The following is a 57,671-nucleotide window of genomic DNA, read 5'->3' as shown; positions in this document are numbered from 1 at the left end:
CTGGCGGCGGCGCCTCCTGGTGGCGCCGGGTGACGACTACCCCAGCGTGAGCCGCGGCTTCGGCGCGTCCGTGCGGCCCGTCGGGGGCTTGCGGCTGCCCGCGCGGTACGGGGCCGGCCAGGGGGCCGCCGGGCCCCGGTAGGTCTGGTCGGCGGCCGCGTGCAGGGTCCAGTGGGGGTCGTAGAGGTGGGGGCGGGCGAGGGCGCAGAGGTCGGCGCGGCCGGCCAGGAGGAGGGAGTTGACGTCGTCCCAGGAGGAGATCGCGCCGACCGCGATCACCGGGACGGCGAGCGCGTTACGGATCCGGTCGGCGTAGGGGGTCTGGTAGGAGCGGCCGTACTCGGGGTGTTCCTCGGGGACCACCTGACCGGTGGAGACGTCGAGGGCGTCGGCGCCGTGCGCGGCGAAGGCGCGGGCGATCTCGACGGCGTCCTCGGCCGTCGTACCGCCCTCCGCCCAGTCGGTGGCGGAGATACGGACGGTCATCGGCCGGTCCTCGGGCCACACCTCCCGTACCGCGTCGAAGACTTCGAGCGGGAAGCGCAGCCGGTTCGCGAGCGCGCCGCCGTACGCGTCGTCCCGCCGGTTGGTCAGCGGGGAGAGGAAGCCGGAGAGCAGGTAGCCGTGCGCGCAGTGCAGTTCGAGCAGGTCGAAGCCGGAGCGGGCGGCGCGTCGGGCGGCGGCGACGAAGTCCTCGCGTACGGCGGTCATCCCGGCCCGGTCCAGGGCGTGCGGGATCTGGTTGACGCCGGGCCTGTACGGGAGCGGTGAGGCGGCCGTCAGGGGCCAGTTGCCGTCGGGGAGCGGCTGGTCGATGCCCTCCCACATCCGGCGGGTGGAGCCCTTGCGGCCGGAGTGGCCGAGCTGGACGCCGATCGCGGTGCCGGGCGACCGTCCGTGGACGAAGGCGGTGATCCGGCTCCAGGCCGCCGCCTGCTCGTCGGTCCAGAGGCCGGTGCAGCCGGGGGTGATGCGGCCCTGGGGGCTCACGCAGACCATCTCGGTCATGACGAGCCCGGCGCCGCCGAGGGCCCGCGCGCCGAGGTGGACGAGGTGGAAGTCGCCGGGGAGCCCGTCCTCGGCGACGTACAGGTCCATGGGTGAGACGACGACCCGGTTGCGGAGGGTCAGTCCGCGCAGCCGGAAGGGGGTGAACATCGGCGGGGTGTCGGGCGGGCAGCCGAAGTCGCGCTCGACGGATCCGGTGAAGGCGGGGTCGCGCAGCCGCAGGTTGTCGTGGGTGACGCGGCGGCTGCGGGTGAGCAGGTTGAAGGCGAACTGACGGGGCGGCTGGTCCAGATAGCCGTCGAGCTCCTCGAACCAGCGCAGGCTCGCGGCGGCGGCGCGCTGGGTGGACTCGACGACGGGCCGTCGTTCCGTCTCGTACGCGGCGAGCGCCGCTTCGAGGGTGGGCTGTTCCTCGACGCCGGCGGCGAGCGCCAGGGCGTCCTCTACGGCGAGTTTGGTGCCGGAGCCGATGGAGAAGTGCGCCGTGTGGGCGGCGTCGCCGAGCAGAACGGTGTTGCCGTGGGACCAGCGCTCGTTGACGACGGTACGGAACGCGGTCCAGGAGGAGTTGTTGGAGCGCAGGGCCCGGCCGCCGAGCGCCTCGGCGAAGAGCTTGGCGCAGCGGGCGGTGGACTCCTCCTCGTCGAGCTCGTCGAAGCCGGCCGCCCGCCAGACCTCCTCGCGCATCTCGACGATGACGGTGGAGGAACCGGCGGAGAAGGGGTAGCCGTGCAGCTGCATCACGCCGTACTCGGTCTCGGCGATCTCGAAGCGGAAGGCGTCGAAGGCGAAGTCGGCGGCGAGCCATATGTACCGGCAGCGGTGGGTGGTGAGCGTGGGCCGGAAGACGTCCGCGTAGGTGTCGCGGGTCCGGCTGTGGACCCCGTCGGCGGCGACGACCAGGTCGTGCGTGGCGGCCAGCTCGTCAGCGGGTGGGGCCTCGGTGCGGAAGCGGAGCCGTACGCCGAGTTCGGTGCAGCGGGCGTGCAGGATCTCCAGGAGCCGGCGGCGGCCCAGGGCGGCGAAGCCGTGACCCGTGGAGGTGAGGAGGTGTCCGCGGTGGGCGATGTGGATGTCGTCCCAGCGGACGAACGCGTCCTGGAGGGCGCGGTACACGGCGGGGTCGGCGTGCTCGATCCCGCCGAGGGTCTCGTCGGAGAGGACGACGCCGAAGCCGAAGGTGTCCTCGGGGGCGTTGCGCTCCCAGACGGTGACCTCGCGGTCGGGGTCGAGCCGCTTGAGCAGCGCGGCGGCGTACAGCCCGCCGGGCCCGCCGCCGACGACCGCGATACGAAGGGGGGCGGAGGGCTCCGATGCGCGGGCCCCGGGCGCCACCGTCACCGCCCCTGCCACTTCGGGGTCCGCTTCTCGGTGAAGGCCGCGTGGAACTCGGCGTAGTCCTCGCCGTTCATCAGCAGCGCCTGGGTGGCGGCGTCCAGTTCGACGGAGGCCGCGAGCGGCATGTCCAGCTCGGCGGTGAGCAGGGCCTTGGTCTGGGCGTGGGCGAGGGCCGGTCCGTCGGCGAGGCGGCGGGCCAGCTCGGCGGCGCGCGCGTCGGCGCCGCCGTCGTCGGTGAGCTCGCTGAGCAGGCCGATCCGCTCGGCCTCGGGCGCGCGGACCGGTTCGCCGAGCATGAGCAGCCGGGTGGCGTGGCCGAGGCCGACGACCCGGGGCAGCAGGTAGGCCGCGCCCATGTCGCCGCCGGAGAGCCCGACCCGGGTGAAGAGGAAGGCGAAACGGGCGGTCGGGTCGGCGATCCGGAAGTCGGCGGCGAGGGCGAGGACGGCGCCCGCTCCGGCCGCGACGCCGTGGACGGCGGCGATCACGGGGAACGGGCACTCCCTGATCGCCCGGACGACCTGCCCGGTCATCCGGTTGAAGTCGAGCAGCTGCGCCGTGTCCATGGAGAGCGTCGCGCCGATGATCTCGTCCACGTCGCCGCCCGAGCAGAAGCCGCGGCCCTCGCCACCGAGGACGAGGGCGCGCACGGCACGCTCCCGGGAGAGTTCGGCGAGCAGATCGCGCAGGTCGGCGTAGGCGCCGAAGGTGAGCGCGTTGAGTTTCTCGGGGCGGGCGAGGGTGACGGTGGCGACGCCGTCGTCGACGGCTAGGCGCAGATGGCGCCAGCGCTCGGTGCGGGGTGCGGAGCCGGTAAAGGGGCTCATACGGAACGGCCTCCCTTCCTCCTGTACGGAGCGTATCACCGCATTGTGACTGTCGTCACGAGTGCGCGATAGAGGAGGTGGCCGGCCTTGCGTCCGAAGGTCCCGGGCGATCGATGACCCTGGACCCCGCCGCGAGGGAGGGGGTGCCCATGGATTTCACTTTTGCGGTTCGTAAGGTTGAAAGCAGGACGTCTCGGCGCCGCGCCGTCCTCCCCCACCTTCCTCGGCGAACGGATCCAGCCATGGTCGACACCACCGACCCCATCACGTGGCGCATCCAGCTTCCGCACACCACCGCCGCCGTGCCGATCGCCCGCTCGCTGGTCCGTACGGCGCTCACCGACCTGGACGCGCCCGCCGACAGCGACACTGCGGAGCTGCTGACCGCGGAGCTCGTCGCCAACGCGGTCGAGCACACCGACGGCGAGGACCCCATCGAGTTGGTCGTCGAGCTGCTGCCGGGCGGCTGTCAGGTCGAGGTGCACGACCGGCGCCCGGCCCGCCCCGGAGAGCTGATCTGCCCCGAGCCCGGCGAGGCGCCGGACCCATGGCAGGAGCACGGCCGCGGCCTGCTGCTCATCCGCGCGCTGAGCAGCGACTGCGGCCACCGCCACACCGCGCACGGCAAGGCGGTCTGGTTCACCCTTCCCGCGGTGCCGCGCCAACGCGGACCAGAACTGCGCCGACCGGCGCGGGCGTGACCGGTGCGGGCGGGACCGGTGCGGGCGCGGCCGGCGCGGGCGGCAGCATCACAGCCGCGACCGGCGCAGGCGGGACCGTCAGGCGCCGCCCGCCAGGGTGGCGACCATGACCGCCTTGATCGTGTGCATCCGGTTCTCGGCCTCGTCGAAGACGACGGAGTGCGCCGACTCGAAGACCTCGTCGGAGACCTCCAGCTCGGTCAGTCCGTGACGGGCGTGGATGTCCCGGCCGACGGCCGTGCCCAGGTCGTGGAAGGCCGGCAGGCAGTGCAGGAACTTCACGGCCGGGTTCCCCGTGGCGCGCAGGACGTCCATGGTCACGGAGTACGGGGCGAGGTCGGCGATCCGCTCGTCCCAGATCTCCTTGGGCTCACCCATGGAGACCCAGACGTCGGTGGCCACGAAGTCGGCGCCCCGGACACCCACGGCAACGTCCTCGGTGAGGGTGATCGTCGCGCCGCTCGTCTCCGCCAGCTTCCGCGCGGCGGCGACGATCTCCCCGGCCGGCCAGTACGCCTCCGGGGCGACGATCCGGACGTCCATACCGAGGAGGGCGCCGGTGACCAGGTAGCTGTTGCCCATGTTGAAGCGGGCGTCACCGAGATAGGCGAACACGAGGCCGTCCAGCGGCTTGTCCGTGTGCTCGGTCATGGTCAGGACGTCTGCGAGCATCTGGGTGGGGTGCCAGTCGTCCGTCAGGCCGTTGAAGATCGGGACGCCGGCATGGGCGGCGAGCTCCTCGACGTTGGCCTGACTGTCGCCCCGGTACTCGATGCCGTCGAACATCCGGCCGAGGACGCGGGCGGTGTCCTTGACCGACTCCTTGTGGCCGATCTGCGAACCGGAGGGGTCGAGGTAGGTGGTGGAGGCGCCCTGGTCGGCGGCGGCGACCTCGAAGGCGCAGCGGGTCCGCGTCGAGGTCTTCTCGAAGATGAGGGCGATGTTCTTGCCGCGCAGCCGCTGGACCTCGGTGCCCGCCTTCTTGGCCGCCTTCAGCTCGGCGGCCAGGTCGATCAGACCGCGGAACTCCTCGGCGGTGAAGTCCAGCTCCTTGAGGAAGTGGCGGCCGATGAGGTCGGTGGCCATGGGGCGCTCCTGGATACGGTCGGGGACAGCGACTACGACTGGAAGTATATACGTGGTCCAGTATGGCTATACAGTGACGCCGCCCACTCGTCGCCCCGACGGCTCCTGACACCGGTCCCCGCACCAGTCCCCCCACCGGTTCCGCCGGTCCGCACACCCGTCCTCACACGGCGTCACGCTCCACCGGACAGCTCATACAGCGCGGCCCGCCCCTGCCCCGCCCCAGCTCGCTGCCCGGGATCTCGATCACCTCGATGCCCTGCTTGCGCAGATGGGTGTTGGTGGTGACGTTCCGCTCGTACGCCACGACGACGCCCGGCTCGACCGCGAGGACGTTGCAGCCGTCGTCCCACTGCTCGCGCTCCGCCGCGTGCACGTCCTGCGTCGCCGTCAGGACACGGACGTCCTGCAGCCCCAGCGCGGCGGCGATCGCACTGTGCATGTGCTCCGGCGGATGGTCGGTGACCCGCAACGACTGGCCCTCGTCGCCCGGTTCGATCGTGTACGAGCGGAGCATGCCGAGGCCCGCGTACTGGGTGAAGGTGTCGACGTCGACCATCGTCATCACCGTGTCGAGGTGCATGAACGCCCGCGACTTCGGCATGTCGAGGGCGATGATCGTCCGCGCCGAACCGGCCGCGAACAGACCGCGGGCCAGCATCTCCACCGCCTGCGGAGTCGTGCGCTCGCTCATTCCGATGAGGACCGCGCCGTTGCCGATGACGAGGACGTCCCCGCCCTCGATCGTCGACGGATAGTCGGCCTGACCCTCCGACCAGTGGTGGAAGCTGCCCGCCTCGGGGCCGGTGAAGAGCGGATGGTGCTTGTAGATCGCCTCGAAGTGGACCGTCTCGCGCTGCCGGGCCGGCCAGCGCATCGCGTTGATGGAGACGCCGTCGTAGATCCAGGCCGAGGTGTCCCGGGTGAAGATGTGGTTCGGCAGCGGCCTGAGGACGAAGTCGTCCAGGTCCATCACATGGAAGCGGACCGAGGTCGGCTCGCGGTGCGCGGCCAGGAACTCCCGCTTCGTCATCCCGCCGACCAGCGCCTCGACGAGCTCGGCGGCGTCGAGGGAGTCGAAGGCCGCGCGCAGATGGTCGGCGGCCAGCGGTCCGTACTCCTTCTCGTCGAAGACCCGGTCGAGGACGAGTTTGCGGGCGGCGGGCAGCTCCAGCGACTCCCGCAGGAGATCACCGAAGAGATGGACCTCGACCCCCCGGTCCCGCAGTACGTCGGCGAATCCGTCGTGCTCATGCCGGGCCCGGCGCACCCAGAGCACGTCGTCGAAGAGGAGAGCGTCCTTGTTGGAGGGTGTCAGCCGCTTCAGCTCCAGATCGGGCCGGTGCAGGATGACGCGGCGGAGCCGCCCGGTCTCGGAGTCGACATGGAATCCCATGCGCCCATCCTGACGGAGCCGGGCGGCTCGCGCGTGGTTCTCGCAGCGGTCAGCCGTCCCCCGTCATGAGGTACGAAACGATGAAGATGACCGCGATCGCGAGCACCGCGACGATGGCGAAGACGACGACCCGGTCGTCACCGCCGGACGGGGCGGGGGGCGCTACCTCCTGGCGTGGGGGCTGCGGGGGTGGTGCCGGCGGCGCCACGGTCCGGAGCGGCGGCGCGCCCGGGGCGGGAGGGCGGGACGCCGGGGCGGGAGGGCGGGACGCCGGGGGCTGGGCGTACGCCTCCCTGAGGAGCGCGCGCCAGACCTCCTCGGGCAGCCCCGGTCTCTCGTCGTCCACGATCTGCCGGAACGCGGCCCGCGCGGCCGGGACGGGGCTCGACCGGAGCCGGGACAGCAGCGCCACGAGTGCGCCGGCCGGGACGTTGCCCTCGTCGAGGAGAGGACGGACGGCCCAGCGGTGGAGCGCGGCGGCGTTGGCGGCGCGTTCGGCCTCGCCGGGCTCGTCGTGGTGGGTGGAGCGGGGGGCGGTCGCGAAGAGCTCCTGGCCGATCACGAGGTCACGGAACTCCCTCCGCAACGGATGGTCCCAGGACGGCAGGCGGCGGGCGACCTCCCGCATGAGCAGGGTGGTGACGGTGTACGACTGGGGCCGGCGCAGCGCGTCGAGGAGTTCGCCGTCGGCGCTGGCTCCTATCCGCGCCTCGGCGTCGTCGGCCGAGGCGGCGAGCAGCCGTACGAGACCGGTCTCGGCGACCCGTCCCCGCCGTCGCGGCCTTGGCAACCGCCACCGCGCACCGCCCTCGGGCCCGCGCCACTCCGGGGGTACGACGGGCACGGCCACCGGGCCGTGGACCGCCCCGGGCACCGTGGCATCGTGCGGGGCCCGCGGAGAACCGGGGGCTTCCCGGGGCACGGCGGCCTCCCGGTACGCACCGGCAAGCTCGCCGCCCTCCGGGAGCGGGTGCGCGCCGCGAGGCTCGGGGTCCTCGCGGAACGGCCGGTGTCCGGGCTCCTCATGGAGCCGGTGCCCCCGGGGCACGCGAGACTCGTGCTCCTCACGGGACTCGCGTGGGTCGCGCTGGTCGCCTGGATCACGGGCCCCGCGCGGATCACGCGGATCGCTCGGATCACGGAACTCACGGGACTCACGCGGGTCGCTCGGATAACGGGACTCGCGCGGACCGCTCCGATCATGCGGACCGCTCGGATCGCTCGGATCACGGGACTCACGCGGATAACCGGGCTCGCGCGGATCGCTCCCATCATGCGGATCGCTCGGATCACGCCGATCACGCGCATCACGGTGCTCGCGGAACGCCCCGGTGTCCCAGGACCCCCGAGACTCGGGGTCTTGACCGGTGCCGCGCGCGCTCTCCGAACCCCGCGCCGCCCGCGCCCCGCGGGACGCCGCGCGGTCGAGGGTGGTCAGCGCGCGCTCCGCCGTCTCCAGCAGGGGGAGGTGGTCCGCCCCCGGTACCGAGCACAGCGCGTCGGCGACCGCGGCCGCCCGCCGTCCGTCGCCCTCGGACAGCGCCCACAGGTGGTGGTGGACGAGCCGGGCCGCGACCTCCTCCGCCCGGTCGCCGAGGCGTTCGCGCGGATCGACGCGGCGGCGGTCGGTGTTCCGGCTCGCCGCCCCCGCCCACTGCCCGACGAACACGAAGCGCAGCGCGGGAAGTTCGACCGTGTCGTGGCTCGCGAAGGTCCAGCGCCGGTCGGGGACGAGCCCGCCGAACATGCCGTGCAGCCCCGACAGCACGGCGGGCGCCGCGTCCCCCCGCTCGTCGAGCAGGGTGAACCTCGCCTGCGGATTCCGCAGCAACTCGGCCGCAGTACCGACGAGTTCGGCCTCGACGCGCGGCAGGTCGAGGGCCCCGAGACCCGGCCCGGACGAGCGCGCCAGCGCCCGCGCAGGCACGACGTCGAGCGGGCCGCGCACGTCCGCCAGGGGAAGCGCGGCACCCTCCCAGTTCCACCCGTGCAGCCCCAGACAGGTGGCGGGGTCGAGCAGCTCCGGCGGCCCGACGAGCGCGTGGCAGATCACGGAGGACCGTCCCCCGGGGTCCGTCCACGGCGTACGGCGGATCAGCAGGACCCCCGCGCGCTGATGCAGGCGGAGCAGCGCGGGCCGGGTCTCCTCGCCGCTCGCGCGCAACAGCGCCCCGAAGATCCCGAAGAGCGTCTCCACCTCCTCGCGCGGCGCCGACCAGGCCACGGGCCCGAATCCGGTACTGCCCGAGACGTTCTCGCTGTCCCAGCGGAAGACGATCTGGTCGACCTCGTTCTCCGACCGCGCCATCAGGCCCTCCCCTCGCTCGGTTCCGCCTCGGGAAGCAGCCCGCACATGGCGAAGATGGACAGCAGCGGTGCGAGGACCCGGCGCGACCGCGCCCCGTGCGGGAACCGGTCCCCCTTGGCCTGCCCGCCCGTCGCCGCGACGAAGTGCAGCGTGCAGCGGGCACAGTCGTCGAAGGGCTTGAGCCAGGCGGGGCTCGCGTGATGGGCCAGGAAGGCGTACGCGTCCCGGCTCTCGGCGCGCAGCGCCTCGCGGTCGAGCCGCGGGGGCAGCGCACGGCCCAGCCAGCGGTCGACGGCCGGTTCGAAGCGCACCAGGTCAGACTTGTTGACGGCGATCGTCGCCGGCGCGCCCACCAGTCCGCCGCTCTGCCGCGGGATCCGGTTGAGGACCGTCGTGAACGCCTCGTCGCCCAGGTCCCGGCGCGGCAGGCCGTTCTGCTCGCGGACCGGGTCGAGCGACGGCATCCGCAGCGCCCGCAGCGGGTCCAGAACGAAGACGAAGGCGTCGACGCCCATCAGGAAGCGGGCGACCTCCCCGTCCTGGGCGAGGTCCTCACCGGCCAGGTCGAAGAAGACGACCGGCCGGGGCAGCGCGCCGCGCGCGGAGACCAGCAGTCCGTCGGCGAACCGGGCGAAGGTCTGCTGCCCCGTACGGCCCAGCTGCCGCCCCTGCTGCAGGCTCTGCACCCGTTCCCGCAGAAAGGTGCGGTGCGCCTCGGGGTTGAGCGGCAGGCATTTCAGGCCGTACGGCTCCAGGCCGCCGAGCTCGACCTCGCCGAGGATGGCGGCGAGGAGATGGGTCTTGCCCACGGAGGAGCTGCCGACGAGGGCGATGGACAGCGGCTCGCCGTTGGTGAGGTAGGGCACGGGGAGTTCGTGCGCCTCGTCGCCCGCCCCGGCGTGCGGGCACAGGTGGTACGCCTTGCGCAGGGCGTCCTGCCGGTGTGCGGGGCGGTGTTCGCCGCTGAGGTCGAGCGGGATCCGGTTCCCCTTGGCGTCGATGGTGACGAGCAGGCTCTCGTCGTACTCGATGGGCAGCAGGCAGTGCGGGCACATCCGGCCCCGCGTCGGCGGTGGCGGGGAGGGTTCCGGGGTGATCGGGGGCGGCGTCGGGGTCGGGTCGGGGTCGCCACCGCCGAAGAAGCGGTCGCGCAGGGAGCGCCTCGGCGGCACCAGGTCGTACGGATTGCGCGGGCCCTCGTACGAGGCCGGTGGAGGCTCGTACGGATTGCGCGAACCGCTGTGGAAGGGGCCCTCCCCCGGCCGCTGCCCCCTCAGTACCTCGCGCTTGCGGGCGAGTTGGGCGTCGTACTCGGCACGGCCGCGGCTGAGCGGGTCGGCGGTGCCGACCGCCGTGGCGAGCGGATCGGGAACGTGGAGCAGCCGCATCAGTTCGACGGGGGTCGGTCGTGCGGCCGCCTCCGCGGCGAACAGGCCGCTGTGTTCGAGCGCGGCGAGGCGCCGGTAGTCACCGAGGTCCTCGGGCGGGCCCTCGCCCCGGTCGGGGTGACCGGAGAGCAGGTAGTAGCCGAGCCTGGCAACCGACCACAGGTCGTCGCGGGTGTCGGCCGCGCCGCGGCCCGCGCGCTGCTCGGGCGAGGCCCAGGGCGCCGCGCCGAAGGCCTCGCGAGCCTCGCCGGTGCGCAGCGCCGCGTACGGTTCGCACAGCCGTACATGGGTGCCGTCCCAGCGGACGGTGTCGGGCGCGATGGCCCGGTGCACCAGCTCGACCTCGTCGAGGAGGCGTACGGCGAGGGCGAGTTGGGCGATGATGTGCTGCTGTTCGTCTCCGCCGAGCCGGTCCCGGCACTCGGCGAGCGGGGTGCCGCCCGGCATCCGGTAGAGGACGAAGGGCTCGGCGCACTCCAGGTCGAAGCCGATCACCCGGGTGAAGACCTCGCCGAACTTCTCGGCACCGTAACGCCGTTCGAGGGCGACGGCGGCGGAGACCTCCCGTTCGAGCATCCCGTACCCCCGCGGGTCTCCCTGCGCGGAGAGCGGCAGCCGGAACTGAAGGACCGGCCAGCCGGCGCTCAGGGTGACCTCCCGGGCCAGGACGCCGGGGCGGCCGGGGAGCCTGCGGTCCTCGCCGTAGCGGACGGCGAACCTGATCGGCTCCTCCATGTACGTGAAGAACTCCAGCTCCTCCTGCGGGCCGGGGCGTTGTGCGGCATCCGTCTCGATCATGGCGCTCCCGCCCCCTCTTCCCTGACGATGCGCACCACGTCGCCGCGCAGCGGCACGAGGCGCAGGATGCCCGCGTGGCGTCCCGCGCCCGTCCACACCACGTCCTCGGCCGTGCCCCGCCAGATGTCGTCGCCGGTGGCACCGCGGCGCATCGCCTCGGGCACGAACCGGACCTGTCGGGTGGCCGAAGGGTCGTGGGACAGCATCCGCAGATGCTCGGGGCCGCACAGCGGCACCGTGCGTTCGGGGTCGTCGTCGGCCGCGAGCAGCAGGGCGACCGCGTCCGGGGCGACTCCGGTGAGGCGGGCGGCGTCGGGGCGTTCGCCCCGGTCCGCGCCGCCGGGCGGTGGGGAGGCGGCCACGTCGCGCTCCAGCCGGACCCGGGTCTCGTGGAGCAGCTCCGTGAGCCGGTCGTCGAGCGGCAGCCGGCCGGCGTTGGCCGGATCGCGTTCGATCCCGGCCCAGCAGCCGTCGAGGATGCGGACGGTGCCGTCGACGAGGTCGGCGACGAGGGTGTCCACCAGGGCGGGTCCCCCGTCGCCGAACCGGCGTTCCAGCCAGGGCGGCGCGGAAGCCGCGGCCCGCTGCGGGGCCATGGCCGGGGCGGCGGCCGGTGCCGGGTCCGGGAAGGCGGCGGGGCGGGGCGACGGCGGTGGGTCGTCCCGTACGTCGGACCAGGCGTCGTCGCCCGCGCTGTCCGCCCAGTCCTGCCAGCTCCAGGCCGCGGCCGCGGTCACTGGGCCCGGGCTCGCCGGGGCGTCGGCGCGCTCCTCCGTCTTCCGCCCGCCGTCCTCGTACCCGTACCCGTTTCCGTAGTCGTACGCGTCCGCGGTGGCCGCGAGCCCGCGCAGCAGGCGGGCGACCGCCCCTGCCCCGTCCGAACAGTGGTGGCGCACGTCGGCGAAGAGCCAGTCGTGCACCGCGGTCGTGACGACGAGGGCGTGGATCTCCCCCAGCACCCGACCCACGCTCTCCGGGTCCACCCGGGACCACCAGTCGTCCACGGCACGCGTCCAGTCCCGCAGGGCAAGCGTCACGACGGCGGCCACGGCCACCAGCAGGGTCGCCGCGCCTGCCCAGAGCGGGAGGCCGAGGAGCTGCCCCAGGCCCGCCCCGGCGGCCCCGCCGGCGAGGCCGCCCAGGAGCCGGGGCGCGGCGCCCGTGGCGCCTCCGCCGTCCAGCCGTCCGTCCGGCGAGCGATTGGGCCTGCGCCGCAGCATCAGATGGGCGAGGGCCCCGCTCAGGACGCCGACGGCGGGGCCGAGGGCCCAGCCGGCGCCGGGCCAGAGCCCGGCCAGGAAGGCGAGGACGGCGGTGACGGCCGCGGCGACGGCGCGTGAGCCGCCAGCCGTGAACGGGTGCTGCGCGGCCAGGCGGTTCATCTCCTCCGAACCGCAGATCTCGTCCAGCCGGGCGAGCCGGGCGGCGCTGCCCGCCGGAGCGGTGCGCGCCGAGAGCGCGGCGAGCCGGGCGGCGACGGACCGCAGCGGGAGCCGTCGGCCGATGAGTTCGTGGGTGTGGTCGCGCAGCGCGGGGACGATCCCCGCGCGCGAGATCTCCCGTGGCATCTCGGGCAGTTCGATGCCCCGGTCCCGCAGATGCCCGCGGTGCTCGGCGGTGAGCCGCGTGCCGCCCGCGGCGGCGAACGCGTCGGCCACGGCGGTACGGAACCGGGCCAGGGCGCCCGCCACCCGCTCGATGTCGCCGGGCAGGTCGAGCGACCGGCCCGACCCGGTGAGCAGACCGGCGGGGCCCCGCACCCACGCATGGCCCTCGACGGCGTCGTCCAGCGCCTCCTCGCAGGTACGCAGCAGGCCGCCGGCCCGGCCATGGGCCGGCAGCCAGTCGTGACCGGACAGGGAGCGCGGCACGGACTCGTCGAGGAGCAGGGCGAGTTCGGCGGGGACCGCCTCGGTGGGCGCGTGGGCCGGGACGTCGGGTCCGGCCAGGCCCTCCACCGCCTGTCGCCAGGAACGCGCGCGGGCCTCGTCGGTCAGGTCGTGCTCCAGGACGCGGGCGGAGGGGACGGCCACGCCCCGCACCACGCCCTCGAGGGCGCGCAGCACGGCGTCGAACACCTCGGGGGTGGACACGACGTCGACGAGCGGGCGCAGCGCGGCGTCGTCGGAGCCGTCGAGGAGCCACAGCACCCCGGCGCCCGGTGGCCGCAGGGTCAGCGAGCGGCTCAGGGTCCGCTGCCCGGGGGCGGCGACGGCCACGCAGACGATCTGCGCGGGGCCGTGGGACGACAGGCGTTCGTGCAGGAGCTGATGGGCGACGAGCCGGTCGGCGTCGTCGAGGACGAGGAAGCGCCGCTTGCCCCGTGGCTGCGGTGCCGCGAGGGCCGCGCGCACCGCGCCGTCGGGGTCGTGCACCCCGGCCCTCAGGTCGAGGCACACGGCATGACCGGGTACCGGATGGTCCGGGATCGCGCGCGGGCTCACTCCTCGTCACCTTCCATGGGCCAGGGGTTGCGCGCGTCCTCGGTCTCCGGCTCCCGCCGGGGCTGGTACGACGCCCGCGGCTCGTCCCGGGGCTGTTCGTACCCGGGCTGCTCGCGCCCGGGCTGCTCGTACCGCGGCTGTTCGTACCCGGGCTGCTCATGCCGAGGCTGCTCGTACCTGGGCTGTTCGTACCCGGGCTGCTCGTGCCGAGGCTGCTCGTACCTGGGCTGCTCGTACCCGGGCCGTTCGTACCGCGGCTCCTCGTACCGGGGCCGTGCGGGCTCGGGCCGTGGCGGGAGGTCGTCCCGTACCGACTCCGCGGCCGGTGCCGGCGCCGGGCTCGGCACCTTCGCCGATGCCGGTGCCGCCGCCGGTGCGTGGCGCTCGAAGAGGGCGCGCAGGGTGGGGCGGGTGGCGAGGCCGGCCCCGGAGAAGCGCATGTCCAGGGCGCCGGGGAAGGTCACCTCCCAGAAGTGGCGCAGCGGCGCGAGCCACTCCGCGTTCTCCTGCCCGTACTCCGCGGCCATCTCCTCGATGCGGACGAGCTGGCGCGGGGCGACCTTCTCGACGAAGTGGACGAAGAGCGGCGAGGGACCCACCGGCGTGCGGGCGAGCCCCTTCGGCAGCGCGCGCATCAGCCGTTCGCAGAACTCCTCGATGATCCGGCCCTCGTCGAGCAGTGCCCAGCGCTCGTAGGCGCGCAGCAGCCCCGCCCAGCTGGAGAGCCCCCCGTCGAAGCCCTCCAGGCGCAGCGACATCGACGCGGACTCGCCTTCCTGGAGCCGGATCCGGACCGTCTCGGGCGAGTCGGCGGGGCCCTCGACGGTGATGTGTTCGTTCCACATCGCGTTCAGCAGCCGATGCAGGATCCGCTGCCGGTCGTCCTCGGTGGAGACCAGCCAGTCGTCCTGGTAGCCGAGCCGCTGCCGCCAGTGCAGGAAGTCGTCCTCGCCCGCCGAGTCCCGTGCGTCGGCCCAGAGGGAGAGGACGCTGCGCACCTCGGAGATGTCGGTGAGGTTCATCCCGCTGCGGAAGAGGACCACGGTCAGGGAGTCGGTGTCGACGGCCCGGTACTCCTGGGTCGCCCCGGCCGGCAGGTTCAGCTCCTCGGCGAGGTACTCGGCCGCGCGGGCGTCGGACTCGCTCGCGGGATGCACGATGAGGATCTTCAGGGGCCCGCTGCCGTCCGGGCTGAAGCCCACCGGGAGCAGCCCGGCGAGACCCGCGCGGAACTGTTCGAGCCAGCGGACGTCGATCTTCGACTCGGCCGCCTCGTCCCCGGACGCGGCCCGCAGCAGCAGCTCCATCGACGGCAGCAGCGGACGTGTGTACCGGTCCTCGTTGGCCTCGCCGAAGAGCCGCTTGACGCGCTGCTCCACGACCTGCTTGATCTCCTTGACCGAAGCGCCGGGCGAGCGGCGGACGGCGTCCAGGGCCGAGCGCCAGTCCTCGGGGCGGACCAGCCGGCCCAGGAGGGTGGCGGCGTCGACGTTCTCGGGCAGTCGCTCGCTCTGCGCGAGCCGGTCGAGGACGTCGTCGTAGAAGGCGCGCAGGCTGTTCTGCGGGGGCAGCAGATAGGTGATGCCGGTGCGGTCGTCGCGGTAGAGCTCGCGCCTGCGGTCGGCGAACAGCCGTCCCTCGTCCTGTTCGTGCGCGCGCAGCGCCCTGGTCAGCTCGCCGAGGTCGTGGACGATCCGGTGCAGCGGGTCCCGCCACTGCGGCTCGCCGCCCTGCCAGGCGCTGTGCCAGAGCTTCCGCGCCCGCCACTGGTACCAGTCCTGCTGTGCGGCGAGCGCGTCCTGTACGTCGGGGTCCGTCCACCGCGCCGGTACGAGGCCGGCGGCGGTGCGCCTGATGTGCGGGATCACGGGGGCCGCGTTCTGGACGTGCCCGGGCCGTTCGGGTTCGTTGCGCCGGTTGTCGAGCATGCCGGTGAACCCCTCCCTGGCGACCCGGTCGGGGTGGCCCGGCAGGCCGTTCAGGATGGCCTCGAGCTGGAAGGGCCCGACCTTGTCGAGGAGTTCACGGGCTCCGGCGCCCGGTTTGAACTCCTCGATGAGACGCGGCACTTCCCGGTCGAGGTTGGTCTCCAGGCGTTCGAGCGAGTCCTGCATGTCGCCGAGCCGGTCGCGCAGCGCCTTGGTGATCGCCCGGCTCCCGCGCGGGAGTTCCTCGGGGTCGAGGACGTCCGGGGCCTCCCGGGTCCACAGCCGGCCGATGCCGGAGCGGTTGAAGAGTTCCCGTACGAGCTCGGAGGCCTCGGAGGAGGGCCGCCGGGCCTTCTCGGTCATGCCGCGGACGGCCTGGGCGAGGAGGCGGGCGGCGACGATCTCGGCGAGGTCGTCGACCGGCACGGTGAGGGAGGCCGCGAGACTCGTGGACATGCCGCGGTAGCCGATGCCGGTACGGGCGGGGGTGGACCGTTCCACCGCCTTGTTGACGAAGCTGGCGGCGAAGGACTGGTAGTCGTCCTCGCCGCGGTTGCCCGCGCCGCCGGTGTCCTCGCTGAGTTCGGTGCCGATGAGGGACATCACCATGGCGGTGATGGAGCGGCGCAGGTCCTCGGACCGGATCACGGAGGGCTTGGAGAAGAGGAAGGCGGTCTGCACGGTCGAGGGCCGCAGCGCGACGACGCCCTCCCCCGGGTAGTGGACGCCGATCCGGCTCCGCTGTGCGACGTCGCCGACCTCGTCGAGGGCGTCCGGCACGTTCTGGTCGTCGACGAGCCGCGAGAGGTCCACCAGGGCGCGGGCCGCGTTCAGTTCGGCCTCGCGGCCGCCGCCCGCCTCGGGCGGGAACGCGGAGGGCATGACGACCAGCGGATAGATCTTCACGCCGCGCACCTTGGCGTGACGGAACTCGTGGCCGATGAGGTGGAGGAAGTCGTAGAAGATCCCGGCTCCGGTGCCGCCTGCCACCGAGAAGGCGACGAAGACGTCGCAGCCGCGGATCCGGCCGCCGCCGACCCGCTGGAGGTCGCCCGCCGCGGTGCCGATGGCGCTGATCGCCTCGCGCAGCTGGCGCAGTACCGGTTCGAGGCCGGAGCGCATCGTCGCGAACAGCGCGGCGCGGCCCACGGTCGGCAGCTGGCCCGCGCCGGCGTGCAGGGGGGCGACCCGGGGCTGGCGGACCTGCGGCGGCAGCCACGACCGGGTCTCCTCGTGCAGGGCGATCCGCAGCATGCGGGTCACCTCGGGGGAGGAGTCGAACTCGGCCGGCAGCAGGTCCCGGACCATCCGGGACGTGCGGGCGAAGGCCTGGCTCTCGGAACCCTTGGCCCGGAACTGCGGCTGGCGCAGCAGGTCGCCCTCGCTGAAGTCGGCGTACACGAACTGGAGGCATTCGGGCAGCTGGAAGGGCAGCCGCTTGCCGCCGTCGACGAGGTCGGTGCCGTCGGGGCCGCACAGCTCCCTGCGCAGGCTCCGCTCCAGTTCGCTGCCGATGCGTCCGCCGGTGCCGCCGAGGCCGACGAAGAGCATGGGCTGGTAGATCTTCATGTCGTGTCTCCCCTTGGGACCCCGTGGTGCGCGGTCCGGTCAGAAGTTCGGGTCCCATGTGCTGGTGGTCGTGGGCTGCTCGGGGCGGCCCGTGTCGGTGCCGGACGTACGGCTCCGGTCGCGGCCCGTGTCGCGGTCGCGGCCGGTGTCGCGGTCGCCCGATGCGGGGGCGCGGCGGGTGACGCGGTCGCGCCAGCCGGACGCACCGCGGGTGCGGGTGCGGCCCGAGCCCGTCGAGCGGCCGGTGCCACCCGCGCCGCCGGCTCCCGCCGGACCGCCGCGAGCGGTGCGGCGGCCGTCACCGACGACGAGTTCGAAGTCGTCGAGCCCGGCCGGCACCCCGGGCCGTACGCCGAACTCCCGCCCGCCGTGCGGGCGCAGCAGCAGTTCACCTGCGCCCGTCCGGCGCAGCCGGTGGGCCGAGGACGCGCCGCGAGCCCGGCGCAGCGCGGGGGCCGCCCCTCGTGCCTCCTCGATCGTGAAGAGGTACTCGCCGCCGCTGCTCTGGCCGTTGCGGACGCTGAGCGTGCTGAGGACCTGTCCGTCCCGGAGGAGTTCGAGCCGGACCCCGGTCAGGTCCTTGCGACGGCGCCGGGCGGCCAGCCGGACACCCACGACGGCGCCGGCGAGCAGGACGGCCGCCGCCACGCCGACCACCGCCCACCACCAGCGGTCCCACCAGGTGGGGGGCGCCTCGACGCGGACGTCGAGGAAGGCGGTGTCGAGGACCCGGCCGGCGTCCTCGGGGTCCAGGACCTCGACCAGGCCGCCGAGTTCGCCGACGGGGGTGCCCTTCCCCACGGTGACGGTGAAGTCGACGCGGGTCTTCCGGCCGGCTTCGGCGGTGACCGTGGCCGGGGACACCTTCAGGTCGGAGCCGGCCGTCTGGTCCTTCAGTGCGAGGCGCAGCGTGTGCGGACCGCTGTCGTTGTTGGTGACGTCGAGGGTGCCCCGCACCGTGGCTCCGGGGTGCACGGTCACCCGGTCGACGGTGAGCCCGGCGGTGACGGCGGGGGTGCCCTCCGACCTCGTGGTGTTCAGCGGGCGGCGGTCCGAAGTGACCCCGGGCGCCGCCATGTTCGCGATGAGTGCCAGGTCTCCGGTGGCGGTGGCCGGGACGGTGATCCGGCCCGTGAACCGGACGTCGCCGGCCCGGCGGTCGGGGGCGCGCCCGTCGTCGGCGAGGCGGACGGTGACCGGGGTGAAGCCGGCGCCGCTCAGCACGGCGGAGACATTGATGCCCTCCAGCTGCTTGGGGTCGGTGATGACGACGCCGCGCCTGGTCTGCATCCGTACCTCCACGACGGCCTCCTGGCCGGCGCGCGGGGAGGCGGGGTCGAGGGTGACCTCGGAGCGCAGCCTGCCCTGCCAGATCGCCCGGACGGCGACCTCGCGGTCCCGGTGGCCCTCCGGGGCCTCGACGTGGACGCGCCAGCGGCCGGGCATCGGGTTCTTGACGCGCAGCGCCTCGACCGGGCCGTCCTGTCCGCTGACCTCGAAGGTGGAGCCGTCGAACTCGCCCTGGGTGGGCACCTTGCGGCCGCTCGGGTCGTAGTAGGTCACCCGCACCTTGGGGTCGTGCTTGCCGACCGTGAGCGAGCCGTCGGTGGCGATGGGCGGGATGGTGACGGACAGGTCGGCGGGCGGCTTGCCGACGGTGCCGTGCGCGATCCGCGCGCAGCGGGCGGCCGCGAAGGTCTCCTGGAGCGCCTTGTCGATCTCCGCCGCGGTGTCGACCACCCGCATCCTGGGGGTGGCCTCCGCCAGGTCGGCGCAGCGGCCGCGGTGGCCGCCCTCGGCCATGGCGGTGAGTGCCGCGCGGTCGATCTCGCCGCCGAAGCCCAGGGGCCAGATCTGGACGGACGCCGCCCGGGCGCGGGCGAGTTCCTCGGCGAGCCGCTTCTCGCCGTTCGCCTGCCGGTTGGCCTTGTCGGTGCCGTACTCCGGGCTGTCGCTCACGTCGAGCTTGCCGTCCGTGAGCAGGAAGACGACCTTGGGTGTGTTCGTACGGCCGCCCTCGGTGAGCCGGGAGACGGCCTGGCGGATCGCGGCGGGGAAGTCGGTACCGGGGCCCATGCCGGCGGCGTCCCGCCGGGTCAGCTGCGGGACGCAGTCGCTGAGGCTCTGGCGCCCGGCCGCGTCGGCGACGGTGAGCGGGCAGACCTCCCGTACCGGGGACTGACCGGCCTTCTCGGAGCTGCCGAAGCCGATGACGGTGGCCCGGGAGCGTTCGGATATCTCACCCTGGCTGAGGAGGGCGGCCGCCTCCGTCTCCAGGGCCAGATCCTTGTCCGCGAGGCTCGCCGACTGGTCCACGACGACGGCGAAGTCGATCGGGTCCGGACCGTCCGACGGTTCCGTCGGCGCGGTCGTGGCGTTCGGCGCCGCGGGGGTCCGCGGGCTTGCCGCGTCCGCGCCGGTGGGGCCCGTCGGACCGGAGAGCGCCAGCAGCGCGCCGGCCAGGAGCAGGACGCCCCCCGTGTTTCTCCACTGCATCGTCTCTCACCACAGTTCGCTGAAGAGGGCCGGCAGGGCGCCGAGCACGAGGGAGCAGACGCCCAGGCGCAGCCACCGGTATTTCGCGGCGAGCACGACACCGTGCACGCTCGCCTGTTCGAGGAGCCAGCCGGTGGCGTCGTCGCCGGACGCCGTGAGCCGTACGCGCAGGGCGTCCGAGGACGTCCCCGCCGTCAGGTCCCGCAGGAGGGTGCGGTCGGCTCCTGTACGGGTGCGGGGCAGGACCACCGAGACGAGCATCAGGACCCCGGCCGTCCACAGCGTCCCGGCCACGAGGAGCAGGGCGAGGTCCGTGCCGGACGAGGGCAGCGGGCCGCGGTCCCGGGAGAAGACCACCGCGAGGAAGGCGAGGGCGCCGGAGAGCAGGATCGCCGCCTTGGTGTCGGCCCGGCCGATGTCCTCGCGGACGTCGGCCAGGAGCCGGTCTGCCATGAAGCGCAGGTCGGCGGGGTCGGGGGCGGAAGACGGCGCCGGGGTGGGCGCGGGGGGCGGGGAGGATGTCGGGGGCGGGGAGGGCGCCGGGACCGGCGCGGGCGTGGTCATTCGGAGTCCCAGTCGTCGAAGTCGGAGCTGGGCCGGGAGCGGGGCTGCCGGCCCCGGCTGTCGTAGCGGTCGCGTTCGTCCCGGTCCCGCTCGGAGGACGACTGGACGCGGGTCGGCTCGTACACCGGCCGTTCGCCCGAGTCCCGGTCGCCGCCCCGTTCCCCCTCCCGGTACGCGTTCCGGGTGCCCTCGTCGGCGTGGGCGTCCGCGTCCTCGTCCCCGTAGGCGTCGGCGTCCCAGGGCGGCAGGACCGGTTCGGGCAGCCCCCGGTCCAGCGCCGCCCGCCTGCGGTCGGGCCCGGGCGGGTTGAGGACGTGTCCGGCGACGCCGCCGAGCACGGTTCCGGTGCTCTCCCGCAGGAACTCCAGTACCTGGTACATCGGTTCGCCGATGTCGTGCCGTTCGAGGACGCCCGTGTCGAGGAGCCGGTTGAAGACAGCGAGGAAGTCGGCCTGGCCCTCACGCTTCTCCTGCTGGAGTTCGCGCCTGATGTCCCACTGCTTGTCGGGATTCATCGCCATGTGGTGGGCGATCTGCGCCAGGTCGCCGCGCCGGAAGAGCTCTTCGAGATCGCGGGCGCGCTCGGCGACCAGCCGCCTCTCGGCCGCCTCCTTGAGACGCTGCTGCTCCATCTCCCGCTCGTCGACCTGCATGGTCACGCCGACCATGTCGCGCTTGCCGATGGCGTCCTTGATGGCGTCGTCCAGGTCGATGAAGACGAGGACGCGGGTGCGCAGCCCGAGATCCGCGCCGAGGCTGAACCGTCCGGAGCTCAACTCGTCCCGTACGGCCTCGTCGGCGCGCTGGGCGTCGGTCAGCCGGAACCTGCGGGACACCGCGCGCAGGCCGTCGAGGAGGTCGTCGCGCAGCAACTCGGCGACGTCCCAGACCTGTTGGGTGACGACGAGGTGCGGGTCGGCGACCTCCCACTGCACCCGGGCGGCGGCCTTGAAGAAGACGCCGTCGCCGGAGGCGGGCAGGGCGAGCTCGAACTCGGTGACGTTACGGCCGAGCTGGACCTCGAAGACGGTGTACGGCGACCCGAGCAGGGGCTTGTTGGTGTCCTCGTGGTGATCGGGCCACATGACCCGGTGGCCGCCGTTGCGGTAGAGGAGGACGGCCGCGATCTGGCCGCTCTCCCGCTTGTACGGGGGCTTGCGCTCGCGGAGCAGCGGGCCCCCGGGCCCCTGACGCCCCGGTCCCTGCCCCTTCCTCCCCTGGCCCCTGCCCTGACCTTGGACCTGACCCTGACCTCGGCCTTGGCCCTGTCCTTGGCGCTGCCCCTGGCCCTGGCCCTGGCCTTGGCGTCCGCCGGGCTGACCGCCCCCGTTCCGCGGGTCGTTCATCGCGTCGCTCCTTCCGCCACGGCGTCCCACATCCGGCCCGCCGCGCGTTTGTCCATGGGCCGGTCCCGGTCGCCGACCAGCTCCTTCAGCAGCCCCCGCAGCCGATCCCGGTCCCTGCGGCTCACACCGAGCAGCGGCAGCAGCCCGCAGACGTGACCGAGCGCCTCCTCGTCCTTGGCCGCGCGGCGCAGCAGGCTGCCGAGCCCGTCGAGGGCGGCCTCCCCGGAGCGCGCCGTGTTGAGCGTGTGACGCAGCAGGGCGCCCAGCTCCGGCGCGAGTGCGGGCCGGGTGGCGAGCAGCGCGACGAGCAGCGGCCGTGCGGCGTGCGGTTCCAGCTCGGGCACGTCGCGCAGCCCCCACAGATGGGTGGTCCGGAACGTCAGGGTGTTCAGCAGGGAGACGAGGACCATGTTGGCGAGATTGAGCCGCCCGTCCTTGAGCCACTCGGCCATCCGCCTGGTCACGGTCTCCGGCTCCCCCGAGGCGAGGAGCCTGACGACGCTGAACGCCGCCGCGGAGATGACCTCCACGTCGGTCGCCTCGCGCCCGCGCACCACCCGTGCCAGCGCGTCGAGCGAACCGCTCACGGTGCCCGCCGCCAGCATGTAGCCGTGGGTGAGCAGGACCACGTCGCGGAGCCCGTCGTCCTCGCCGGACGCCCACTGCTTCAGGACGGCGACGACGGCGGGCCGCACCCGCGGATCGCGCGCGGCCTCGGCGAGCGCGGTGGCGGCGGCCATCCGCGGTACGGCGCCGTCCATGGTCGCCATCGGGGCGATCAGTTCGCCGAACCCGTGGATCCAGTCCCAGGAGCAGAGCACTCCGGCGGCGATGGACGACCGGACCCACACCTCCGGACGCGGGTCGTCGCACAGCGAGCGGAGCCAGCGGGAGACCGGGCCGCGCACGTTGTGGTAGCCGTGCCAGACCTCGCCCAGGACGGCGGTGGCCAGCGCGTCGCCCTGGAAGCGGATCGCCCGCACCGGGACCTTGGCCGGCCCGAGGTCGAGCTCGCCGTCCTCCAGGACGGAGCGGGCGAGCACCGGACGGCTGTCGGCGTGGGTGCCGAACAGCCTGCGGCCCGGCGGGTGTTCGGGGTCGAGTGTGGAGCTGAGCTCCCAGGCGAGGAGTTGGGCGGCCTCGGCCGCGATGCTGTACGCCGAGCCGTTGAAGACGGCGACGGCGATACGGAAAGCGGTGGCGTCGAGGGCCGGCTGCGCCTCGGGCAGGGTGCCGGGCCGGTCCGCGCCGGCGAACCAGGCGCGCGCCTGGGCCCGTACGAACGCCGAACAGTCCTCCAGGAGCTCCTCGTCGGTGAGCTCCTCCTTCTGCCGCCGGGCCAGATGGTCGGCGAGCCGGGCGGCCTCGCGCGGGCGCAGGGCGTCGAGCCCCAGGGCCTTGGTCACCTCGGGCCGTCGGGCGAGCGCCCGCGCGGCGTCGAGGGCCCCCGCGGGCTCGCCGCGCAGCAGCTGCCGCAGATGACGGTGGAGGACCTCGTCGGAGGGCGGCGGCGGGCAGTACATCCCGTACCGTCCGCGCATCAACCGGTCGGCCAGGTCGCCGCTCTCGACGAGGACGACGCCGAACGCCTCCTGCTCCTGCAGCTGCCGGCTGAACCGGTCGAGGTGCAGTTCGGAGAGCCGGACGCGGGCACGGGCGGCCCTGCCACGGGGTTCGTCGCGGCCGCGGCGCGGCTCGTGCTCGGGCCGGGCGTCGTCGGACGGCAGCTCCAGGAGGTGGCCGCAGGCCCGCTCCAGCACCTCGGTCTCGATCTCGTCGACGCGGTGGCGGGGGTCGAGGCGGGCGACCTTGTGGTCGGTGAGCTCGGAGAGGAGGGCGAGGGCGGTGGCCTTGCGGCCGCTGCCGCTCTCGCCGCACAGGACCAGGAGGCGGGTCTCCCGCAGGAGTTCCCGCATCCGCACGTAGCCGGGCACCTCGCAGTAGATGTCGTCCAGGTGCTGGAGGGTCTCCTCGGGCACGCGGCCCGTCACGAAGTCGGATCGAGTGCCGGGGCTCGACCAGAACTGGGTGAAGAACTGGTTGCCCTCGAATATCTGGCCGTCGCGGCCGATGTCGTAGGTGCGGCCGGAGGGGCGCGGCGCGAGCGTGCGCAGGGCGGCGCGCGCGGTGTCGGCGCCTCCGGTGCCGCCGACGCCGTCGAGCGGACTGCGGCCGGCCCGGTCGAAGGGGTTGGCCTCGGGCGGCTGTTCGCCGGCGCCCGCGCCATCGGCCCGGTCGCCGTCGGCCCGGTCGCTGCCGGACCTGGCACCGCCCGCCGCTCCCCCCGCTCCTGCGGAGTCTCCCCGGTCACCACCGGAGGAGGCGCCGTCGTCCTTGGGCTCGTCCTGGGCCGGGGAGCCGTCCTCGTCGCTCATGCGCCCTCCCCGTTCCGGATGCCGGTGATTCCGCCGTGGATGGTGTTGTCCTTGATCACCAGGAGGTCACGACCTGCGTGGTACCGGTCGCCTCGCGTCGGCCCGAGCGGGGTCTCGGTGGGCGGTGGGCCGTCCCCCCGCGACGGCCCACCGCCGGTCTCGGAGTCACCACTGCCGTGTCCGGCGTCCCCGCCGTCCCGCTCGTCGAACGGCGGCAGCGGCGGCGCCGTTCTGCGGGGGATGTGGAACCAGGCGGTCTCGTCGGTCTCCTTGGAGCGCACCCGGGCCTGCCGGTAGTGCCCCGGCTCCACATAGCGGCCGCCTTCCACGACCACGTTGTCGTAGAGCCAGTCGGAGACGACGACGAGCAGATCGGCATCGGGCGCGGCGGTCATGATCTGCTTGGCCGTGGGGCTGTCGCAGAGCCGGCAGGCCAGGTCGACCGCCCGGCCGACCAGGCCGTGGCCGTCCTCCAGGACGAGTCCCGCGTTCATGCCGACCCGCATCCGCAGCCGCTCGCGGCGGCCCGCGTTGTGCTCGCGCAGGCACTCGTACAGGGTGTCGATCCACCGTCCGACCATGAACGCCGGCGGGACCTCCGGGCGCAGCGCCCCGAGGATGCCGTCGCCCCGGTCCTCCTGGTGGACCGTGCCCGGTTCGACGCCGATGGCGGCGTACGCCTCGCCGAACGCCTCGTACATGGCGGCGCGCATCCGGCGCTTCGCGTCCATGCTCCAGGTGCCCGATCCGACCGCGTCACCGAAGACGACGAGACGGTGGATCGCACCCGCACTCGCTCCCGCGCTCGCTCCCGCACTGCTCACTCGGACTCCCTGTGTGCCGTGTTGCCGTGGTGACGGGTCAAGCCTGGCCGCGCGCGGCGGCCGGCGATGTAGCCGTTTACACACCCGGCGGAGGTTTCTCCGCCGTTTTCGTGTGGGGTGATCCGCCCTGGGCCAGCAGCACAAGGACGGGCATGTCGATGACGACCACACGGCGGTTCGCCGTGCGCACGACGTCCTGTTCCCGCAGCAGCCGGAGGGCCTTGGCGACGGCTTCCCTGGTGGCTCCTATGGCGGCCGCCAGGTCGTGCTGGGGAAGGGGAAGTTCGAGTACGGTGCCGGCGTCCGCGCGCCGGCCAGCCCGCTCGGCGAGCTCGACCAGGCGTGCGGCAAGCCGCTGGAGCACGGTCTCGGACGCGAGGGAGCGGCGCTCGACGTCGGCGCTACGGAGCCGGGCGGAGAGCTGCCGCATGATCAGCGAGGTGGCGTGCGGATGGGCGGCGAGGAAGCGCCGGAAGCGGTCGCCGGAGATGGAGACGGCCTCGACGCGGCCGAGGGCGGTGACGGTGGCGCTGCGCGGTCGGCGGTCCACCGCGGCGAGATCGCCGACCACCTCGCCCGCGCCGCGCAGGGCGAGGATGAGGCGGGTGCCGCGCTCGGTCTCGACCGAGACGACGGACCAGCCCGACATCAGCGCGAGGACGTACGCGGTGGTGTCCCGTTCCCGGATCATCACCTCGCCGGGCTCGTAGGCGCGCGGGGTCCCCTCGGCGAGGAGCGTCCGGCGGTCCCGGTCGGGCAGGGCGTGGAGGAAGGAGCGGTCCTGGCCGAACAGACTCACCGTCACTCACCCCCGCCCACCTGCGAAGCCCTGGCAGCCACGTGGGGACCGTGCCCGCGCGTCCGTGTGTTTGTTCCCACCTCAAGTGACGTATGCAGTCACACTATTGACACTGCGTCACGTCGTGGGGTGAAGAACGCTAGGGGCTGCCGAAGAGGCCCGTCAACGAGCACGGGGGGCGCAGGGGAGCGCAGCTATCCATTCCCCTGCGCCCCCCGTGGTGCGCCTGTCACAGACGCGGGTCCACCGGCTCGGACTCCAGTGCGAGCACCGCGAAGACCGCCTCGTGCACCCGCCAGAGGGGCTCGCCCTCCGCGAGCCGGTCCAGCGCCTCCAGGCCCAGCGCGTACTCGCGCAGCGCGAGCGACCGCTTGTGGCCGAGGAAGCGGTTCCGCAGGCGCTCCAGGTTCTCCGGACGGGTGTACTCGGGACCGTAGATGATCCGCAGGTACTCCCGGCCGCGGACCTTCACGCCCGGCTGGACGAGCCGGCCGTCGGCGCCCCGCACGAGCGCCGCGAGCGGTTTGACGACCATGCCCTCGCCGCCCGCCGTCGTCATCTCCAGCCACCAGTCGACACCGGCCCGCACGGACGCCTCGTCGCCCGTGTCGACCACGAGCCGTCGCGTGACCTGCAGCAGACCGGTCGGGTCGGATTCGACCAGCCGGTCGAGCCACCCGAGCTGCTCGTCGTGCGGCACGGCCGCCAGCGAGCGGCCCCGCGCGGCGAGGATCTGGAACGGCGCGAAGCGGACACCCTCAAGACCCTGCGTCGGCCAGCAGTACCGGCGGTACGCCTCGGTGAACGCCTCGGCGTCCACCGCCCGTTCGCGCTGCTTGGCGAGGAGCGCGTCCACCCCGCCCACGCCCCGGGCCGCCGCCTGCTCCAGTGCGCCGAGCGCACCGGGGAACACGGCGCGGGAGGCCGCGCCGACCGCCGCGTACTGCGAGCGCAGCAGCCCGGCGGACTTCAGCGACCACGGCATCAGCTCGCCGTCGAACAGCAGCCAGTCCGTGTCGAGCTCCTCCCACAGCCCGGCGGCGGTGATCGCCACCCGCAGCCGCTCGAGGACCTGCTCGGTGACGGTTTCGTCGTCGAAGAACGGCCGTCCGGTGCGGGTGTGCAGCGAGCCGGTCACTCCGGCGACCCCGAACCGCTCGCGCGCCACGCCCTCGTCCCGGCAGACCAGCGCGACGGCCCGCGAGCCCATGTGCTTCTCCTCGCACACCACCCGCTCGACCCCGTCGGCCGCGTACTGCGCGAAGGCCTCGGCCGGGTGTTCCAGGTAGCCGTCCTCCTTCGACGTGGCCGTGGGCGCCATCGTCGGCGGCAGATGGGCGAGCAGCCGTGGATCGACGGCGAACCGGCTCATGACTTCGAGCGCGGCGGCCGCGTTCTCCTCCCGTACGGAGACGTTGCCCATCTGCCGGGTCTCCACGATCCGGCGTCCGTGCACGTCGGCGAGGTCCAGCGGGCGGCCCTCGTGCCCGCCGGGCGCCTCGGTGGCGAGCGGCCTGGCCGGCTCGTACCAGACCTTCTCCGCCGGTACGTCGACCAGTTCACGCTCCGGCCAGCGCAGCGCGGTCATCTTCCCGCCGAACACCGCGCCCGTGTCGAGGCAGATGGTGTTGTTGACCCACGAGGTGTTCGGGACCGGGGTGTGGCCGTAGACGACCGTGGCCCGGCCGCGGTACTCCTCCGCCCACGGGTAACGCACCGGAAGCCCGAACTCGTCGGTCTCCCCCGTCGTGTCCCCGTACAGCGCGTGCGAACGCACCCGGCCGGAGGTCCGGCCGTGGTACTTCTCCGGCAGACCGGCGTGGCAGACCACGAGCCGGCCCTCGTCGAGGACGTAGTGGCTGACGAGCCCGTCGATGAACGCGCCCACCTCGGCGCGGAACTCCTCCGTCTCCCGGCCCAGCTGCTCGATGGTCTCGGCGAGGCCGTGCGTCTCCTGGACCTTGCGGCCCTTGAGCCAGCGGCCGAGCTTGTTCTCGTGGTTCCCGGGCACACAGAGCGCGTCACCGGACGCCACCATGGACATCACGCGGCGCAGGACGCCCGGGCTGTCCGGTCCGCGGTCGACGAGGTCACCGACGAAGACGGCCGTACGCCCCTCGGGGTGGTGGCCGTCCACATAGCCGAGCTTGGCGAGCAGGGTCTCCAGCTCGGAGCGGCAGCCGTGGATGTCGCCGATGATGTCGAAGGGGCCGGTGAGGTGACGCAGGTCGTTGAACCGCTTCTCCAGGACGACCTCGGCCGCCTCCACCTCCTCGACGCTGCGCAGCACGTGCACCTTGCGGAAGCCCTCGCGCTCCAGACCGCGCAGCGAGCGGCGCAGTTCGCGGCGGTGGCGCTGGACGACATGGCTCGGCATGTCCGCCCGGTCGGGTCGCCCCGCGTTGCGGGCCAGGCACACGTCCTCGGGCAGGTCGAGGACGATCGCGATGGGCAGCACGTCGTACCGGCGGGCCAGCTGTACGAGCTGGCGCCGGGCCTCCTGCTGCACGTTGGTGGCGTCGACGACGGTCAGCCGGCCGGCTTCCAGTCGCTTGCCCGCGATGTAGTGCAGGACGTCGAAGGCGTCCTTGCTGGCGCTCTGGTCGTTCTCGTCGTCGGCGACGAGGCCGCGGCAGAAGTCGGAGGAGATGACCTCGGTGGGCTTGAAGTGGCGCTGCGCGAAGGTGGACTTGCCGGAGCCGCTCGCACCGATGAGGACCACGAGGGACAGGTCGGTTACGGGCAGCGTGCGGGTCTCGGCGGTGTCGGTGGTGTCGGTCATGCCTGCTCCTCCTTCGAGGTCGGGGTCGGTGTCCGGGCCAGGGTGGGGGTCGGGGTCTCGGTCGGGGCCGGGGTCTCGGCGTTCTGCGTGAAGACGGCCATCTGCGTGGGCGGACCGACCTCGGGGTCGTCCGGGCCGACGGGGGTGAACTCGACGCCGTATCCGTACTGCTCGGCGACGCGTTCCGCCCAGGTGCGGAACTCCTCGCGGGTCCACTCGAAGCGGTGGTCGCCGTGCCGGACGTGTCCGGCCGGGAGGGACTCCCAACGGACGTTGTACTCGACGTTCGGCGTGGTCACGAGGACCGTCCGGGGTCGGGCCGAGCCGAACACGGCGTACTCCAGCGCGGGCAGCCGCGGCAGGTCGAGGTGTTCGATGACCTCGCTCAGGACGGCCGCGTCGTAGCCGGTGAGCCGCTTGTCCGTGTACGTGAGCGAGCCCTGGATCAGCTTCACCCGGCCGGCCTGCCGCTCACCGAGCCGCTCCAGCCTGAGCCGACGTCCGGCGATCGTCAGGGCGCGTACGGACACGTCGACGCCGACGATGTCGGTGAAGCGCACGTCCTTGAGCAGCGCCTGCACCAACTGGCCCTGCCCGCAGCCGAGATCGAGCACGCGGGTCGCGTCGGCGGCACGCAGCGCGGCGAGGATCGCCTCCCGGCGCTGCTCGGCGAGCGGCACCGGCTTCTCTTCCGTGTCGGTCGTCTCGTCGACCGCGTTGTCGACGTCGTCCACGTCCAGGTCGTCGCTCTCGGCGAGGCGCACCAGCTCCAGGCGCTCCATGGCCGCCCGCGTCAGGCCCCAGCGGCGCGACAGATAACGGCTGGTGATCAGCTTCTGCTCGGGGTGGTCGGCGAGCCAGCCGTCACCGGCGCGCAGCAGCTTGTCGACCTCGTCGGGCGCCACCCAGTAGTGCTTGGCGTCGTCGAGGACCGGCAGTAGGACGTAGAGCTGGTTGAGCGCGTCGGCGAGCCGCAGCTCCCCTTCGAGGACGAGCCGCACATAGCGGGAGTCGCCCCACTCGGGGAACGCGGTGTCCAACGCGACCGGCTCCGCCTCGACGGTGTCCCAGCCGAGCGGGCCGAACAGCTTGCCGACCAGCTCGGCCCCGCCGCGCGACGGGAGCGCCGGCACCTCGATGCGCAGGGGCAGCGGCGCGGCGGCCCGCTCGGGCATCGCCTTGCAGCTCCCGCGCAGGGCGCTCTTGAAGACCGTGGACAGGGCGACGGCGAGCAGCGAGGACGCGGCGTAGGGCCGGTCGTTCACGTACTGCGCGAGTGCGGCGTCCGGGGCGCCGCCCCGGCCCTTGCCCTTGCCACGGCGCACCAGCGCCACGGGGTCGATCTCGAGGAGGAGCGCGGCCGTGCACCGCTCGGCGGTCGCCTCGGGGTAGAGGACGTGCGCCGTGCCGTGCGAGGTCGAGAACGTCTGCGCGTTGTCGGGATGCTTGTGCAGCAGAAAGCCCAGATCGGTCGCGGGACGTTCGGGGGTGCCGGTCGTACTGATCGTCAGGAACACACGTCCGAGTATGGTCCGCCGTTCCCCCTCCGACCAGGCATTTTCCTAGGGGCTGTCCGGCCAGGATCCGCCGGACAGCCCCTAGCCCTCCGCGGGATCCGCGAGGGCGGCGGCCAGCGCGGCGATCCGCTCGGGGCCCACGCGGCAGCAGCCGCCGAGCAGCCGGGCCCCGGCCGCGGGCCACTCCCGCATCCGCCCCGGGTCGAAGGATCCGCTCCCACGCCACGCCCGGGCCTCGGCGTCCCACACCTCACCACTGTTGGGGTAGACGACCACCGGCTTCCCCGTCGCCGCGGCGGCGATCTCCACGGCCCCGCCCGCGTCCTCCGGCTCGCAGCAGTTGACCCCGACCGCGATCACCTGGTCATTGCCCGCCGCGAGCGCGAACGCCTCCGTCAGCCGCTGCCCGGCGCGCGTCCGCTCCCCGGCGATCGTGTACGAGAGCCAGACCGGCACGCCGCATCCCTCGACGGCCCTGAGCAACGCCTCGGCCTCGTCGACGTCGGGCACCGTCTCCAGGGCCAGCACATCGGGCCCCGCCGCCGCGAGCGCCTCGACGCGGGGCCGGTGGAACCGCTCCAGCTCGGCCACGGTCAGCCCGTACCGGCCGCGGTACTCACTGCCGTCGGCGAGCATCGCCCCGTACGGGCCGACCGACCCGGCGACCCACACCTGCTCGGCGGCCCCCTCCGCCGCCGCCCGGCCCAGCTCCACGCTGCGTCCGAGCAGCCGCGCGGTCTCGGCCCGATCGATGCCGCGCCGGGCGAAGCCCTCGAAGGTGGCCTGGTAGCCGGCGGTGATCAGCACCCGGGCGCCCGCCCGCACGTACGCCGTGTGCGCGGCCGCGATCTGTTCGGGCCCGTCGGCGAGCAGCCGGGCCGACCACAGCTCGTCGCGCAGGTCGCAGCCCTGCGCCTCCAACTGGTTGGAGAGCCCGCCGTCGAGGACGAGTACGTCGTCGGCGAGCGCCTCGGCGAGGGTGCGCGCGTGTGCCATCGGGTGTCCTTCCCTCGGGTCGGCCTCAGCCCAGCTGGGACTGGACCTGGGCGGAGATCAGCTCCAGGTGGTCCAGGTCGTCCAGGTCGAGGACCTGGAGGTAGATCCGGGACGATCCGATCGCCCCGTACCGGCCGATCTTGTCCACGACCTCGGCGGGCGAGCCCGCCAGGCCGTTCGCCTTCAGCTCCTCCACCTCGCGCCCGATGGCCGCCGCGCGGCGGGCCACCTCGGCGTCGTCCTTGCCGACGCAGACCACCAGGGCGTTGGAGTACACCAGGTCGTCGGCGCGGCGGCCGGCGGCCTCGGCGGCGGCCCGGACACGTCCGAACTGCCGCTCACTGTCCTCCAGCGAGGCGAACGGGATGTTGAACTCGTCGGCGTACCGTGCGGCGAGGCGCGGGGTGCGGCTCGCGCCGTGCCCGCCGATGAGCACCGGGATCCTCTCCTGGGCCGGCTTGGGCAGCGCGGGCGAGTCGACGAGCTGGTAGTGCTCGCCCTCGTAGGAGAACGTCTTGCCGATCTCGGTGCCCCACAGGCCCGTGACGATCGCCAGCTGCTCCTCGAGCCGTGCGAACTTCTCCTTGGGGAACGGAATCCCGTACGCCCGGTGCTCCTCCTCGAACCAGCCCGCCCCCAGGCCGAGTTCGACCCGGCCGCCGGACATCTGGTCCACCTGGGCCACCTGGATGGCCAGGACGCCGGGAAGGCGGAAGGTACCGGCGGTCATCAGGGTGCCGAGACGGATCCGGTTGGTCTCCCGGGCCAGGCCGGCCAGCGTGATCCACGCGTCGGTGGGCCCAGGCAGGCCGTCGGCGGCTCCCATGCTGACGTAGTGGTCGGAGCGGAAAAAGGCGTCGAAGCCGAGTTCCTCGGTGGCCTTGGCGACCGTGAGCAGGGTGTCGTAGTCGGCCCCTTGCTGGGGCTCCGTGAAGATTCGAAGATCCATACCTCCATCCTGCACCGCCGGGTGCTCGTCAACCTCTTTCATCGGCCTCCGTGGACCCTCCCGTGGCCCCTCCCCGGGGCGGGCCTGCCGGGAAGCGGACCTCGTTCCGGTCGATCTTCGCCGCCAGTGCGGCGAGCGGATCGACGCCGAGCACCCCGCAGAACTGGAGCAGATACGCCAGCACGTCCGCGACCTCGTCCTCGACCCGGTGCGCCCGCTCCGGGTCGTCCATCACCCGGTCCGCCTCGTCGGGCGTCAACCACTGGAAGATCTCCAGCAGTTCGGCCGCCTCGACACTGAGCGCCGCTGCCAGGTTCTTCGGCCGGTGGTACGGCTGCCACTCCCGTGCGGCCGCGAACTCGGCCAGCCTGCGCTGCAGTCCCGCTACATCCAGTTCCGTCACGGCACCAGGTCTACCACCGACACCCGGGCGTCAACTGCTGCGGGCACACCGACGATTGCTAACCGGGGACACTCCCTGTATCTTCCGAGAGAACCGTGGAGTATCCCCGTTTAGCTGTCGAGGAGTTGCCCAAGCCATGAGTGAAGAGACCGTCACCAGCCCCGCGAGCCGCCGCCGGCCTCATCAGGGCGGCTCGGCGAACCGCCGCCCCGGCGCGGTGCTCGCCATCGTGCTCGCCCTCCAGACGATGCTCATCCTCGACGTGAACGTGGTGAACATCGCCCTCCCCGACCTCAAGGAGGCGCTCGACTTCACGCCGACCGGGCTCTCCTGGGTCCTCAGCTCCTACTTACTGACCTTCGGCGGACTGCTGCTGCTCGGCGGCCGCGCCGGAGACGTGCTCGGACACCGCCGGGGCATGCTCGTCGGCGTCACGGTGTTCACCCTCGCCTCGCTGCTCGGCGGCCTCGCCGACTCGGCGGGGACGCTGCTCGCCGCCCGCGCCCTGCAGGGCGTCGGCGCCGCCGTCGCGGCGCCCACCGTGCTGGCGCTGATCGCCACCCACTTCACCGACGGCACGTCCCGGGCGCGCGCCCTCGGGCTCTACGCTGCGGTCTCCGGCTCCGGCGCCGCCGTCGGCCTGATCGGCGGGGGCCTGCTGACGGACTGGCTCTCCTGGCGCTGGGTGCTCTTCATCAACGTCCCGATCGGCGTCGCGCTGCTGATCGCGGCCCCGATGTTCATCCATGAGACCGAGCGCAAGCCCGCCCGCTTCGACCTCGGCGGCGCCCTCACCTCGACCGTCGGAACGACCGCACTGGTCTACGGCTTCATCCGGGCCGCCGAGAGCGGCTGGAGCGACATCCTGACCCTCGGCTCCTTCACCCTCGCCCTCGTCCTGCTCGCACTCTTCGTCTTCATCGAGACCCACGCCAAGCAGCCGATCACCCCGCTTCGACTGTTCGCCGACCGCAACCGCGCGACCGGCTACCTCTCGCTGCTGTTCGTCATGGCGGCCGGGAATGCCCTGTTCTTCTTCCTGACCCAGTTCCTCCAGGAGGTTCGCGGCTTCACCCCGATCCAGGCGGGTCTGGCGTTCGTGCCGCTGGCCGTGCTGATCCTCGCCGCGTCCAGCATCGCCGCGAAGGCGCTGCCCAAGGCCGGCCCGCGCGTACTGACCGCCATCGGCGCCGCGGCCATCAGCGTCGGCCTGATCTGGTTCGCCGGGATCACCCCCGAGGCCGAGTACGGCTCCGCGCTGCTCGGCCCGATGCTCGTCGCAGGTCTGGGCATGGGCACCCTACTCGTCGGTGTCACCACCATCCTGATGTCCGGCGTCGCACCGGAGGAGACCGGCGCCGCGTCCGGTCTGCTCAATGTCATGCAGCAGATCGGTGGCGCGCTCGGCTTGGCCATCATGGTCACCGTGTTCGGCGCCGCGAGCCGCGGCGCGGCCGACGAGGTCCCGGCCGGCCTCGACGCCAAGGGCACGTCGGACTTCGTCCTCACCGAGGGCGTCACCACCGCGTTCGCCTGGGGCGCCGGATTCACCGCGCTCACCATCCTGCTGACCCTCCTCATGCGCACCGCCCCCTCGGGCGCAGAGAAGTCCGACGCGGAGGCGGGATAGAATACGGGGTCACACCCCGGTTTGAACCATCCAGCCCCGGCGAGGAGAAGAACGCCCGATGCGCGCAGATGCCCGCCGCAACTACGAGCGACTCCTGTCCGAGGCCAGGAAGGCTTTCGACAAGCACGGCATCCACACCTCGCTCGACGACATCGCCCGGCAGGCGGGGCTGGGCAACGCGACGCTCTACCGCCACTTCCCGACCCGGGAGAGCCTGCTGGAAACGATGCTCCGCGACAGCATCTCCCAACTCGACGACACCGCACGGGGGTTGCTGACCACCGAGCCCGCGGGAGCCGCGCTGGCGACCTGGGTACGGGCGGCGGTGGCCCATGCCACCACATACCGGGGTCTCGTGACGATGCTGATGGACAGCCTCAAGGACGAGACGTCCGAACTGAACAGCGCCTGCACGTCGATGCAGTCGTCCGGCAAGCACCTGCTGGAGCGGGCGCAGCAGGCCGGGGAGGTACGGGGCGACACCACGGCCTCCGAGCTGTTCGCACTGATCGCGGCCGCGGCCTGGACCCGGGAGCACGCCCCCGACGAGGCCGACCAGGTGCTGACCGTCCTCATCGACGGCCTGCGGCCGCCACGGCACTGACGGCGCCGACCGCCCGGGCTGTCAATCCTTCCGTCAGCATCCGCTCCGCCCCTGCACGGTCGGGTGAATACCGGCCTCCTGGCGAGGCGCGTCCCGCCAGGCCAGTGACCGTGGCCCGGCACCCGTCGTTGGCTCGGGCGGAGCCGGACCGCCCGGCCCGCGCGCCGGCGGCCGCTGCCGGTGTGTCGTTCTCACGTGTGGCCCTCCCTCACGGGACGGGCCTGGGCCGAGGAGGCCGCCATGTCCCAGGAAGCCGCGCCTCAAAGGGCGATGCCCGAGCAGCCGGTGCAGCAGTCCGTGCCCGAGCAGAAGGGCGCCGGCGCCCCCAAGGGCCTGCTGCAGCAGATGGAGGAGCTGATGGCGGCGCTCAACGCCGATCTGTCGCAGCTCGACGCCGACCTTCAGTCCTCGGCGGACCGCCATGAGGCCCGCGCCGAGGGCGAGCCCCGCACGGACTGACAGCGCCCCGGCCGCCCACCGCCCGTTTCCCCGGTCGCCGTTCCCGCGGTTCCCGTTCATGACGGCCCCGCCGGGCCCGCTCGCCCCCGGGCGGCATCGGGCGGCCGGTCCCGCTCCCGCACGGCGAGCCGGCGCAGCATCCCCCGCACCCGGTCGTTCGACTCGTCGGCGGCGTCGATCGCCTCGATGCACTGCCAGTACAGGCCCTCCTCGTCGGTGACACAGGCCACCCCGACGAGAGCGATGCCCACCTCTCCGAGCAGCGCGCTCAGCGCGGTCAACGCCACACGCGTGTCCCCGACCTCGGTCAGCCGAGTGGCCCTCAATCCGCCGATGCGCAGCGCGGGATGGTCGACCGCCCCCGGCCCACCCGCGACCTCGCTCAACCCCCGCGCCTCGCCCCGCACCTCCAGCGGTCCGCAGAGCGCGAGATGACTCCCTATCGCCTGGGCGAGGGCCTGCGCCTGCCATGCCTCCGCCACGATGTCCAACGCTTCCACGCTCCGCGCCAGCGCGTTCCGCCCCGTCGCGATCAGTCGCTCCGCTTCCATCGACGCCGCCCCCGTTCGTACGACTTACTGCCTACTCACTCCACTACCCAGAGTGAAGGCGCCTGAGCCCAAACGCCAGAGGAATTCGGAAATCTCTGGACAGGAAGCTCGATGGGGAAAACCTGATCACTCCGAAGAGTGACGATGACCGTCCTCGGCGGCACTCGTGGACCGTTCTGGGGCCGACCGCCGCGGACGCGGATCTCGTTCCGGTCGAACATCACCGCCGACGCGGACCGCGAACTCGGCCCGTCCGCAGGGCAGTCCGCAGGCCCGTCCGCAGGGCAGTCCCCCTCCCCTCTCAGGTCACGGCCGCAGCTCCACGACCGAGACCCCGGGCATCTCCCGCGCGCTCGCAGCGGCCGACTCCCCGACGGTGGCCACGAGTCTGATGTGTCCACCGGCACAGATGGTCGTGGCGAGGCCGAGCAGTTCCGTGAGCTGCCGACGGTCAAGACCCCGGTCGCAGCCGTCCGCGAGAACGGTCAGCGTCCGCATGGCGTCCGGGACTTCGGCGAGCTGATCCATGGCGAGCACGCCCGGTCCTGTGAGGAGGACGAGGGCGAGGGCGAGATAGCGGAGCTCCCCGTCACCGAGCCGTCCCAGCGGGGTGGCCGTCGGGCGCGGCATGGCGGGGGAGGCACCCGCGCCGGCCCGGACGTACGCCGCCCCGGCCTGCGCGACCGCGCGTTCCAGCACCGCCCGTACCCTCCCGTCCGCAAGCTCCTCGACACCGACCCCGGTCACGGTCCCGGCGCAGCCCGCGCCCGCGACCGAGGCCAACCGGGCATGCCGGCGCGGGCAGTCGGTGCGGGTGCGGTGCAGCACCTCCGCGAGGTTGTCGCAGCCGCGCCGCAGCCGACCCTCGCCCGCCGGAACCGGTGCGCGCATCAGATCCGGCTGAGGGTCGCAGACGAAGACGGAACGCAGCGCGACCACCACCTGCTCGGCCGCCGCAAGGACCTCCAACTGCCCCTTCGTCTTGCCCGCGACCCGCAGGGGCAGCAGGGCCGTGCCCAACAGGTCGTCGGGGAACGGTGCCCGTGTGACGGGGGTGGCCCCGGCGGTGTGCCATTCGGCCTGGACGGCGTCGCGGCCCGGATCGCGGAGGGCGGTGGCGAGCAGCGTGCGGCCGCGGCAGGTGAGCCGTTCGCCGACGATACGGAGCCGGGGTTCGGCCTGTACGGCGAGGTCGAGGTGGACGGGGCCGGCCGGGCCGTCGACCGTGCATCCGATCCTGAACCCCCGCCTCCCCTGGGCATCGGGCCTGGCCCGTTCGGGAACGCAGTCGGCCGCGTCGGGAAAGGCGGTGGCCAGGTCGTCTCCCGCGCCCAGCCGCGCCAGCGCCTCGTACGCCCGCAGAGCGCTGGACTTCCCGCTCCCGCTCGCCCCGGCGAACAGCGTCACGGGCCCGAGGGGATGGATGGCCGCGCGGTGGGAGGCGAAGGCCGAGAGACGCAGTTCGGTGAGGGCGGGGCGAGCGGGGCGTCGTGTGGAACCGCCGATGAGCTGCCGCATCATGTCGCGCGAGGGCTCGTGCGCGGAGTGCGCCGAGCGTCCGGAGTGCGCGGAAGCTCGTACGGAGTCGCGTGCGGGACCGGGCACGACGGCGGTGGCGAGGGAGGTGGCGGAAGCGTCGGAATCGGGCGTAAGGCCGCCGGTGGAGTGCATGATCGGACCGTACGCAGACCGGTGTATGACGAACCGTTACACCGTGATGACCTTCCTACGATCGGGGGACGGTGATCCCCGCGCCGTCGTCCTGCGACTCCGTGTCCGGCGCGCCCTCGACCTCGGTGCCGGCCGGGGTCAGGAGGAAGACGTTGCGGTCGACCCGGTGCATGGCGCTGCCGAGTCCGAAGACGACACCGCTGCTGAAGTCCAGGATGCGCTTGGCGACTTCGGTGTCGGCGCTGGTCAGGTCGAGCAGCACCGGGATCTGGGCGATGAGGTATTCGGCGACCTCGCGGGCGTCGGCGAAGACCTGCACACGCAGGACCACCATGCGGCGCTGCTCGGCGTCCTCGTACGGGTCGGGCATCGCGCGGTGGTCGACCCTGGACGGCCATTCGTCACGGCCGCGCAGGGGCACGACCTGGGCCAGGCCCTCCCACTGCTCGTCGGTGACGTCGTACCTCTCGTACCTACTCATGCACCCATCCTCCCGCCCCTCACCCGTTCGGCCCAACAGCGACACGAACGACTCGGCCGGCACCTCAGCGTTCGACCGGCAGGCCGCGCGGTTCCTTGATCCGCTTCATGATGATCTGCGAGTTGACCTCGGTGACTCCGGTCAGTGAGGTCAGCCGCTCGATCCAGAGGCGTTCGTACGCGGCGAGGTCGGCGACCGCGATCCGCAGCAGGCAGCCGGGGCTGCCGAAGAGGCGGTGCGCCTCGATGACGTCGGGGATGTCCCGCAGCGCCTCCTCGAAGGCCTCGACGGTCTCCCGGTCGCGCCGGACCTCGATCGAGACGAGCACCTCGAAACCCCGCCCGACCGCCGCCGGGTCGATGACCGCGCGGTAGCCCTGGATCACCCCGTCCTCCTCCAGCTGCCGCACCCGCCGCAGGCAGGCCGAGGCGCTGAGGCCGACGCGCTGGGCGAGCTCCAGATTGGTCAGCCGACCGTCCTCCTGAAGCTCACGCAAGATACTGCGATCGATCCTGTCCATGACGCAATTATGCACGCCGAAATTCATGATTCCGGGCCTGAATCCGCAATCACATTCGATACAAGCTGTCCTATCGTTGCGAGGGCGACGACCTTCGACCTCCGGGACACATAGACATGCAGTGGACACGCGACGACCGGCCCCGCCGGATCACCCTCATCAGCACCGGCGGCACCATCGCCAGCCGCTGGCAGGGCACCGGGTACGCCGCCGACGCGTCCGGCGACGACGTCCTGGCCACCTCCGCCCTCCCGGAGGGCGTGACGGTCGAGGTCGTGGACCTGTTCAACGTCAACAGCTCCCGGATGACCAGCGCCCGCCAGCTGACGCTGCTGCGCGCGGTCCACGCGGCCCTCGCCGACCCCGACGTGGACGGTGTCGTGGTCACGCACGGCACGGACACCCTGGAGGAGTCGGCGTTCTTCCTGGACCTCCACCACTCCGACCCGCGACCGGTGGTCTTCACCGGCGCACAGCGCCCGCTGGGTACGGGCGACGGCGACGGCCCGGGCAATGTGTACGACGCCCTGCAGGTCGCCGCCTCGGTACGTGACCTGGGCGTGCTCGTCGTCTTCGACGGCCGGGTGCACGCGGCGCGCGGCACGGTGAAGACGCAGACCCTGGCGGCCGACGCGTTCGCCGACCCCTCCGAGCACGACCTCGGGAAGGTCGGATTCGGCAGCGTGGACATACGCCGCAGCCCCGACCGCCCCACGCCCCTGCCGCTCCCCACGGCCGTCACCGCGACCCCGCCCCGGGTCGACATGGTCATGCACCACAGCGACGGCGACCCGCTCTTCCTGAAGACGTCCGTCGCGGCGGGCGCCCAGGGCGTCGTGCTGGTCGGCACCGGCGCGGGCAACGCCACTCCCGAGATCGCCGAGGCCGTCGAGGACGCCGTCGCCCAGGGCGCGCTGATCGCCCTCAGCACCCGGGTCGCCGCCGGTCCGGTCGCGGAGATCTACACGGGCGGCGGGGCCGTGGACCTGGTCGCCGCCGGCGCGGTCCCGACCGGATCGCTGCGTGCGGGTCAGGCCCGCATGGCCGTCCTGGCCGCCCTCCTGTCCGACGTCACCCCGGACCGCCGCCCCGCGCTGCTGCACGGCCTGCTGAACGGCCCCACCCGGGCCGAACCCGCCCTGACGGCGGCGGGCTCCCGCTTCTCCGGCGGCTCCTGACCACGCGCCGGCGTCCGTCCCCTTCCCCTCCCCCGACGGACGCCGGCCCTCCTTCCTCCTCCCGGCGGGTTCACCCGCCCGGGCACCCCGCCGTGCCCTGCACACCCTCCCCTCCCTCCCCTTAAGGCACTGACCGCCATGAAGACTGTCTCTCGCCGTGAGCACGACCTCCTCGGAGAGCGGGAGGTGCCTGCCGACGCGTACTGGGGCATCCACTCCCTGCGCGCCATGGAGAACTTCCCGATCACGGGAACGCCGATCTCCGTCTACCCTCAGCTGATCGACGCGCTGGCCGCCGTCAAGGAGGCAGCCGCGCTGGCCAACGAGGAACTGGGCCTGCTCGCCCCGGAGAAGGCGGCCGCCATCGTCGCCGCCTGCCGGGAGATCCGCGGCGGAAAGCTGCACGACCAGTTCGTCGTCGACGTCATCCAGGGCGGCGCCGGAACCTCGACGAACATGAACGCCAACGAGGTCGTCGCCAACCGCGCCCTCGAACTCCTCGGGCACGCCAAGGGCGAGTACCAGCACCTGCACCCGAACGAGGACGTCAACCTCAGCCAGTCCACCAACGACGTCTACCCGACCGCCGTCCGGATCGCGGCGATCACGGCGGTCCGCGGGCTGCTCCAGGCCACGGCCGTGCTCCAGGACGCGTTCGCGGCGAAGGCCGTCGAGTTCCGCGACGTCCTGAAGATGGGACGCACCCAGCTCCAGGACGCGGTGCCCATGACGCTGGGCCAGGAGTTCTCCACGTACGCGGTGATGCTGGACGAGGACCGCAACCGGCTGGCCGAGGCGGTCGAGCTGATCCACGAGATCAACCTCGGCGCCACGGCGATCGGTACGGGCCTCAACGCCCCCGCCGACTACGCCGAGACGGCCCGCCGCCACCTCGCCGAGATCACCGGGATGCCGCTGGTGACCTCCGCCAACCTCGTGGAGGCGACGCAGGACTGCGGCGCGTTCGTCCAGCTCTCCGGTGTCCTCAAGCGCCTCGCGGTCAAGCTCTCCAAGACCTGCAACGACCTGCGCCTGCTCTCCTCGGGTCCGCGCGCTGGTCTGAACGAGATCAACCTCCCCGCCGTACAGGCCGGTTCGAGCATCATGCCCGGCAAGGTCAACCCGGTGATCCCGGAGGTCGTCAACCAGGTCGCCTTCGAAGTGATCGGCAACGACATCACCATCACGATGGCGGCGGAGGGCGGCCAGCTCCAGCTCAACGCCTTCGAGCCGGTCATCCTGCACTCCCTGGCGAAGAGCATCACCTCGCTGCGGGCGGCCTGCCTCACGCTCGCCGAGCGCTGTGTCGTGGGCATCACGGCCAACACCGACGAACTGCGCGCCGCGGTGGAGAACTCCATCGGCCTGGCCACGGCCCTCAACCCGCACATCGGCTACACCGCGGCCACCGCGATCGCCAAGGAGGCCCTCCTCACGGGTCGCGGCGTCGCCGAACTCACCCTGGAGAAGGGCCTCCTGCCCGCCGCCCGCATCGCGGAACTGCTGACCCCGGAGCGCCTGACGGGCACCGCGCAGCCGCTCCGCTGACACCCGCGCGCTCCGGGGCCGCCCTCCGGCGTCAGACCACCAGGACGATCTTGCCGGTCGTGCGGTCGGTCTCGCCGAGGGCGTGGGCCTTCGCGGCTTCCGTGAGGGGGAAGGTGGCCTCCACGTGGGCGCGCAGCGTTCCGGCCTCCACGAGACCGGCGATGGCGCTCATGCCCGCGTGGTCGGCCTCGACGAGGAGGGTCTCCACGCGGACCCCGCGCGCCTCCGCCTTCCGCGCCTCGTCGGGGTCGGTGGGCGGCAGGAGTGATACGACGATTCCGCCGGGGCGCAGGACCTCGAGCGAACGGGCGCGGGTCTCCCCCGACATCGGGTCGAGCACCACGTCGATGTCGTGGGCGGCGTCCCGGAAGTCGGTGGTGCGGTAGTCGATCACTTCGTCCGCTCCGAGGGAGCGGACGAAGTCGTGCTTGGGCGCGCTCGCGGTGCCGATCACGTACGCGCCGCGGGACTTGGCGATCTGGACGGCGAGATGGCCGACACCGCCGGCGGCCGCGTGGACGAGGACCCGCTGACCGGGGGCGACCGCGGCGGTGTCGACGAGCGCCTGGTACGCGGTGAGTGCGGCCAGCGGGAGGGCTCCGGCCTGGACGTGGTCGATGCCCGCGGGCTTGCGGGCGAAGGCCCGGGCGGGCGCGGTCACGTACTCGGCGTGCGAGCCGACCCCGTAGGGGTAGGGCAGCATGCCGAAGACCTCGTCGCCCGGCTTGAAGAGCGTCACGCCGTAGCCGACGGCCTCGACGACGCCGGAGACGTCCCAGCCGAGGACGAGCGGCATGCGGTCGAGGAAGAGTCCCTGGGAGCGGTGCTTCCAGTCGGTCGGGTTGACGCCGGCCGCGCGGACGGCGACGAGGATCTGGCTGGGGCCGGGGACGGGCCGGGGCAGCAGGACCTCCTTGAGCACGTCGGGGGTGCCGTGGGCGTCCTGGCTGATGGCGCGCATGGTGGCGTTGTTCGTCATGCATCCAGGTTCGCGGCCGGCCCGCTCGCGTACCATGGCATGATTGCCATCTTTCGACAGGATCGTGCCATGCCGGATCGTGCTCACCGCGTCGTCGTCCTCGCGCTGGACGGGGTGTACCCCTTCGAGCTCGGCATCCCGAGCCGCGTCTTCGGGGCGGCGGACGGCCGGTACGAGGTTCTGACCTGCTCCGTCGACGGCGGCCCCGTGCGTACCAACTCCGACTTCTCCGTCACGGTGGAGCACGGGCCGGAAGCGCTGCGTACGGCGGACACCGTCGTCCTCCCGCCCTTCGACACCGCCGAGATCACCCGGGAGCTTCGTGCGGAGGTCGCGGAGGCGCTCGCCGTCATCCGCCCGGACGCGCGGATCGTGACCATCTGCACCGGGGCTTTCGTCCTCGCGGCGGCGGGGCGCCTCGACGGCCGGCCTGCCACCACCCACTGGGCACTGGCGGACGTCTTCCGTGCCTGGTACCCCCAGGTGGCCCTGGACCCGGACGTCCTCTTCGTCGACGACGGCGACGTACTGACCTCGGCGGGCGCCGCCTCCGGGGTGGACGTCTGCCTGCACCTCGTACGCAAGGACCACGGCACCGCCGTCGCCAACCGGGTGGCGCGGGTCTGCGTCGTACCGCCGTGGCGGGACGGCGGCCAGGCCCAGTACATCGAGCAGCCCGTACCGGACCCGGACGCGAACGGCACCTCGGCCACCCGCCAGTGGGCCCTGGAGAACCTCCACGAACCGCTGACCCTGACGGAGCTCGCCGACCACGCCCGCATGAGCCTGCGCACCTTCGCCCGCCGCTTCAACGAGGAGGTCGGCATGAGCCCTGGCCGCTGGCTCATCCAGCAGCGGGTGGCCCACGCCCGGCACCTGCTGGAATCCACGGACCTGGCGGTGGACGACATCGCCGGCCAGGTCGGCTTCGCGACCGGCACCTCACTGCGCCAGCACCTGCACGCGGCCATCGGCGTCTCGCCGCTCGCCTACCGGCGGACCTTCCGGGGCAGCCTGACGCCCCAGCTCTGAGTCGCGGTCGACGTGCGTGGGCATGACGGACGGGCGGGCCGTCTCGGCGGGGACGCTCCCACGCACGGGTGCCACATGGCGCCACAATGACTTGCGATGGCGCCACAATGGTGCCACTATCTCTTCATGGACTTGACCCCGTACGTCGATCACCTCCGCCATGAGCTCGCGGTCGCCGCGAACGCCGGCGGGGACGAAGCCCGCGCCCTGGCCGAGCGGCTGACCGCGCCCCTGGAGTCGGCCGCGCGGCTGACGCTCCTGAACGCGCTGTCCGACGCAGCGAACGAGATCACCCGCGAGCTGGCGCCGGGCTCGGTGGACGTGCGACTGCGGGGCCTCGACCCCGACTTCGTGGTGACGACACCGCTGGCCCTGGAGAGCCCCGGCGAGGAGGGGCCCGACCTGACACCACCGATGGCACCATCCATGGCGCCGGTGGCACCACTCGCCGCGGAGGGCGAGGAGGGCGCTACGGCCCGGATCAACTTCCGGCTCCCGGCGCACCTCAAGGCCCGCGTCGAGGACGCCGCCGGCCAGGAGGGCCTGTCCGTCAACGCCTGGCTCGTACGGGCCGTTGCCACCGCCCTGGAACCGGGCGGACCGGGCCAGCCCGCCGCCCGCACCACCCGACAGGGCAAGAGTTACCGCGGTTGGGTCCGCTAGTCGGAGCACCACCGCACGCCACCCGCACCACCTGCGCAAACACCTACCAGAGCCAAGAGGACGGGACAGCCATGCCTTCTTTCGAGACCCCCGAGCCCATCACCGCGATCATCGAGTTCGAGGTCGGCAATGTGCGGATCACCGCGAGCAAGCGCACGGACACGGTCGTCGAGGTGCTGCCGAGCAACGGCGCCGAGGAGGTCGACGTACGGGTGGTGCAGCAGACCAAGGTCACGTACGCCAACGGCGTGCTGACCGTGAAGGGGCCCAAGAAGCGCTCCCCGTTCGGCAAGTACGGATCGATCGACGTGACCGTCGAACTGCCCGCCGGCTCTCACCTGCAGGGCGCCTCCTCCATGGGGGACTACACCTGCGAGGGACCGCTCGGGGAGTGCCGGGTCAGGACCTTCGGCGACATCCGGCTCGACGAGGCCGGTGTCACGAACCTGCGTACGAGCACCGGGGACATCCACGTCGGCCGCGCCGTGGGCGACGCCGAGATCTACGGGATGGGCCGGGTCGAGATCGGCGAGATCGTGGGCGGGGCGACCGTCAAGAACGGCAACGGTGACACCGCAATCGGCGAGATCACCGGTCATCTGAAGGCCAACTCGTCCAACGGCCGCATCACGGTCGGCGTCGCCCACGCGTCCGTGGAGGCCAAGTCCGCCAACGGCGCCATCCGTATCGGCGAGGTGGCCCGCGGCGTCATGCAGCTCCAGACCGCCGCGGGCGACGTGGAGGTCGGCATCCGCGAGTCCACCGCGGCTTGGCTGGACGTCAACTCCCGCGTCGGCACCGTCCGCAACTCGCTCGGCGCGTCGGCGAGCCCCGACACGTCCGAGGAGACCGTCGAGATCCACGCCCGTACCGGCGGCGGCGACATCGTGATCCGTCGCGCCTGAGCTCTCCCCCCGCTCAGAGGCACCTTCAGGCGCCCCGAACGCCCCAGGCGTGTGTCGCCATCCTCGTGATGGCGACCGCGCGAAGCGGGCGACTCCTTTCACCCGTGCAATGTCACATCCCACACGAAGGGAGGTGGACTGCATGACCATGACGTCCACCCTCACGGCCGACCCGGCGATCTCCGCCGTCGGACTGCGCAAGTCGTACGGCGACAAGGTCGTCCTCGACGGCGTCGACCTGACCATCCCCACGGGCACGATCTTCGCCCTGCTCGGCCCCAACGGCGCCGGCAAGACCACCACCGTCGAGATCCTCTCCACGCTCATCGCCCCCGACGCCGGCCAGGCCCGGATCGCCGGACACGACCTCGCCGAGCGGCCCGAGGGCGTGCGCGCCGCGATCGGGGTCACCGGCCAGTTCGCCGCCGTCGACCAACTCCTCACCGCCGAGGAGAACCTGCTCCTCATGGCCGACCTCCAGCACCTCCCCCGGCGCGAGGGCAAGCGCCGAGCCGCCGCGCTGCTGGAACGGTTCGAGCTGACCGAGGCCGCCCGCAAACCGGTCTCCACCCTCTCCGGAGGCATGCGCCGCAAGCTCGACCTGGCGATGACCCTGGTCGGCGACCCGCGGATCATCTTCCTCGACGAGCCGACCACCGGCCTCGACCCCCGCAGCCGCCGCACCATGTGGGAGATCATCCGCGCCCTGGTCACCGACGACGGCGTGACCGTCTTCCTCACCACGCAGTACCTGGAGGAGGCCGACCAGCTCGCCGACCGCATCGCCGTCCTCGACGGCGGGAGGCTGGTCGCCGAGGGCACCTCGGACGAGCTCAAGCGCCTCATCCCCGGCGGGCACATCCTGCTCCGGTTCGCCGACGCGCATCGACTCGACGCCGCAGCCCGCTACTTCGGCGCGGCGGCCCGCGACCCCGAGGAGCTCACGCTCCGCATCCCCAGCGACGGCAGCATCCCGACCCTGCGGGCCGTCCTCGACATCCTGGACGACGCGGGGGTCCAGGCGGAGTCGCTGACGGTGCACACCCCCGACCTCGACGACGTGTTCCTGACCCTGACCGGTCACGGCACCACCGACACCGCCACGGAGACGACCCGATGAGCACCCTCGCGTATGCCGTCAGCGACTCGAAGACCATGCTGCGGCGCAACCTCAAGCACGCCCTGCGCTATCCGTCGATGACCATCTCCGTCGTCGTCATGCCGGTGATGATGCTGCTGCTCTTCAACTACGCCTTCGGCGGCGCTCTCGGCGCCGGAATCTCCGCCGGCCCCACCGGCAGCGGAAAGTACATCGACTACGTCGCGCCCGGCATCATCCTCATGACCGCGACAGCCGGGGCGGTGGCCACGGCGGTCGGCGTCTGCGTCGACATGACCGAAGGCATCGTCAACCGCTTCCGTACGATGTCGATCTCCCGCGCCGCGTTCCTCACCGGACACGTCGTCGGCAGCCTCATCCAGACCCTGGTCGCCATCGCCCTGGTGATCGGCGTCGCCCTCGCCATCGGATTCCGCCCCGACGCCACCGCCGTCGAGTGGATCGCCGCGCTCGGCCTCCTCACCCTGCTCACCCTGGCCCTGACCTGGCTGTCCGCCGGCATCGGTCTGGTCGCCAAGACCCCCGAGTCGGCCAGCAACACGCCCCTGCCGCTCACCTTCCTGCCCTTCCTCGGCAGCGCCATCGTGCCGACCGACTCGATGCCGACCGGGCTGCGCTGGTTCGCCGAGTACCAGCCCTTCACCTCTGCCATCGAGACCCTGCGCGGCCTGCTGATGGGCACCGAGATCGGCAACAGCGGATACATCGCCCTCGCCTGGTGCGTCGGCCTCACCCTCGTCGGCTACCTCTGGGCGCGGTCCGCCTTCGGCCGCACCGCCAAGCGGTAGCCGACTCCCCCTCGTTCGCAGCACGTCACTCTCCACGGAGGAACCATGCAGCACGAACCGTCGCCCCGCCCCGAGACCACCGAGCCCGTCACGCTCCCCACGCAGCGCACCGCCGGCTGCCCCTTCGATCCGCCGGCCGGCCTCGCGGAGCTGCGCGAGGCGAGGCCCCTGACCCGGATGACGTACCCGGACGGGCACGTCGGCTGGCTGGCCACCGGCTACTCCGCCGTCCGCTCGATCATGGGGGACCCGCGCTTCAGTTCGCGAAACGAGCTGATGCACTACCCCTTCCCCGGCGGCCCCGAGGGCCCGCTGCCGCCCGCCCCCGTCGGCGACATGACCGGGATGGACGCGCCCGAGCACACCCGCTTCCGGCGGCTGCTGACGGGCAAGTTCACCGTCCGCCGCATGCGTCAACTCTCCGAGCGCGTCGAGGAGATCACCACCGAGCACCTGGACGCGATGGAGCGCCGCGGCCCCGGCACCGACCTGGTCGAGGCGTTCGCCCGCCCTCTCCCCGCGCTGATGATCTGCGAGCTGCTCGGCGTGCCGTACGCCGACCGTGAGCGTTTCCAGAACCACGCGCACACGATCATGTCCATGGACGCGACGCCCGATGACCAGCAAGCCGCCTTCGTCGGACTCCTGGAGTACATGGCCGCGTTGGTCGCCGCCAAGCGCGCCGAGCCATCCGACGACCTGCTCGGCGACCTGGCCCAGGACTCCGACCTCACCGACGAGGAACTGATCGGTATCGGGGGCTTCCTGCTCGCCGCCGGGCTCGACACCACCGCCAACATGATCGCCCACGGTACGTTCGCGCTGCTCAGCAACCCGGAGCAGGCCGACGCCCTGCGTACGGACCCGGACCTCGCCCCGCAGGCCGTCGAGGAACTCATGCGCTACCTGACCGTCGCCCCCACCACCGTGAAGTCGGCGCTGGAGGATGTCGAGTTGGAAGGGCAGCTCATCAAGGCCGGCGAGAGCGTCACCATCTCGCTGGAAGCCGCCAACCGGGACCCGGAGCGATTCCCCGACCCCGACGTCCTCGACCTGCGCCGCAAGGCCACCGGGCACCTGGGCTTCGGACACGGCAGCCACCAGTGCCTGGGCCAGCAACTGGCCCGCGTCGAGATGACGGTGGCCCTGCCCGCGCTGCTGAGGCGGTTCCCCACGCTGCGGCTGGACGTGCCTGCCGAGGAGGTGCCACTGCGGACGAACATGAACATCTACGGAGTGCACCGGCTGCCGGTCACCTGGCACGAGAACTGATCCCATGGACATCCATGTCGACCGCGACCGCTGCCTCGGTGCCGGAATGTGCGCCCTGACCGCCCCCGAGGTCTTCGACCAGGACGAGGACGAGGGCCTGGTCACCCTGCTGGACGCCCGGCCGCCGCGGGAGCGGCACGCGGCGGTCCGCGTCGCCGCCGGTGTCTGCCCCGCCGCGGCCATCACCCTGACGGAGCGCGGCTCCTCCCCCGCCTCGTAACAGCGACGGCCTCTCCTCAGGCGTCGCCTCCGCGGGACCGCCCTTCGGCGGTGTCATGGCGACTTCCTTCACCGACACCGGTCCGCCCTCTGCGCGCGGTGTCCCTGGTGCCCGATGAGCACCTGTGCCCGATGAGCACCGCGCCTCACCCGAAAAGACTCACCCGAAAAGATCCGGTCCGTCGCCGACGGCGCCTTCGGCATGCCGTCGGCGACGCGACCGCCTCACAGACAGGACTCCTCCGCCGTGGCCATGTTCCTCTCCCGACTGGGCCGCTTCGCCTTCCGAAGGCGGGGCCTGGTCGTCCTTCTGTGGCTCCTGGCGCTCGTCGGCGCCGGTTTCGCGGCCTCCACCGCCGCCGCCCCGCCCGCCGACACCTTCTCGATGCCGGGCACGGAGTCGCAGAAGGCGTTCGACCTCCTCCAGGAGAAGTTCCCGGACGCCCGCACGGACGGCGCCGCCGCCCGCGTCGTCATCCGCGCCCCCGGAACCGAGAAGATCACCTCCCCCACCCGCAAGGCGCAGGTCGAGCAGCTCGTCGCCGACCTGACCAAGGCACCTCAAGTCGCCGCCGTGGCCGACCCGTTCAAGACGAACACCGTGAGCGGCGACCGTACGACCACGTACGCCTACGTCACGTACAAGGCGCAGGCCACCGAGCTCACCGACGCGGCGCACGACGGTCTCACCGACGCGATGGAACGGGCCCGGGACGCCGGCCTCCTCGTCGAGGCGGGCGGCGACGCCGTCAAGATCGAGCAGGCGATGAGCGGTACGGGCGAGAAGATCGGCATCCTCGTCTCCGCCGTCGTCCTGCTCCTCACCTTCGGCTCCCTGGTCGCCGCCGGAATGCCCCTGCTGACGGCCATGATCGGCGTCGGCATCGGCATCAGCGGCATCACCGCGCTCGGCAGCACCCTCGGGCTGTCGTCCACCACCTCGATGCTCGCGATGATGATCGGCCTCGCCGTCGGCATCGACTACGCCCTGTTCATCGTCTCCCGCTACCGCGCCGAGATCGCCGAGGGACGCGAACGCGCGGAGGCCGCCTCGCGCGCCGTGGGCACCGCCGGCTCGGCCGTCGTGTTCGCCGGGCTCACCGTCATCATCGCCCTCGCGGGGCTCGCGGTGGTGAACGTCCCGATGCTCACCAAGATGGGCCTCACCGCGGCCGGCACGGTCGCCGTCGCCGTCCTGGTCGCGATCACGTTCGTACCGGCGCTGCTCGGCTTCGCCCCCGTCAGGGTCCTCGCCCGCAGGGACCGCAAGCGGCACACCGGCAAGCCGCTGTCGAAGCGTCAGCAGCACAGGGCCGCCAAGCGCGAGGCCCGCCGCAAGCCCAACCTCGGCGCCCGCTGGGCCTCTCTCGTCCTGCGCCACCCCGTCGCCGTCCTGCTCCTCGGAGTCGTGAGCCTGGGCGCCGTCGCCGTACCCGCCGCGAGCCTCGAACTGGGGCTCCCGGGCGAGGGGTCGATGGCCCCGGCGACCACGCAGCGCAAGGCGTACGACATGCTGTCGGACTCCTTCGGTCCCGGCTTCAACGGGCCGTTGACGGTCACCGTCGAGGCGAAGGACGCGAAGGCGGCGGCCGAACAGGTCCGCACGGCCCTGGAGGGGGTCCGCGGAGTCGACGCCGTCTCCCCCGTCACCGCCAACCGGGCGGGCGACACGGCCCTCGTCACCGTCGTCCCCGAGACCGGTCCGACCGACATCAGGACCGAGGAGCTGGTGCGCTCCCTGCGCGGCACGGCGGGCGGCCTCGAGTCGCGCACGGGCGCCTCCGAGATCCTGGTCGCCGGCCAGACCGCGATGTTCATCGACTTCTCGCAGACCCTGGACGACGCGCTGCTCCCCTACCTCGCCCTGGTGGTCGGCCTCGCCTTCCTCCTGCTCATGCTGGTCTTCCGCTCCGTCCTGGTCCCCCTCAAGGCGGCGCTCGGCTTCCTGCTGTCGGTGAGCGCGGCCCTCGGTGCCGTCGTGGCCGTGTTCCAGTGGGGCTGGCTCGCCGACCTCTTCGGCGTCGACCAGCCGGGCCCGGTCATGAGCACCCTGCCGATCTTCATGATCGGCGTGGTCTTCGGCCTCGCGATGGACTACGAGGTCTTCCTGGTCTCCCGGATGCGCGAGGCGTACGTCCACGGCGCACGCCCCGGCGAGGCGGTGGTCACCGGATTCCGGTACGGCGGCCGGGTGGTCAGCGCGGCCGCGATCATCATGACCAGCGTCTTCTCCGGCTTCATCGTGGAGGACAACGACTTCATCAAGATGATCGGCTTCGGCCTCGCGGCCGCCGTCCTCTTCGACGCCTTCGTCGTCCGCATGGCCATCGTCCCCGCCCTGTTCGCCCTGCTCGGCAAGTCCGCCTGGTGGCTGCCGAAGTGGCTCGACCGGCTCCTCCCGAACATCGACGTCGAGGGCGAAAAACTGACGCCCCAGCCCCGAGACCCCTCGCAGGGCCCCGTGCGAGAAACATCCCTCGTGGGCTGACCGCCCACCCCCCCTCCGCAGAAAGCCGCCCCTGAACCCGGCCCGAACACGGGCCGGCGGGGCGGCTTTCGGCAACGCCGGCAGCGAGCACCCGGCCCGTCAAGTCACCGTCGCGCTCGGCGACTTGGCCGGGATGCCAAGCGCGGAGAATCGCACGCGTGTGCTGTTGAATGGCGTCATGTGGATTACCGGTGCGTTGGTCGGGACGCTTGTCTTCCTGCTTGTGGTGGTGGCCCCTGCGGTGGTGGGGCGGCGGCTGCTGGGGGTGCGGGCGGGGGCGGTGCGGGTCGCGACCGCGGGGGCGTGCGGACTCGCGGTGTCCGGGGGGTTGTTCGGGCCCCGGCTGGAGGAGTCGGGGGAGCTCGCGCCGCTGCTGTCCTTGATGGTCGGGGTGGGGATGCTCGCCTCGATGGTTGTTCTCGTCGCGCTGGACATCGTGGTGCCCATGGGCGCCGTACGGCCGCTCGGGTGGGCGCAGTCGGTGCGTGGGCAGATCGCGCGGGCGCGGCGGTACTCCAACGTGGTGCGCATCGCCGGCCGCCACGGGCTCGGTCCGTATCTGCGGGGCCGGCGGAGCGCGCCCGGGGTGCGGCACGAGTTGCTGGCGCGGGAGTTGCGGCAGGCGTTGCAGGCCGGCGGGACCACGTTCGTAAAGCTGGGACAGCTGATGTCGACCCGGCGGGACCTGCTGCCCGAGGTGTTTGCCGAGGAGCTCAGTCTGCTGCAGGACCAAGTGCCGCCCGCGCCGTGGAGCGAGGTCGAGACCCAGCTTCAGGAAAGCCTGGGAGCGCCGGTGCGGGAGGTGTTCGCCACGTTCCAGCGGGTCCCGCTGGCCGCGGCCTCCATCGCGCAGGTCCACGCGGCCGCCCTGCATGACGGCACCGAGGTCGTCGTCAAGGTGCAGCGGCCCGGGATACCGGAACTCGTGGATCGCGACCTGGACATCGTCGGGCGCCTGGCCGCCGCGCTGAGCGACCGTACCTCCTGGGGGCGCGGTCTCGGGCTGAAGGAGCTGGCGCAGGGCTTCGCCGTCGCACTGCGCGAGGAGCTGGACTTCCGCGTCGAGGCTCGCAACATGACCGCGGTGCGTCGGGCCGCCGAGGCTCGCGGCGACTCCAGCGTCGCCGTCCCTGTCCTGCACGGACAGTTCAGCACGGAGCGTGTCCTCGTCATGAGCCGGGTCGAGGGCACCTCGCTCGGCAAGGCGGTCCCCGACGACGAGCGACACGGCACCCAGCTGGCCGAGACCCTTCTCACCGCGCTGCTCAACCAGATCACGCTGGACGGCGTCTTCCACGCCGATCCGCACCCCGGCAACATCCTGCTCCAGCCCGACGGCACGGCCGCCCTGCTCGACTTCGGCTCCGTCGGTCGGCTCGACGCCGGGCTCCGCGAGGCGATGGGCGGTCTCTTCCTCGCCGTCGACCGCGGCGATCCGCTCGCCCTGCGCGAGGCCCTCCTGGAGATCACCGACCGTCCCGAGGAGGTCGACGAACAGCGGCTGCTGCGCGCGCTCGGGCAGTTCAGCGCTCGCCATCTGGGGCATGGATCCGCGCCCGACGTGGAGATGTTCAGCGATCTGTTCCGGCTGGTGGCCGACTTCCGGCTGGCGGTTCCGCCGGAGATCGCGGCGGCGTTCCGGGCCCTGGCCACCCTGGAGGGCACACTGGTCCGCCTCTCCCCCGGATTCAACATGCTGGAGGCGTCGCGAACGTACGCCTCGGCCCGCCTCACCGACCGGCTGGGACCGCAGAGTGCGCGTGACACCGCCCGCGACGAACTGATCTCCCTGCTGCCCGTCCTGCGACGGCTGCCCCGCCGCCTCGACCGCCTCGGTGGTGCGCTCGAGGAAGGTCGGCTCGGGCTCAATGTGCGGCTCTTCGCCGATCCCCGCGACCGGCGGGTCGTCGGCGAGCTCGTCGGGCGGGTGGTGCACGCCTTCGTCGGGATCTTCCTCGGGTTCGCGGGCCTCCAACTCCTGGGTATGGAGGGCGGGCCGCGCGTGAGCGAGAACCTCGGACTGTACGGGCTGACGGGCTTCAACCTCCTGATTCTCTCCGCCGCCATCGTCCTCCGTACCGTGTATGTCACCAGCCGGCCCATGGAATGAACGTCCTTCCTGGATGGGAACGCCCGGACGCCATCGCGTGACTGCGACGCGACGCGCCGGCCTCCCGTGCGTTCCCCCAGCACTGTCACTGCCCGAGCCCTTGAATTTCGCTAAACAGCCCTGTTCCGATCGTGCCTTGATGGCCTGTTCAGCGGGGCGGTTGAGTGGTCGACACGTGATCCCGACCACTTGAAACAGGGGAAGCATGACGATGCGGGCGATAGGCCAGGACGTTTTCGGCGGTCCCGAAGTCTTGAAGATCGTGGAGGCCGTGCGCCCTCAGGCGGGACCGGCCGAGGTGCTCGTTCGGGTGGTGGCGGCAGGAGTCAACCCGACCGACGCCTGGCACCGTTCCAGCGGCGGACTGGCGGGTGGTGACGTTCCCATCAGGCTGGGCTGGGACGTGTCGGGCGTGGTGGAGGCCATCGGAGCGGGTGTCACGACCCTTGCGCCCGGAGACGAGGTGTTCGGGATGCCACGCCATCCGCGGCCCGCTGGTGGCTATGCCCAGTACGTCACCTCCCCGGCTCGGCATCTGGTTCACAAGCCGTCCGAGATCTCCCATACCCAAGCCGCCGCCTTGCCCCTGGCCGGTCTCACCGCGTGGCAGGCGCTCGTCGACACCGCCGACGTGCGACCCGGACAGCGGGTGCTGATCCACGCCGCCGCGGGCGGAGTCGGGCATCTGGCCGTCCAGATCGCCAAGGCGCGCGGTGCCTACGTCATCGGCACCGCCCGATCGGCCAACCACGCTTTCGTACGCGGCCTGGGTGCCGAAGAGGTCATCGACTACACGCAGGCCGACTTCACCTCCGCGGTTCACGACGTCGACGTCGTCATCGACACGATCGGAGGCGAGTACGGGCCGCGCTCGCTGAAGACCTTGCGCCCGGGCGGAATCGTCGTCTCGCTCGCGTCTCCGGCCGAAGCGGCACTCGCCCATGTGGCGCGGCCACTCGGGCTGCGCACCCAGTTCATGATCGTCGAAGCCGACCAGGAAGGACTGCGGCAGCTCGTCTCGCTCGTCCAGGCCGGCCTACTGCGCCCCGAGATCGCCACCTGCCTGCCCTTGGAGCAAGCGGCCCGGGCGCACGAGCTGAGCCAGAGCGGCAGCACCCGCGGAAAGATCGTCCTGACCGTGGGGCGGGGCTGATGGCGACCTTCGTCCTGGTCCCTGGCGCCTGGCACGGCGCCTGGACCTTCCAACCGCTGGCCCGACGACTGCGCGCGCACGGCCACGAGGCCCACGCTCTCACCCTGACCGGCCTCGGCGAGCGCAAGCACCTGCTCACCGGCACCGTCAACCTCGACACCCACCTGCAGGACGTGCTGAACCTGCTGGAGGACGAGCAGATCACCGACGCCGTCCTGGTCGGCCACAGCTACGGCGGCATGGTCATCACCGGAGTCGCCGACCGGGTCCCCGACCGCGTGAGTGGTCTGGTCTACATCGACGCCATGGTGCCCCGAGAGGGTGACTCGTGCTGGTCCCTGGTCACTGAACAGGAACGAGCCTGGTACCTCAACGGCACCGAACGAACCGGCTACTCCAGCGACCCCCTGCCCTTCTTCGACCCGCGCGCCACCCCCCATCCCCTGGCCTCCCTCCTCCAGGCCATTCGCCTGCGCCACGATCTGTCGGCGTTCGCCCACAAGCACTACATCTACGCCACCGGCTGGGACACGCCCTCCCCGTTCGAGCCCGTCTACCGACGTCTGCTGACCGACTCCTCCTGGCGGGTCCACGCCGTCCGATCCGGCCACAACGTCATGCGCGACGCCCCCGAAGAGCTCCTCAACATCCTCATCAAGACGACATGTTGACTCAGCCGCCCACAGCACTGAAGGAGAAACAGCAACGCATGAAGCCTCCGCGCGTGCTGGCACTGGCCCAGCTGATGAACTCGATAGGGGACGGCGCCTACTACGTCACCTCCGCTCTCTACTTCGCCAGGATCGTGGGCCTGACCCCTGCCCAGATCGGCTTCGGCCTGACGTTGGGCTGGGCGGTCGGTTCGGTGGTCGGGGTTCCCCTGGGAAACCTGGCCGACCGGCGCGGCGCGCGCGGCACCGCCGTCCTGCTGGCGATGGCGACCGCGATCGCGGTGGCGTCGTTCCTGCTGGTGCGCTCCTTCCCGCTGTTCGCAGTGGCCGCCGTGCTCTACGCGAGCTGCCAGTGCGGGCTCACCGCGGCCCGGCAGGCACTGCTGGCCGGGCTGGTGGAACAGGCCAGGCGCACCGAGGTGCGTGCCTTCCTGCAGTCGACGACGAACGCCGGCCTGGCCGTCGGCGCCGCACTCGGTGGGCTCGCCCTGCAGTCCGACACTCGCGGGGCCTACCTGGCCGTCTTCCTGATGGACGCTGTGAGCTTCCTGACCGCGGCGCTCGTCCTGAGCCGTCTGCCCGTGGTCACCCCGACGAAGGCGACACCGGGGGAGCCACGGCTCGCGGTCCTGCGGGACCGCCCGTACGCGGTCGTCACCCTGATCAACGCGGTCATGCTGTTCTACATGCCACTGATCAGCCTGGTGATCCCGCTGTGGATCGTGCAACGGACCCAGGCGCCGGCGTGGACGGTCTCCGCGCTGCTGGTGCTCAACACCCTCGGTGTGGTCGCCTTCCAGGTCCGGGTCGCGCGGCGGGTGAGAGGTCTCAGGAGCGCCTCACGGGTCATACGGCACGCGGGTCTCGTCATGTTCGCCGCGTGTGCCGTCTTCTCCCTCTCCGCGTTCGGGTCCTCCGCCTGGACCGCCGGACTGATTCTCCTGGCGGCGGCAGGTCTGCAAGTCCTCGGCGAGATGATGCTCGCCTCGGGCGCCTGGGAGATCAGCTTCGGGCTGGCTCCCGCCGATAAGCAGGGTCAGTACCAGGGCTTCTTCGGCACCGGGCAGGCCGTCGCCAGGATGCTCGGTCCTCTGGTCCTGACTACCTTGCTCCTGGGCTGGGGTGCTCCCGGCTGGGTCCTGCTCGGTGTCCTCTTCGCCGCGGCGGGGATCGCCATGGGGCCGGCCGTCCGCTGGGCCGAGCGCACCAGGGCCCACCCCCGTGAGGGTGGTGTCAAGTGTTGGCGTCGGCGGCGGCTTGGACGAACGCCCGCAAACGAGTGCTGATGTTGCTCTCCAGCCAGACCGGGCCCCACTGGACGGGTGCGGCGTCGTTGAAGGCCACATACGAGACGTCCGGGCGCGGGTAGAACTGCCGGGCGTGCTCGCCGACCGGGAAGACGCCCTCGCCTGCGGCGACCAGGGCCAAGACCTCGGGGAAGGTGGCGGCTGTCGGGCCGCATGGCACGGGTCTGCCCGCCGGGGTGTGGGTGGGCGTACGTTCGTGGCGCAGCTCTTGGGGCATGTCGTGCGGCAACTGGATCACGGGTTGCTCGGCGAGGACTTCGACCGATATCGACGCATGCGCTGCCCATGACGATCCGGCCGGCACCGCCAGGACTCGGGCCTCCGACAGCAGGACCGGCCCGGCAACCGCCTGGGAGACGGGGAAGGCTGTGATGAGAACGTCCAGCTCTCCACCGCGCAACCGCGTCATGGCGTCATGGATCTGGCACTCGTGGATGGTCACCTTGCAGTCAGGGTGGCGGACGGTGAACAGCTCGAGGGCCTTGAGGAGGAGCTGCCCCGCCGCTGCCCCCAGGAATCCGGCCCGCAACAGGCCGGTGGTCCCGCGCGCCCGCTCGACCGCCCGGTGGACGGCCTCATCCATGCCCTGCACCAGCGGAGCCAGGTCCGCGGCCAGGTCGCGGCCGAGGGGGGTCAATCTCACCTGGCGGGTGGTGCGCTCGAACAGCGGCGCGCCGATCCGCCGTTCCAGCTTCTTGATGGTCTGGCTGATCCGGCCGGTCGTCAGGCCGAGCTGCTCGGCGACCCGACCGAAGTGCAGCTCCTCGGCCAGAGCCAGGAAGGTCTGCACCTCCGTGCGTTCCAACAGCACTGCCCCTCCCCGAGCCCTTGAGTTCCGCCCTCAACCCGACTTTCGGCGGGGCCCGCCGCAGCAACGCGGGAGTCCGACGCGCAACCGCCGACGGGCCGCCATGCCGAGCATGATGCCCCAGATCAGAAAGAGGGCGTACCAGAACAGGCCCAAGCAGCTTGCGAATGGGCGTCCTTGGCAGCGAACGCGAAGCAGGTCAGCGCCCCTACTTCACCGGCTCCAGAATCGCCACGCACTCCACGTGGTGCGTCATCGGGAACAGGTCGAACGCTCGCAGGGTCCGCACGCGGTAGCCGCCCTCCTTGAAGTACGCGATGTCGCGGGCCAGGGCCGCCGGGTCGCAGGCCACGTAGGCGATCCTGCGTGCGCCCAGGCCCGCGAGGTGCTTGACCGTCTGCTTGCCGGCGCCCGCGCGGGGCGGGTCGAGGACGATCAGGTCGACCTCGGTGATGCGGGTGCGCGGGAGGACCTGGTCGACCTTGCCCTGTTCGATGCGGACGCGGTCGTAGTCCTGAAGGTTGTGGCGGGCGTCCTCGACCGCGCGCTTGCCCGACTCGATGCCCAGGACCGCGCCCTGGTCGCCCACGCGGTCGGCGATCGCTCCCGCGAAGAGGCCGACGCCGCAGTAGAGGTCGAGGGCGGTGTCGCCCTTGCGGGGCATCAGGCCCTGCATCACGGCGAGGACCAGCGTCTGCGCGGCCTTCGGGTGGACCTGCCAGAAGCCGCCGTTGCCGACGCGGTACGTGCGGTCGTCGGCGCGCTCGCGGACGAAGGGGCGGCCGTGGACCCGGTGGACACCGCCGTCCTTCTCGTCGATCCGGAGGACCGACACCGGCTTGTCCAGTTCCACCAGAGGGAGACGCGCGCCGGGGCGCGGGGTCAGGACCACCTGACGGTCGCCCGAACCCGAGGCCGCGATCGCCTCGATCGAGGCCATGCCCTCCCACGTGCGCTTCTCGATGCCGAGCTCGGACACACCCTCGGCCGCGATCATGCAGTGGTCGATCACCTCGACCTCGTGCGAGCGGTGGCGGCGCAGACCCGCGTGGCCCTCGGCGTCCACGGCGTACTGGACGCGGGTGCGCCACTGCGGGACCTCGCCCGCCGGGAGCTTGTCGCCCTCGGCCGGCATGACCGTGCCGTCCCAGCCGGCTTCCTCGGGGGTGAGACCGGCCAGGCGCTGGAGCTGCTCGGCGATGACCTCGCCCTTGAGGCGGCGCTGGGCGCCCGGCTTGGCGTGCTGCCAGTCGCAGCCGCCGCACTTGCCCGGGCCCGCGAACGGGCAGGGCGCCTCCACCCGGTCCTTCGAGGCGTCCAGGACCGTGACCGCGTCGGCGCGCAGGAAGCGGGACGTCTCCTCGCCCTCGGTGACCCGGGCGACGACCCGCTCGCCCGGCAGCGCGTGCCGGACGAAGAGGACCCGGCCGCCCTCCGTACGCGCGATGCAGTGGCCGCCGTGTGCCACGGGGCCGACCTCGACCTCGTACTCTTCCCCGACCAACGAAGAAACAGGTGCGTTCTGCATGACGGGGTGACTCCAGAGAAAGAGAGAGGTGGGCTGCCGCTAGCGGCAGACCCGGGGCCCAGACCCCTCGGGCCGCGGACCCTCGCGCGCCCGGGCCCCAGGACCCCGGGGCCTACGGACCACCGAGCCCCCGGGGACGCACCC

Annotated in this window: 44 protein-coding genes; 18 read left to right on the top strand and 26 right to left on the bottom strand. The window is 72.5% G+C overall.

The genetic code is table 11. The features are described from left to right. Positions 1–36 precede the first annotated feature (36 nt). A complete protein-coding gene (locus ABZ939_RS29655) occupies positions 37–2,361 on the bottom strand; it encodes a bifunctional salicylyl-CoA 5-hydroxylase/oxidoreductase (RefSeq protein WP_361861728.1) in 2,325 nt (774 codons plus the stop codon). Beyond that, positions 2,346–3,173, bottom strand: coding sequence for an enoyl-CoA hydratase family protein (locus ABZ939_RS29650; protein WP_361861725.1), 828 nt, complete (start codon positions 3,171–3,173; stop codon positions 2,346–2,348). The genes ABZ939_RS29655 and ABZ939_RS29650 overlap by 16 nt, the downstream gene beginning before the upstream one ends. A gap of 242 nt (positions 3,174–3,415) precedes the next feature. On the opposite strand from ABZ939_RS29650, the gene ABZ939_RS29645 reads away from it, so the two are divergent. Beyond that, positions 3,416–3,874 (top strand): ATP-binding protein, encoded by a 459-nt coding sequence (locus ABZ939_RS29645; RefSeq protein WP_361861723.1) that lies wholly within the window; start codon positions 3,416–3,418, stop codon positions 3,872–3,874. Between the two features lie 78 nt (positions 3,875–3,952). Here the strand turns inward: ABZ939_RS29645 and argF are convergent, their stop codons facing one another. From argF to ABZ939_RS29560, 17 genes are all read right to left on the bottom strand, one after another. Continuing rightward, positions 3,953–4,960: an ornithine carbamoyltransferase gene (gene argF / locus ABZ939_RS29640; RefSeq protein WP_361861721.1), complete on the bottom strand. Its 1,008-nt coding sequence runs from the start codon at positions 4,958–4,960 to the stop codon at positions 3,953–3,955. A 163-nt stretch (positions 4,961–5,123) separates the two neighbouring features. Beyond that, a complete protein-coding gene (locus ABZ939_RS29635) occupies positions 5,124–6,356 on the bottom strand; it encodes an arginine deiminase (protein ID WP_361861718.1) in 1,233 nt (410 codons plus the stop codon). A 49-nt stretch (positions 6,357–6,405) separates the two neighbouring features. Next, complete coding sequence (locus tag ABZ939_RS29630) at positions 6,406–8,664, bottom strand: hypothetical protein (protein WP_361861715.1); 2,259 nt, start codon at positions 8,662–8,664, stop codon at positions 6,406–6,408. Beyond that, positions 8,664–10,850, bottom strand: a complete 2,187-nt coding sequence (locus tag ABZ939_RS29625) for a hypothetical protein (RefSeq protein ID WP_361861712.1) — start codon at positions 10,848–10,850, stop codon at positions 8,664–8,666. The genes ABZ939_RS29630 and ABZ939_RS29625 overlap by 1 nt, the downstream gene beginning before the upstream one ends. Then, positions 10,847–13,294, bottom strand: a complete 2,448-nt coding sequence (locus ABZ939_RS29620; RefSeq protein WP_361861709.1) for a hypothetical protein — start codon at positions 13,292–13,294, stop codon at positions 10,847–10,849. The genes ABZ939_RS29625 and ABZ939_RS29620 overlap by 4 nt, the downstream gene beginning before the upstream one ends. Then, positions 13,291–16,791: a tubulin-like doman-containing protein gene (locus tag ABZ939_RS29615; protein ID WP_361861706.1), complete on the bottom strand. Its 3,501-nt coding sequence runs from the start codon at positions 16,789–16,791 to the stop codon at positions 13,291–13,293. Before ABZ939_RS29615 ends, ABZ939_RS29620 begins: the two co-directional genes overlap by 4 nt. Positions 16,792–16,830: 39 nt before the next feature. Next, on the bottom strand, positions 16,831–19,287 hold the full coding sequence (locus tag ABZ939_RS29610; protein WP_361861703.1) for a vWA domain-containing protein: 2,457 nt from the start codon (positions 19,285–19,287) through the stop codon (positions 16,831–16,833). Between the two features lie 6 nt (positions 19,288–19,293). Then, positions 19,294–19,740 carry a Pycsar system effector family protein gene (locus ABZ939_RS29605; RefSeq protein WP_361861701.1) on the bottom strand — a complete coding sequence of 149 codons (447 nt, stop codon included), beginning with the start codon at positions 19,738–19,740 and terminating at the stop codon, positions 19,294–19,296. Positions 19,741–19,847: 107 nt separating this feature from the next. Next, positions 19,848–21,197, bottom strand: a complete 1,350-nt coding sequence (locus ABZ939_RS29600; RefSeq protein ID WP_361861698.1) for a hypothetical protein — start codon at positions 21,195–21,197, stop codon at positions 19,848–19,850. Further along, on the bottom strand, positions 21,194–23,572 hold the full coding sequence (locus tag ABZ939_RS29595) for a hypothetical protein (RefSeq protein WP_361861695.1): 2,379 nt from the start codon (positions 23,570–23,572) through the stop codon (positions 21,194–21,196). The genes ABZ939_RS29600 and ABZ939_RS29595 overlap by 4 nt, the downstream gene beginning before the upstream one ends. Then, entirely contained in the window at positions 23,569–24,396 is an 828-nt protein-coding gene (locus ABZ939_RS29590; RefSeq protein ID WP_361861692.1) for a hypothetical protein, read from the bottom strand. Before ABZ939_RS29590 ends, ABZ939_RS29595 begins: the two co-directional genes overlap by 4 nt. Before the next feature lie 76 nt (positions 24,397–24,472). Next, positions 24,473–25,195, bottom strand: a complete 723-nt coding sequence (locus ABZ939_RS29585) for a Crp/Fnr family transcriptional regulator (RefSeq protein WP_361861829.1) — start codon at positions 25,193–25,195, stop codon at positions 24,473–24,475. A gap of 229 nt (positions 25,196–25,424) precedes the next feature. Next, positions 25,425–27,977 (bottom strand): polynucleotide kinase-phosphatase, encoded by a 2,553-nt coding sequence (locus ABZ939_RS29580; RefSeq protein WP_361861690.1) that lies wholly within the window; start codon positions 27,975–27,977, stop codon positions 25,425–25,427. Next, positions 27,974–29,494, bottom strand: a complete 1,521-nt coding sequence (locus ABZ939_RS29575) for a 3' terminal RNA ribose 2'-O-methyltransferase Hen1 (protein WP_361861687.1) — start codon at positions 29,492–29,494, stop codon at positions 27,974–27,976. Before ABZ939_RS29575 ends, ABZ939_RS29580 begins: the two co-directional genes overlap by 4 nt. A gap of 81 nt (positions 29,495–29,575) precedes the next feature. Further along, the gene (gene mmuM, locus ABZ939_RS29570; RefSeq protein ID WP_361861684.1) at positions 29,576–30,490 is read right to left on the bottom strand and encodes a homocysteine S-methyltransferase; all 915 of its coding nucleotides are present in this window, start codon (positions 30,488–30,490) and stop codon (positions 29,576–29,578) included. Between the two features lie 25 nt (positions 30,491–30,515). After that, a complete protein-coding gene (locus ABZ939_RS29565) occupies positions 30,516–31,439 on the bottom strand; it encodes an LLM class F420-dependent oxidoreductase (protein ID WP_361861681.1) in 924 nt (307 codons plus the stop codon). A gap of 28 nt (positions 31,440–31,467) precedes the next feature. Then, positions 31,468–31,842 carry a nucleotide pyrophosphohydrolase gene (locus tag ABZ939_RS29560; RefSeq protein WP_361861678.1) on the bottom strand — a complete coding sequence of 125 codons (375 nt, stop codon included), beginning with the start codon at positions 31,840–31,842 and terminating at the stop codon, positions 31,468–31,470. Between the two features lie 136 nt (positions 31,843–31,978). Here ABZ939_RS29560 and ABZ939_RS29555 point away from each other — a divergent pair, with 136 nt between their 5' ends. The 3 genes from ABZ939_RS29555 (at position 31,979) to ABZ939_RS29545 (ending at position 34,535) form a co-directional block, all read left to right on the top strand. Beyond that, a complete protein-coding gene (locus ABZ939_RS29555; RefSeq protein WP_361861675.1) occupies positions 31,979–33,472 on the top strand; it encodes an MFS transporter in 1,494 nt (497 codons plus the stop codon). A gap of 58 nt (positions 33,473–33,530) precedes the next feature. After that, positions 33,531–34,076 carry a helix-turn-helix domain-containing protein gene (locus tag ABZ939_RS29550; RefSeq protein WP_361861672.1) on the top strand — a complete coding sequence of 182 codons (546 nt, stop codon included), beginning with the start codon at positions 33,531–33,533 and terminating at the stop codon, positions 34,074–34,076. Positions 34,077–34,316: 240 nt separating this feature from the next. After that, positions 34,317–34,535, top strand: coding sequence for a hypothetical protein (locus ABZ939_RS29545; protein WP_361861669.1), 219 nt, complete (start codon positions 34,317–34,319; stop codon positions 34,533–34,535). A 56-nt stretch (positions 34,536–34,591) separates the two neighbouring features. On the opposite strand, the gene ABZ939_RS29540 is transcribed toward ABZ939_RS29545, so the two are convergent. The 4 genes from ABZ939_RS29540 to ABZ939_RS29525 form a co-directional block, all read right to left on the bottom strand. Next, a complete protein-coding gene (locus ABZ939_RS29540) occupies positions 34,592–35,086 on the bottom strand; it encodes a DUF6099 family protein (protein WP_361861666.1) in 495 nt (164 codons plus the stop codon). Positions 35,087–35,392: 306 nt separating this feature from the next. Beyond that, entirely contained in the window at positions 35,393–36,607 is a 1,215-nt protein-coding gene (locus tag ABZ939_RS29535; protein ID WP_361861826.1) for an ATP-binding protein, read from the bottom strand. A 205-nt stretch (positions 36,608–36,812) separates the two neighbouring features. Beyond that, complete coding sequence (locus tag ABZ939_RS29530) at positions 36,813–37,238, bottom strand: cell division protein SepF (protein WP_361861663.1); 426 nt, start codon at positions 37,236–37,238, stop codon at positions 36,813–36,815. A 64-nt stretch (positions 37,239–37,302) separates the two neighbouring features. Further along, positions 37,303–37,758, bottom strand: a complete 456-nt coding sequence (locus tag ABZ939_RS29525) for an Lrp/AsnC family transcriptional regulator (RefSeq protein ID WP_329114786.1) — start codon at positions 37,756–37,758, stop codon at positions 37,303–37,305. A 116-nt stretch (positions 37,759–37,874) separates the two neighbouring features. Here ABZ939_RS29525 and ABZ939_RS29520 point away from each other — a divergent pair, with 116 nt between their 5' ends. Both ABZ939_RS29520 and aspA read left to right on the top strand, forming a co-directional pair. After that, positions 37,875–38,936: an asparaginase gene (locus ABZ939_RS29520; protein ID WP_361861660.1), complete on the top strand. Its 1,062-nt coding sequence runs from the start codon at positions 37,875–37,877 to the stop codon at positions 38,934–38,936. Between the two features lie 138 nt (positions 38,937–39,074). After that, positions 39,075–40,484 (top strand): aspartate ammonia-lyase, encoded by a 1,410-nt coding sequence (aspA, locus tag ABZ939_RS29515; protein ID WP_361861657.1) that lies wholly within the window; start codon positions 39,075–39,077, stop codon positions 40,482–40,484. A 31-nt stretch (positions 40,485–40,515) separates the two neighbouring features. Here aspA and ABZ939_RS29510 read toward each other — a convergent pair whose 3' ends face one another. Continuing rightward, entirely contained in the window at positions 40,516–41,463 is a 948-nt protein-coding gene (locus tag ABZ939_RS29510) for an NADP-dependent oxidoreductase (protein WP_361861654.1), read from the bottom strand. 69 nt (positions 41,464–41,532) lie between these two features. Between ABZ939_RS29510 and ABZ939_RS29505 the strand changes: the two genes are divergently transcribed. The 12 genes from ABZ939_RS29505 to ABZ939_RS29450 all read left to right on the top strand — a co-directional run bounded on the left by ABZ939_RS29505 (position 41,533) and on the right by ABZ939_RS29450 (position 55,170). After that, the gene (locus ABZ939_RS29505) at positions 41,533–42,495 is read left to right on the top strand and encodes a helix-turn-helix domain-containing protein (RefSeq protein WP_361861651.1); all 963 of its coding nucleotides are present in this window, start codon (positions 41,533–41,535) and stop codon (positions 42,493–42,495) included. A gap of 126 nt (positions 42,496–42,621) precedes the next feature. Beyond that, entirely contained in the window at positions 42,622–43,158 is a 537-nt protein-coding gene (locus tag ABZ939_RS29500) for a hypothetical protein (protein ID WP_361861649.1), read from the top strand. A 71-nt stretch (positions 43,159–43,229) separates the two neighbouring features. Beyond that, positions 43,230–44,063 (top strand): DUF4097 family beta strand repeat-containing protein, encoded by an 834-nt coding sequence (locus ABZ939_RS29495; protein WP_361861646.1) that lies wholly within the window; start codon positions 43,230–43,232, stop codon positions 44,061–44,063. Positions 44,064–44,205: 142 nt separating this feature from the next. Then, positions 44,206–45,183, top strand: coding sequence for an ATP-binding cassette domain-containing protein (locus tag ABZ939_RS29490; protein WP_361861643.1), 978 nt, complete (start codon positions 44,206–44,208; stop codon positions 45,181–45,183). Then, a complete protein-coding gene (locus tag ABZ939_RS29485; protein WP_361861640.1) occupies positions 45,180–45,971 on the top strand; it encodes an ABC transporter permease in 792 nt (263 codons plus the stop codon). The genes ABZ939_RS29490 and ABZ939_RS29485 overlap by 4 nt, the downstream gene beginning before the upstream one ends. A gap of 45 nt (positions 45,972–46,016) precedes the next feature. After that, positions 46,017–47,243: a cytochrome P450 gene (locus ABZ939_RS29480; RefSeq protein WP_361861637.1), complete on the top strand. Its 1,227-nt coding sequence runs from the start codon at positions 46,017–46,019 to the stop codon at positions 47,241–47,243. Between the two features lie 4 nt (positions 47,244–47,247). Beyond that, positions 47,248–47,463, top strand: a complete 216-nt coding sequence (locus ABZ939_RS29475; RefSeq protein WP_361861634.1) for a ferredoxin — start codon at positions 47,248–47,250, stop codon at positions 47,461–47,463. A gap of 246 nt (positions 47,464–47,709) precedes the next feature. Then, positions 47,710–49,950 (top strand): MMPL family transporter, encoded by a 2,241-nt coding sequence (locus tag ABZ939_RS29470; RefSeq protein WP_361861632.1) that lies wholly within the window; start codon positions 47,710–47,712, stop codon positions 49,948–49,950. A gap of 178 nt (positions 49,951–50,128) precedes the next feature. Further along, a complete protein-coding gene (locus ABZ939_RS29465) occupies positions 50,129–52,060 on the top strand; it encodes an AarF/UbiB family protein (protein ID WP_361861629.1) in 1,932 nt (643 codons plus the stop codon). Positions 52,061–52,271: 211 nt separating this feature from the next. Next, positions 52,272–53,213, top strand: coding sequence for an NADP-dependent oxidoreductase (locus ABZ939_RS29460; protein ID WP_361861823.1), 942 nt, complete (start codon positions 52,272–52,274; stop codon positions 53,211–53,213). Next, positions 53,213–53,884: an alpha/beta fold hydrolase gene (locus ABZ939_RS29455; protein WP_361861627.1), complete on the top strand. Its 672-nt coding sequence runs from the start codon at positions 53,213–53,215 to the stop codon at positions 53,882–53,884. The genes ABZ939_RS29460 and ABZ939_RS29455 overlap by 1 nt, the downstream gene beginning before the upstream one ends. Before the next feature lie 38 nt (positions 53,885–53,922). Beyond that, entirely contained in the window at positions 53,923–55,170 is a 1,248-nt protein-coding gene (locus tag ABZ939_RS29450) for an MFS transporter (RefSeq protein WP_361861624.1), read from the top strand. Here the strand turns inward: ABZ939_RS29450 and ABZ939_RS29445 are convergent. Both ABZ939_RS29445 and ABZ939_RS29440 read right to left on the bottom strand, forming a co-directional pair. Continuing rightward, entirely contained in the window at positions 55,118–56,002 is an 885-nt protein-coding gene (locus ABZ939_RS29445) for a LysR family transcriptional regulator (protein ID WP_361861621.1), read from the bottom strand. The genes ABZ939_RS29450 and ABZ939_RS29445 overlap by 53 nt on opposite strands. 205 nt (positions 56,003–56,207) lie before the next feature. Continuing rightward, positions 56,208–57,527: a TRAM domain-containing protein gene (locus ABZ939_RS29440; protein WP_361861618.1), complete on the bottom strand. Its 1,320-nt coding sequence runs from the start codon at positions 57,525–57,527 to the stop codon at positions 56,208–56,210. Positions 57,528–57,671: the final 144 nt, after the last annotated feature.

Origin of the sequence: Streptomyces sp. NPDC046712, assembly GCF_040645695.1 — a bacterium.
GTDB lineage: Bacteria > Actinomycetota > Actinomycetes > Streptomycetales > Streptomycetaceae > Streptomyces.
Note: the sequence above shows the minus strand (reverse complement) of the source record. Positions and strands in the feature narration are given on the sequence as shown.

Excerpts from the sequence above, each read along its gene's own strand:
- ABZ939_RS29475 (WP_361861634.1), top strand. The coding sequence starts at position 47,248 with ATGGACATCCATGTCGACCGCGACCGCTGCCTCGGTGCCGGAATGTGC.
- mmuM (WP_361861684.1), bottom strand. The coding sequence starts at position 30,490 with ATGGCACACGCGCGCACCCTCGCCGAGGCGCTCGCCGACGACGTACTC.
- ABZ939_RS29555 (WP_361861675.1), top strand. The coding sequence starts at position 31,979 with ATGAGTGAAGAGACCGTCACCAGCCCCGCGAGCCGCCGCCGGCCTCAT.
- ABZ939_RS29450 (WP_361861624.1), top strand. The coding sequence starts at position 53,923 with ATGAAGCCTCCGCGCGTGCTGGCACTGGCCCAGCTGATGAACTCGATA.
- ABZ939_RS29460 (WP_361861823.1), top strand. The coding sequence starts at position 52,272 with ATGCGGGCGATAGGCCAGGACGTTTTCGGCGGTCCCGAAGTCTTGAAG.
- ABZ939_RS29600 (WP_361861698.1), bottom strand. The coding sequence starts at position 21,197 with ATGAACGACCCGCGGAACGGGGGCGGTCAGCCCGGCGGACGCCAAGGC.
- ABZ939_RS29625 (WP_361861712.1), bottom strand. The coding sequence starts at position 10,850 with ATGATCGAGACGGATGCCGCACAACGCCCCGGCCCGCAGGAGGAGCTG.
- ABZ939_RS29480 (WP_361861637.1), top strand. The coding sequence starts at position 46,017 with ATGCAGCACGAACCGTCGCCCCGCCCCGAGACCACCGAGCCCGTCACG.
- ABZ939_RS29605 (WP_361861701.1), bottom strand. The coding sequence starts at position 19,740 with ATGGCAGACCGGCTCCTGGCCGACGTCCGCGAGGACATCGGCCGGGCC.
- ABZ939_RS29520 (WP_361861660.1), top strand. The coding sequence starts at position 37,875 with ATGCAGTGGACACGCGACGACCGGCCCCGCCGGATCACCCTCATCAGC.
- ABZ939_RS29595 (WP_361861695.1), bottom strand. The coding sequence starts at position 23,572 with ATGAGCGACGAGGACGGCTCCCCGGCCCAGGACGAGCCCAAGGACGAC.
- ABZ939_RS29545 (WP_361861669.1), top strand. The coding sequence starts at position 34,317 with ATGTCCCAGGAAGCCGCGCCTCAAAGGGCGATGCCCGAGCAGCCGGTG.
- ABZ939_RS29495 (WP_361861646.1), top strand. The coding sequence starts at position 43,230 with ATGCCTTCTTTCGAGACCCCCGAGCCCATCACCGCGATCATCGAGTTC.
- ABZ939_RS29510 (WP_361861654.1), bottom strand. The coding sequence starts at position 41,463 with ATGACGAACAACGCCACCATGCGCGCCATCAGCCAGGACGCCCACGGC.
- ABZ939_RS29505 (WP_361861651.1), top strand. The coding sequence starts at position 41,533 with ATGCCGGATCGTGCTCACCGCGTCGTCGTCCTCGCGCTGGACGGGGTG.
- ABZ939_RS29465 (WP_361861629.1), top strand. The coding sequence starts at position 50,129 with ATGTGGATTACCGGTGCGTTGGTCGGGACGCTTGTCTTCCTGCTTGTG.
- ABZ939_RS29525 (WP_329114786.1), bottom strand. The coding sequence starts at position 37,758 with ATGGACAGGATCGATCGCAGTATCTTGCGTGAGCTTCAGGAGGACGGT.
- ABZ939_RS29550 (WP_361861672.1), top strand. The coding sequence starts at position 33,531 with ATGCGCGCAGATGCCCGCCGCAACTACGAGCGACTCCTGTCCGAGGCC.
- ABZ939_RS29500 (WP_361861649.1), top strand. The coding sequence starts at position 42,622 with ATGGACTTGACCCCGTACGTCGATCACCTCCGCCATGAGCTCGCGGTC.
- argF (WP_361861721.1), bottom strand. The coding sequence starts at position 4,960 with ATGGCCACCGACCTCATCGGCCGCCACTTCCTCAAGGAGCTGGACTTC.
- ABZ939_RS29490 (WP_361861643.1), top strand. The coding sequence starts at position 44,206 with ATGACCATGACGTCCACCCTCACGGCCGACCCGGCGATCTCCGCCGTC.
- ABZ939_RS29485 (WP_361861640.1), top strand. The coding sequence starts at position 45,180 with ATGAGCACCCTCGCGTATGCCGTCAGCGACTCGAAGACCATGCTGCGG.
- ABZ939_RS29530 (WP_361861663.1), bottom strand. The coding sequence starts at position 37,238 with ATGAGTAGGTACGAGAGGTACGACGTCACCGACGAGCAGTGGGAGGGC.
- ABZ939_RS29650 (WP_361861725.1), bottom strand. The coding sequence starts at position 3,173 with ATGAGCCCCTTTACCGGCTCCGCACCCCGCACCGAGCGCTGGCGCCAT.
- ABZ939_RS29615 (WP_361861706.1), bottom strand. The coding sequence starts at position 16,791 with ATGAAGATCTACCAGCCCATGCTCTTCGTCGGCCTCGGCGGCACCGGC.
- ABZ939_RS29565 (WP_361861681.1), bottom strand. The coding sequence starts at position 31,439 with ATGGATCTTCGAATCTTCACGGAGCCCCAGCAAGGGGCCGACTACGAC.
- ABZ939_RS29645 (WP_361861723.1), top strand. The coding sequence starts at position 3,416 with ATGGTCGACACCACCGACCCCATCACGTGGCGCATCCAGCTTCCGCAC.
- ABZ939_RS29540 (WP_361861666.1), bottom strand. The coding sequence starts at position 35,086 with ATGGAAGCGGAGCGACTGATCGCGACGGGGCGGAACGCGCTGGCGCGG.
- ABZ939_RS29630 (WP_361861715.1), bottom strand. The coding sequence starts at position 8,664 with ATGGCGCGGTCGGAGAACGAGGTCGACCAGATCGTCTTCCGCTGGGAC.
- aspA (WP_361861657.1), top strand. The coding sequence starts at position 39,075 with ATGAAGACTGTCTCTCGCCGTGAGCACGACCTCCTCGGAGAGCGGGAG.
- ABZ939_RS29635 (WP_361861718.1), bottom strand. The coding sequence starts at position 6,356 with ATGGGATTCCATGTCGACTCCGAGACCGGGCGGCTCCGCCGCGTCATC.
- ABZ939_RS29455 (WP_361861627.1), top strand. The coding sequence starts at position 53,213 with ATGGCGACCTTCGTCCTGGTCCCTGGCGCCTGGCACGGCGCCTGGACC.
- ABZ939_RS29580 (WP_361861690.1), bottom strand. The coding sequence starts at position 27,977 with ATGACCGACACCACCGACACCGCCGAGACCCGCACGCTGCCCGTAACC.
- ABZ939_RS29535 (WP_361861826.1), bottom strand. The coding sequence starts at position 36,607 with ATGATGCGGCAGCTCATCGGCGGTTCCACACGACGCCCCGCTCGCCCC.
- ABZ939_RS29610 (WP_361861703.1), bottom strand. The coding sequence starts at position 19,287 with ATGCAGTGGAGAAACACGGGGGGCGTCCTGCTCCTGGCCGGCGCGCTG.
- ABZ939_RS29440 (WP_361861618.1), bottom strand. The coding sequence starts at position 57,527 with ATGCAGAACGCACCTGTTTCTTCGTTGGTCGGGGAAGAGTACGAGGTC.